Origin of the sequence: Mycolicibacterium duvalii (assembly GCF_010726645.1) — a bacterium.
In the GTDB taxonomy this organism is placed as follows: Bacteria; Actinomycetota; Actinomycetes; order Mycobacteriales; family Mycobacteriaceae; genus Mycobacterium; species Mycobacterium duvalii.
This window is the reverse complement of sequence record NZ_AP022563.1, coordinates 4,494,183-4,551,853: the sequence shown is the minus strand read 5'-3', so window position 1 is coordinate 4,551,853 and position 57,671 is coordinate 4,494,183. Positions and strand designations below refer to the sequence as shown.

The 57,671-nt window shown below is 67.3% G+C and carries 48 protein-coding genes and 1 pseudogene (2 of these 49 cut by a window edge); 22 read left to right on the top strand and 27 right to left on the bottom strand.

Translation table 11 applies throughout. The features are described 5' to 3' along the window. Positions 1 to 152: the 3' portion of an alpha/beta hydrolase gene (locus G6N31_RS21460; RefSeq protein WP_098003718.1), read on the top strand. It extends 1,360 nt beyond the left edge of the window; only the last 152 of its 1,512 coding nucleotides appear in the window; its start codon lies off the left edge, out of view; its stop codon occupies positions 150 to 152. 16 nt (positions 153 to 168) lie between these two features. Here G6N31_RS21460 and G6N31_RS21455 read toward each other — a convergent pair whose 3' ends face one another. The 7 genes from G6N31_RS21455 to G6N31_RS21425 all read right to left on the bottom strand — a co-directional run bounded on the left by G6N31_RS21455 (position 169) and on the right by G6N31_RS21425 (position 11,362). Beyond that, entirely contained in the window at positions 169 to 561 is a 393-nt protein-coding gene (locus tag G6N31_RS21455) for a type II toxin-antitoxin system VapC family toxin (protein ID WP_098003719.1), read from the bottom strand. Next, positions 548 to 793: a FitA-like ribbon-helix-helix domain-containing protein gene (locus G6N31_RS21450; RefSeq protein WP_133117688.1), complete on the bottom strand. Its 246-nt coding sequence runs from the start codon at positions 791 to 793 to the stop codon at positions 548 to 550. The genes G6N31_RS21455 and G6N31_RS21450 overlap by 14 nt, the downstream gene beginning before the upstream one ends. A 69-nt stretch (positions 794 to 862) precedes the next feature. Beyond that, the gene (locus G6N31_RS21445) at positions 863 to 1,708 is read right to left on the bottom strand and encodes an ABC transporter permease (protein WP_420090698.1); all 846 of its coding nucleotides are present in this window, start codon (positions 1,706 to 1,708) and stop codon (positions 863 to 865) included. After that, a complete protein-coding gene (locus G6N31_RS21440) occupies positions 1,696 to 2,514 on the bottom strand; it encodes an ABC transporter ATP-binding protein (RefSeq protein ID WP_234815305.1) in 819 nt (272 codons plus the stop codon). Before G6N31_RS21440 ends, G6N31_RS21445 begins: the two co-directional genes overlap by 13 nt. A gap of 46 nt (positions 2,515 to 2,560) precedes the next feature. Next, the gene (locus G6N31_RS21435) at positions 2,561 to 8,122 is read right to left on the bottom strand and encodes a type I polyketide synthase (RefSeq protein WP_098003756.1); all 5,562 of its coding nucleotides are present in this window, start codon (positions 8,120 to 8,122) and stop codon (positions 2,561 to 2,563) included. 106 nt (positions 8,123 to 8,228) lie between these two features. Then, positions 8,229 to 9,974 (bottom strand): NAD(P)/FAD-dependent oxidoreductase, encoded by a 1,746-nt coding sequence (locus G6N31_RS21430; protein ID WP_098003722.1) that lies wholly within the window; start codon positions 9,972 to 9,974, stop codon positions 8,229 to 8,231. 140 nt (positions 9,975 to 10,114) lie between these two features. Then, positions 10,115 to 11,362 carry a cation:proton antiporter domain-containing protein gene (locus G6N31_RS21425; RefSeq protein WP_098003723.1) on the bottom strand — a complete coding sequence of 416 codons (1,248 nt, stop codon included), beginning with the start codon at positions 11,360 to 11,362 and terminating at the stop codon, positions 10,115 to 10,117. Between the two features lie 115 nt (positions 11,363 to 11,477). Between G6N31_RS21425 and G6N31_RS21420 the strand changes: the two genes are divergently transcribed. Together G6N31_RS21420 and G6N31_RS21415 are read left to right on the top strand one after the other, a co-directional pair. Then, positions 11,478 to 11,915, top strand: coding sequence for a rhodanese-like domain-containing protein (locus tag G6N31_RS21420; RefSeq protein WP_098003724.1), 438 nt, complete (start codon positions 11,478 to 11,480; stop codon positions 11,913 to 11,915). A 144-nt stretch (positions 11,916 to 12,059) separates the two neighbouring features. Further along, on the top strand, positions 12,060 to 12,773 hold the full coding sequence (locus tag G6N31_RS21415) for a DUF1906 domain-containing protein (protein ID WP_098003757.1): 714 nt from the start codon (positions 12,060 to 12,062) through the stop codon (positions 12,771 to 12,773). Between the two features lie 3 nt (positions 12,774 to 12,776). On the opposite strand, the gene G6N31_RS21410 is transcribed toward G6N31_RS21415, so the two are convergent. Beyond that, complete coding sequence (locus G6N31_RS21410) at positions 12,777 to 13,871, bottom strand: coiled-coil domain-containing protein (protein WP_098003725.1); 1,095 nt, start codon at positions 13,869 to 13,871, stop codon at positions 12,777 to 12,779. A 198-nt stretch (positions 13,872 to 14,069) separates the two neighbouring features. On the opposite strand from G6N31_RS21410, the gene G6N31_RS21405 reads away from it, so the two are divergent. Then, positions 14,070 to 14,906, top strand: coding sequence for a serine hydrolase (locus tag G6N31_RS21405; RefSeq protein WP_098003726.1), 837 nt, complete (start codon positions 14,070 to 14,072; stop codon positions 14,904 to 14,906). A gap of 16 nt (positions 14,907 to 14,922) precedes the next feature. Here the strand turns inward: G6N31_RS21405 and G6N31_RS21400 are convergent, their stop codons facing one another. Next, positions 14,923 to 16,311 carry an oxygenase MpaB family protein gene (locus G6N31_RS21400; protein ID WP_098003727.1) on the bottom strand — a complete coding sequence of 463 codons (1,389 nt, stop codon included), beginning with the start codon at positions 16,309 to 16,311 and terminating at the stop codon, positions 14,923 to 14,925. A 268-nt stretch (positions 16,312 to 16,579) separates the two neighbouring features. Here G6N31_RS21400 and G6N31_RS21395 point away from each other — a divergent pair, with 268 nt between their 5' ends. Together G6N31_RS21395 and G6N31_RS21390 are read left to right on the top strand one after the other, a co-directional pair. Further along, positions 16,580 to 18,613, top strand: a complete 2,034-nt coding sequence (locus tag G6N31_RS21395; RefSeq protein ID WP_098003728.1) for a toprim domain-containing protein — start codon at positions 16,580 to 16,582, stop codon at positions 18,611 to 18,613. A 16-nt stretch (positions 18,614 to 18,629) separates the two neighbouring features. Then, positions 18,630 to 20,768, top strand: coding sequence for a DNA gyrase subunit A (locus G6N31_RS21390; protein ID WP_098003729.1), 2,139 nt, complete (start codon positions 18,630 to 18,632; stop codon positions 20,766 to 20,768). On the opposite strand, the gene G6N31_RS21385 is transcribed toward G6N31_RS21390, so the two are convergent. Next, entirely contained in the window at positions 20,731 to 21,471 is a 741-nt protein-coding gene (locus G6N31_RS21385; RefSeq protein WP_098003730.1) for a polyamine aminopropyltransferase, read from the bottom strand. The genes G6N31_RS21390 and G6N31_RS21385 overlap by 38 nt on opposite strands. Before the next feature lie 89 nt (positions 21,472 to 21,560). Here G6N31_RS21385 and G6N31_RS21380 point away from each other — a divergent pair, with 89 nt between their 5' ends. The 3 genes from G6N31_RS21380 (at position 21,561) to G6N31_RS21370 (ending at position 23,790) form a co-directional block, all read left to right on the top strand. Then, positions 21,561 to 22,646 carry a methyltransferase gene (locus G6N31_RS21380; RefSeq protein WP_098003731.1) on the top strand — a complete coding sequence of 362 codons (1,086 nt, stop codon included), beginning with the start codon at positions 21,561 to 21,563 and terminating at the stop codon, positions 22,644 to 22,646. A gap of 65 nt (positions 22,647 to 22,711) precedes the next feature. Next, a complete protein-coding gene (locus G6N31_RS21375; protein ID WP_234815306.1) occupies positions 22,712 to 23,176 on the top strand; it encodes a DUF4174 domain-containing protein in 465 nt (154 codons plus the stop codon). Further along, complete coding sequence (locus G6N31_RS21370; protein ID WP_098003733.1) at positions 23,170 to 23,790, top strand: CIA30 family protein; 621 nt, start codon at positions 23,170 to 23,172, stop codon at positions 23,788 to 23,790. Before G6N31_RS21375 ends, G6N31_RS21370 begins: the two co-directional genes overlap by 7 nt. 390 nt (positions 23,791 to 24,180) lie before the next feature. Here the strand turns inward: G6N31_RS21370 and G6N31_RS21365 are convergent, their stop codons facing one another. The 3 genes and pseudogenes from G6N31_RS21365 to G6N31_RS21360 form a co-directional block, all read right to left on the bottom strand. Then, the gene (locus tag G6N31_RS21365; RefSeq protein ID WP_098003758.1) at positions 24,181 to 25,422 is read right to left on the bottom strand and encodes an IS1096 element passenger TnpR family protein; all 1,242 of its coding nucleotides are present in this window, start codon (positions 25,420 to 25,422) and stop codon (positions 24,181 to 24,183) included. Between the two features lie 138 nt (positions 25,423 to 25,560). Further along, positions 25,561 to 25,713: pseudogene (locus G6N31_RS27885) on the bottom strand (toxin); the annotation flags it as partial. Between the two features lie 73 nt (positions 25,714 to 25,786). Continuing rightward, positions 25,787 to 26,068 (bottom strand): ribbon-helix-helix domain-containing protein, encoded by a 282-nt coding sequence (locus G6N31_RS21360; protein WP_420090702.1) that lies wholly within the window; start codon positions 26,066 to 26,068, stop codon positions 25,787 to 25,789. 391 nt (positions 26,069 to 26,459) lie between these two features. On the opposite strand from G6N31_RS21360, the gene G6N31_RS21355 reads away from it, so the two are divergent. Further along, entirely contained in the window at positions 26,460 to 28,013 is a 1,554-nt protein-coding gene (locus tag G6N31_RS21355) for an AlbA family DNA-binding domain-containing protein (protein ID WP_163722305.1), read from the top strand. A gap of 263 nt (positions 28,014 to 28,276) precedes the next feature. Beyond that, on the top strand, positions 28,277 to 28,759 hold the full coding sequence (locus G6N31_RS21350) for a hypothetical protein (protein ID WP_163721966.1): 483 nt from the start codon (positions 28,277 to 28,279) through the stop codon (positions 28,757 to 28,759). Between the two features lie 264 nt (positions 28,760 to 29,023). On the opposite strand, the gene G6N31_RS21345 is transcribed toward G6N31_RS21350, so the two are convergent. The 11 genes from G6N31_RS21345 to G6N31_RS21295 form a co-directional block, all read right to left on the bottom strand. After that, positions 29,024 to 30,133 (bottom strand): HIT family protein, encoded by a 1,110-nt coding sequence (locus tag G6N31_RS21345; RefSeq protein ID WP_098003736.1) that lies wholly within the window; start codon positions 30,131 to 30,133, stop codon positions 29,024 to 29,026. Further along, positions 30,133 to 30,618: a TIR domain-containing protein gene (locus G6N31_RS21340; RefSeq protein WP_098003737.1), complete on the bottom strand. Its 486-nt coding sequence runs from the start codon at positions 30,616 to 30,618 to the stop codon at positions 30,133 to 30,135. Before G6N31_RS21340 ends, G6N31_RS21345 begins: the two co-directional genes overlap by 1 nt. Before the next feature lie 200 nt (positions 30,619 to 30,818). After that, positions 30,819 to 31,958: a toll/interleukin-1 receptor domain-containing protein gene (locus G6N31_RS21335; RefSeq protein WP_163722303.1), complete on the bottom strand. Its 1,140-nt coding sequence runs from the start codon at positions 31,956 to 31,958 to the stop codon at positions 30,819 to 30,821. A gap of 475 nt (positions 31,959 to 32,433) precedes the next feature. Then, entirely contained in the window at positions 32,434 to 34,764 is a 2,331-nt protein-coding gene (dnaB, locus tag G6N31_RS21330; protein ID WP_234815307.1) for a replicative DNA helicase, read from the bottom strand. Between the two features lie 493 nt (positions 34,765 to 35,257). After that, the gene (gene rplI, locus G6N31_RS21325) at positions 35,258 to 35,713 is read right to left on the bottom strand and encodes a 50S ribosomal protein L9 (RefSeq protein WP_098003741.1); all 456 of its coding nucleotides are present in this window, start codon (positions 35,711 to 35,713) and stop codon (positions 35,258 to 35,260) included. Positions 35,714 to 35,732: 19 nt separating this feature from the next. Next, the gene (gene rpsR, locus G6N31_RS21320; protein WP_098003742.1) at positions 35,733 to 35,987 is read right to left on the bottom strand and encodes a 30S ribosomal protein S18; all 255 of its coding nucleotides are present in this window, start codon (positions 35,985 to 35,987) and stop codon (positions 35,733 to 35,735) included. Between the two features lie 40 nt (positions 35,988 to 36,027). Beyond that, entirely contained in the window at positions 36,028 to 36,546 is a 519-nt protein-coding gene (locus G6N31_RS21315; protein ID WP_098003743.1) for a single-stranded DNA-binding protein, read from the bottom strand. Positions 36,547 to 36,645: 99 nt separating this feature from the next. After that, a complete protein-coding gene (gene rpsF, locus G6N31_RS21310; RefSeq protein WP_018603055.1) occupies positions 36,646 to 36,936 on the bottom strand; it encodes a 30S ribosomal protein S6 in 291 nt (96 codons plus the stop codon). Between the two features lie 117 nt (positions 36,937 to 37,053). Further along, positions 37,054 to 38,715, bottom strand: coding sequence for a glycosyltransferase family 87 protein (locus tag G6N31_RS21305; protein WP_234815313.1), 1,662 nt, complete (start codon positions 38,713 to 38,715; stop codon positions 37,054 to 37,056). Further along, the gene (locus G6N31_RS21300) at positions 38,712 to 41,339 is read right to left on the bottom strand and encodes a transglycosylase domain-containing protein (protein ID WP_163722301.1); all 2,628 of its coding nucleotides are present in this window, start codon (positions 41,337 to 41,339) and stop codon (positions 38,712 to 38,714) included. The genes G6N31_RS21305 and G6N31_RS21300 overlap by 4 nt, the downstream gene beginning before the upstream one ends. Further along, complete coding sequence (locus tag G6N31_RS21295; RefSeq protein WP_098006613.1) at positions 41,332 to 41,766, bottom strand: DUF5318 domain-containing protein; 435 nt, start codon at positions 41,764 to 41,766, stop codon at positions 41,332 to 41,334. The genes G6N31_RS21300 and G6N31_RS21295 overlap by 8 nt, the downstream gene beginning before the upstream one ends. Before the next feature lie 101 nt (positions 41,767 to 41,867). On the opposite strand from G6N31_RS21295, the gene G6N31_RS21290 reads away from it, so the two are divergent. The 5 genes from G6N31_RS21290 to G6N31_RS21270 all read left to right on the top strand — a co-directional run bounded on the left by G6N31_RS21290 (position 41,868) and on the right by G6N31_RS21270 (position 46,953). Next, complete coding sequence (locus G6N31_RS21290) at positions 41,868 to 42,746, top strand: DUF1707 SHOCT-like domain-containing protein (protein ID WP_098006615.1); 879 nt, start codon at positions 41,868 to 41,870, stop codon at positions 42,744 to 42,746. A 116-nt stretch (positions 42,747 to 42,862) separates the two neighbouring features. Next, a complete protein-coding gene (locus G6N31_RS21285; RefSeq protein ID WP_098006617.1) occupies positions 42,863 to 43,408 on the top strand; it encodes a PadR family transcriptional regulator in 546 nt (181 codons plus the stop codon). 68 nt (positions 43,409 to 43,476) lie between these two features. After that, complete coding sequence (locus G6N31_RS21280; RefSeq protein WP_098006619.1) at positions 43,477 to 44,565, top strand: inositol-3-phosphate synthase; 1,089 nt, start codon at positions 43,477 to 43,479, stop codon at positions 44,563 to 44,565. A 172-nt stretch (positions 44,566 to 44,737) separates the two neighbouring features. Then, positions 44,738 to 45,997 carry a trypsin-like peptidase domain-containing protein gene (locus G6N31_RS21275; protein WP_133117731.1) on the top strand — a complete coding sequence of 420 codons (1,260 nt, stop codon included), beginning with the start codon at positions 44,738 to 44,740 and terminating at the stop codon, positions 45,995 to 45,997. A 59-nt stretch (positions 45,998 to 46,056) separates the two neighbouring features. Continuing rightward, positions 46,057 to 46,953: an Rv0045c family esterase gene (locus G6N31_RS21270; protein WP_098006623.1), complete on the top strand. Its 897-nt coding sequence runs from the start codon at positions 46,057 to 46,059 to the stop codon at positions 46,951 to 46,953. A 2-nt stretch (positions 46,954 to 46,955) separates the two neighbouring features. On the opposite strand, the gene G6N31_RS21265 is transcribed toward G6N31_RS21270, so the two are convergent. Further along, entirely contained in the window at positions 46,956 to 48,806 is a 1,851-nt protein-coding gene (locus G6N31_RS21265; protein WP_098006625.1) for a cadherin-like domain-containing protein, read from the bottom strand. Positions 48,807 to 49,012: 206 nt separating this feature from the next. Here G6N31_RS21265 and G6N31_RS21260 point away from each other — a divergent pair, with 206 nt between their 5' ends. From G6N31_RS21260 to G6N31_RS21240, 5 genes are all read left to right on the top strand, one after another. Further along, entirely contained in the window at positions 49,013 to 51,079 is a 2,067-nt protein-coding gene (locus tag G6N31_RS21260) for a PhoX family protein (RefSeq protein ID WP_098006627.1), read from the top strand. A gap of 39 nt (positions 51,080 to 51,118) precedes the next feature. Continuing rightward, the gene (locus G6N31_RS21255; RefSeq protein WP_163722299.1) at positions 51,119 to 51,919 is read left to right on the top strand and encodes an LLM class F420-dependent oxidoreductase; all 801 of its coding nucleotides are present in this window, start codon (positions 51,119 to 51,121) and stop codon (positions 51,917 to 51,919) included. Positions 51,920 to 52,031: 112 nt separating this feature from the next. Then, positions 52,032 to 53,753: an ABC transporter substrate-binding protein/permease gene (locus G6N31_RS21250; RefSeq protein ID WP_098006637.1), complete on the top strand. Its 1,722-nt coding sequence runs from the start codon at positions 52,032 to 52,034 to the stop codon at positions 53,751 to 53,753. Then, the gene (locus G6N31_RS21245) at positions 53,753 to 54,499 is read left to right on the top strand and encodes an amino acid ABC transporter ATP-binding protein (RefSeq protein ID WP_098006629.1); all 747 of its coding nucleotides are present in this window, start codon (positions 53,753 to 53,755) and stop codon (positions 54,497 to 54,499) included. Before G6N31_RS21250 ends, G6N31_RS21245 begins: the two co-directional genes overlap by 1 nt. Before the next feature lie 96 nt (positions 54,500 to 54,595). Then, positions 54,596 to 55,036, top strand: coding sequence for a MarR family winged helix-turn-helix transcriptional regulator (locus G6N31_RS21240; protein WP_098006631.1), 441 nt, complete (start codon positions 54,596 to 54,598; stop codon positions 55,034 to 55,036). 1 nt (position 55,037) lies between these two features. On the opposite strand, the gene ggh is transcribed toward G6N31_RS21240, so the two are convergent. After that, complete coding sequence (gene ggh / locus G6N31_RS21235; RefSeq protein WP_098006633.1) at positions 55,038 to 56,378, bottom strand: glucosylglycerate hydrolase; 1,341 nt, start codon at positions 56,376 to 56,378, stop codon at positions 55,038 to 55,040. Between the two features lie 77 nt (positions 56,379 to 56,455). On the opposite strand from ggh, the gene G6N31_RS21230 reads away from it, so the two are divergent. Next, positions 56,456 to 57,121, top strand: a complete 666-nt coding sequence (locus tag G6N31_RS21230; protein ID WP_098006639.1) for an SDR family oxidoreductase — start codon at positions 56,456 to 56,458, stop codon at positions 57,119 to 57,121. Between the two features lies 1 nt (position 57,122). Here G6N31_RS21230 and ctaD read toward each other — a convergent pair whose 3' ends face one another. Further along, a protein-coding gene (ctaD, locus tag G6N31_RS21225) for an aa3-type cytochrome oxidase subunit I (RefSeq protein WP_163722297.1) crosses the window boundary here: on the bottom strand, positions 57,123 to 57,671 show its final stretch. The gene runs 1,197 nt beyond the window's last position; the window shows 549 of its 1,746 coding nt (coding positions 1,198–1,746); its start codon lies beyond the right edge, outside the window — the gene reads right to left on this strand; the stop codon is at positions 57,123 to 57,125.

The window sequence follows — 57,671 nt, the reverse complement described above, 5'->3', positions numbered from 1 at the left end:
GGGATCGTGTTCTCGCCGAACAGATTCCCGACGTGACCTTCCGGCTGCGCAAGGGCCTGATCCATGACTGGTTCACGTTCCCGTTCCTGCCGGACGCGCACGAAGACCGCCCCAGCGTCTACGCCGATCTGTTGGGGCTCCGCCGACGGTGATGACAAACTCCGCGCGTCACTCGATCGTTTCTATCCGGCACCGAGGACCGGATGCCCGCGTGAGTCGGCTGTCCATTGTCAAAAGCGTGGCGTTCATCGCCTCTGCCAGCACGACGTAGAAGGCATCCCAGCCACGGACGGTGTCGCGCAGTTGCCACACACGGTCGAGCATCCATCGATGGGCGATCCGCTCCCCCGGCCAGTCGCGCAGATCAGCGACGGCCTGATCAGCCGCAGTTTGATCGAGCGCGCCGCGCAGGTAGTGAGCACGAATGACACCCAGCACTTCGACGTCGATCACCTCCGGAGCGACCTGATCAGGGTCGGCGGCCAGCCTCCGGGCAACCGCCCGCGAACGTCGCGTATCAGCCACCACCTCGAACAGACAGGAAGCGTCAACGACCAGCATCGGGCCACTCGCCGCGCCAACTGTCGAGCGTCTGCAGGATCTCCTCGGTGGTCACCTGCGACGGGCGACGGCCCGTGCGTCGCAACCACTCCGAGATCGACGGCCGAGCCGCCAACCGGGAGGCTTCGCGCCGCAGCAGTTCGGGCACGCTGACGCCTTCTTCGGCCGCCCGCCGAACCAACGCTGCGTAGACAGCGTCGTCGATGTCGCGAATCTGCACGGTTTTAGGCACGACTGCATGTTAACATGCACAAACGCATGTTTGCTGGTAGATGGTGGTTTCTGCGGTGCTGGCGACCGCTCAGTCACGGTCCGACCACCGGAACACCGCCAGGCAGCCGATCAGCCCGCCGATGCTCCACGCGGTCAGGACGAGGAAGATCCGCCAGTGTTCCCAACTGCCGGCGGGTTCGATGGCGACCATCTCAGGGGGCAGCAGAACCGACCGGAAGCCCTGCGCCATCCATTTGACCGGGAACAGCGACCCCACGATCAGCATCCACGTGGGCAGCGCCATCAACGGCACGTACGTTCCCGACAGGAACTGCAGGCCGACGGCGGGGCCGTTGGTGATGACTGCGGCTGACACCGCGTTGCTGGCGAGGTTGCTGATGAAGATGCCCAGCAACGAACAGCTGACGATGCCCAGTACGAACACCCAGGTGAGGGTGAACCAGCCGTAGAAGTCGCCGGGTAATCGCAGCCCGAAGATGACGATGCCGACCACCAGCAGGATCACGGCCTCGGCTAAGCTGACGACGGCGACCAGCACGATCTTGCCGATGAAGTACGACGTCGCGGTGGTCGGTGTCCCGCGCAGCCGACGCAGCGCCCCGGTGTCGCGGTCAGCGGCGATGCTGATGCCCAAGTTGATGAACGATGTCGACAGGATGCCGTAGGCGAGCATGCTCGCCGCGATGACCGCGCCGGTGCTGACGTCACTCCCCGGGACCTTCTCCGAAAAGATCGAACCCAGCAGCAGACAGATCACGGCGGGCATCGAGAATGTCAGCACGACCTGTTCGGGGCGGCGGTAGAACATCTTGAGTTCCGGCACGATCCGGGAAGACCCGATCTGCAGCGCGGAGGGCACCGGCGCGCCGCGGTGCCTCGCCGGCGCCGTGTCGGTGTCGCTCACGGCCCGCACTCCCTGCCGATCAGCCGCAGGTAGGCGTCCTCGAGGGTCGGGCGGGTGACGGTCAGCTGGGCGAGTTCGTGCCCATCCCTGCTGCGCTGCCGGATCAGCTCCGTGGGAAAGTCGGTGTGTTCGACGTGCACCCGATCGCCGTCGATCCACCGGACCGTCGCGCCCGCGTCGACGTGTTCGGTCAGCCGCGCGGGTGAGTCGACCGCGACGACCCGGCCGTCGGCGATGACCGCCACGCGGTCGGCCAGCGCGGCGGCCTCCTCGAGGTAGTGCGTGGTGAGCAGGATGGTGGTGCCGTCGGCGGCCAGAAGCCGGATCAGGTCCCAGAACTGGCGTCGGGCCGCCGGGTCGAATCCGGTCGTGGGCTCGTCGAGGAACACGAGGTCGGGCACACCGATGATGCCCAGCGCGACGTCGAGCCGGCGGCGCTGTCCGCCGGACAACGTGCGCACCCGAGATGCCGCCACGGTCTCCAGCCCGACGAGGTCGAGCACGTCGTCGACACGACGTGCATTGCCGTAGCACCGGGTGAACATGCGCACGGTCTCCGCGACGGTCAACGTGCCCGCGTCGCTCACCTCCTGCAACACGATGCCGATCCGGGCACGCCAGTTCCGGCCGGCTGTGCCGGGGTCTTCACCCAGCACGCGGACGTCACCGGCATCACGCACCCGGTTGCCTTCGAGGATCTCGATGGTGGTGGACTTGCCGGCCCCGTTCGGGCCCAGAATCGCGAAGATCTCGCCGTAACCGACGTCAAGGTCGAGATCCCGCACCGCGGCGACCGGCCCGTAGGATTTCGACAACCCCCGAACCTGTACTGCCGGGCGCGGATTCGTCGATGTCACCGTGTCACGCCGGCGTTCCGCCCGGCTCCGGCTCGCCGCTCTGCGTTTCCAGTTCGGCCAGCAGCTCCCGCAGCTGCGCGTCGGAGAGCTGACCGAGAAGCTGGTCCACGTCGGCTGCAGCAGCGGCATCCGCCGAATCATCGGTCGCGTCGGGGGCAGCCGGAGCCGGTTCGTCGGGTCCCGCGGTCCCGGCTTCGTGGATCGAGTGCAGTTCGGTGAGGACACGCTCGGCCAGCGAGTTCACGCTGACCCCGCGCAGTATTTCGAGCACCGGCAGGTCGATCGAGAACATCGTGTTGATTCTGACCCGGAAATCCATCGCCATCATGGAATCCAGGCCGATGTCGTCGAGCATGTCGTCGGGCTCGATGTCGGTGACCGCGCAGTCGAACACCCCGGCCACGATGCGACGCACATGCTCGGCGATCACGGTGAACCTGTCCGCCTCCGGAGTGGCTGCCAGCACGTCGAGAATCGAGGCATCCGAACCGTCGTCGCCTGTGGCGCTGTCACCTGCGTCGAGCTCGGAGAAGATCGACGGCAGCCGGCCACCCAGACCGGCGTGCCGAGCCCGCTGCCAATCGGCGGTGATGGCGACGACGCCGGCTGTCTGCTGGTGGATGAGTCGGTCGAGGATGCGTGCGCCGACGGCGGGGGTGATCAACTCGATGCCGCGGTGGGCGTACATCTTCTCGAGATTGAGCTCCTCGACCATCCCCACCGACCACGGACCCCATCCGATGGTCAGGGCGGGCCGGCCCTGCGCCCGGAGGTGATGGGCAAACGCATCGAGGAAGGCGTTGGCGGCCGCGTAATTGCCCTGTCCGGGCGCGGCGATGGTCGACCCCGCCGACCCGAACATGACGAAGAACTCCAGGTTGTGATCGGAGAAGGTGTCGTGCAGAGCCCGCGCACCGGTGATCTTGGGCGCGAGCACGGCGTTGAAATCGTCCTCACTCATGTTCACCAACAACTGGTCCCGGACGGTACCCGCGGCGTGGATGATGCCCCGGATCGGCCGACCGCCGGCCCGGTAGTGCTCGTCTCGCCAGGACCGCACCGCATCGGCGTCGGCGACGTCGACGGCGGCGGTGGTGACGTGCGCGCCGAGTCGCTCGGCCGCCCGGATCGCGGTGACCGTGGCGGCGTGCCGGTCACCGGCGGTCACCGCCGGCCACTGGTCGCGCAGCGGCAGCACGCTGCGGCCCAGCAGCACGATGTTCCGCGCTCCGCGCTCGGCGAGGTAGGTCAGCACGACGCGGCCGAGTGCGCCGGCGCCGCCGGTCACCACGTAGCTGGCGTCGGCGGCGAGTTTCGTCGGAAATGGTTTGGTCAGGGTGGCGCAGGGCCGCAGGCGTGGGACGTAGACCGTGTCACCGCGGACCGCGATCTGGTCCTCGCCGTCGGTGTCGTGCAGGTGGTCGGCGAGACAGCCTGCGGTCGCGGCATATTCGGCGTCGGCATCGATGTCGACCAGTCCGCCCCAGTACTCTGCGAGTTCCTGGTGGCCGAGGACGCGGCCGAGTCCCCAGAGGGTGGCCTGCTCGGGGTTGGTCAGCGGGGTTTCGGGCACCGGTTGCGCGTTGGCGGTGACCAGGTAGATGCGCGGTGTGGCGGAATCGTGTGCCGCGAGCGCCTTGACCAAACGCAGCACCGTGAGTGCGCCGAGGTCGTGACCCGCGCCGTCGGTCAGGTCCAGCGGCCAGCAGTTGACGATGCCGGCGAGCTCGCCGTCGCGGTGGAGGTGCGCGGCCAGCAGCTCGCCGACCTGACCCGGGCTGCGCGGGTCGATGCGGTACCCCCCTTCGTCGGCGATGAGGGCAGCGACCGGTTCGGGGCGGACGGTGTGGACGCGGTCACCGCGGCCGCGCAGCTCGTCGACCAACGCGGAACCGATACCGGTGTCGTCCAGAAGCACCAGCCAGGAACGCGTGTCGGTGGCGGCGGGGCTTGGCGTGGCGTCCTTCTCGCGCCACTGAACCTCGTAGAGGCCCTTGTCGATGCGCTCGGCCGACATCCGTGTCGACGCGCTCAGCGACTGGACGGCGAACCCGTCGATGACCGCGAGGGGGACGCCGCGACCGTCGGTGATGGTGATGTCACACTCGACTTCTTCTCGAGTGGCCGAGAGCACGCGCGCGTGCACCTTCATGTGTTGCTGGGGCGGTGCGTGGACGGCGCAGTGCCGTACCCGGGTCGGCAGGAACGGATCGTCGGTCTCCTCTTGGCCGAGAAACGGTGCGCCGAAGAGGGTTTGGAAGGCGCCGTCGATGAGGGCCGGGTGGAATCGGTACCCCCCCAGTTCGTCGGCGATGGAGTGGGGAACCGTCAGGTCCGCGACGGCCCAGTCCTCGCCGGCCGTCACGCGTTGCACGGAGCGGAACGCGTCACCGTAGTCGAAACCGATGGCTTCGGTGCGGAGGTAGAAGTCGTCACCGTCGATGGCGGTGATCGGCTCGGCGCCGCCCGGCGCGGCATTCGCGTCGTCGTGGCGGCGCGGCGCGGCGGGTAGCGGATTGAGTTCCGCGGTCGCGGTGACGTACCACTTCAGCTCGCCGTCCGCGGTGGCCGTGAGGGCGGAGAACTCCAGTGTTCCGTCGTCCTGGTTCAACGTGGTCCGCAGGATCGGGTCGCTGGTGTCGTCGAGGAGTACAGCGCGCCGCAGGGTCAGGTTGTCGACACAGTGGGTGGATCCGTAGATCTCCTCGGCAGCGGCGATGGCCATCTCCAGATAGACCGAACCCGGCACGACCACGCTGCCCTGCACCCGGTGCCCGCCGAGGAACGGATTGAGCGCCGTGCTCAATTCGGCCTCCCAGGTGGGGTGCACCGCGCTCACCGGTTGGCCGAGCAACGGGTGCACGGGCCTGTAGAACAGGGCCTCGGTGGCTTCCTGGGTCTCGTTCCAGAACCGCTTGCTCTGCCAGGGATAGGTGGGGAGCTTGACCGGGCGCGCCCCGGTGCCGGGCTGGAGGGTCTCCCACCCGATGTCGTATCCCTGACAGTGCAGCGCGCCGACACAGTTGAGCAGCATGCGGTTGTCGTCGTGGTCGCGGCGTTGCGCTGCCACTACGGAGACCCGTTGCGACCCTGCGGTTTCCAGGATGGACGCGGCCAGTACCGGGTGTGGCCCCAACTCGACGAAGTGCGTGTACCCGTCATCGATCATGCGGCGCAGTGCCGGTTCGAACAATACGGTGGCGCGGGTGTTCTGCCACCAGTACGCGGCGCCGGCGGCGTAGCCGTCCAGCTGCTCACCGGTGACCGTGGAGTACAGCGCGCATGCCGCGGGCTGTGACGTCAGCCCGGCGAGGGCGCCCACCAACTCGTCCTTGATGGCGTCCATGTAGTGCGTGTGGTAGGGGACCGCGCCCGAGAGGTAGCGGTGGAAGACGCCGCCGGTGGCCAGCTGTCGGGCGATGTCGTCGAGCACGTCACCGTCGCCGGCCAGTGTCACCGCTGAGGGGCTGTTGACGGCGGCCACCGAGACCCGCTTGCCGAACTCTGCGCGGGTGTCCTCGCCCAGCATCTGCATCAGGGTTTCGGTGTCGCTGCCGACGGCGAGCATCCGCCCCTGGCCGCTGGTGCGCTGCTGCAACCGGCTGCGGTGGTAGATGATCTCGATCGCCTGCTCGAAGGTCAGCAGCCCCGCCAGATAGTGCGCCGCGACTTCGCCTGCGCTGTGCCCGATCACGGCGTCGGGCCTGATGCCGAAGTGCGCGAGCTGCTCGGCGAGGGCGACCTGGATGGCGAAGTTGGCGGGTTGCGCGATCTCGGTGTCGCCCATCCGGGAGTCGGCTTCGTCGCGTCGGAGTTCGGCGAGCAATGACCAGTCGGTGTAGCGGGACAGTTCGCGGTCACTGCGCGCGACGCTGTCGGCGAAGACCGGGAACGTCGCGAGCAGTTCCCGGCACATCCGCCACCACTGTGGGCCCATGCCGGTGCAGACGAAGGCGAGTTTCCCCGGGGTCGAGCCCACCCGGCCTGCGGCGAGCTGGCCGCCGTCGACGAAGGCCTGCAGTTGTTCTCGCGCCTCGGCGATGCTGTCGGCGAGTACGGTGTGCCGGTGGTTGAGGTGGGCTCGGCGCCGGCCGAGCGTGTAGCCGAGATCGGCCAGCGCGAGGTCCGGGTGGGCGGCGAGGTGATCGGCCAACCGCGCGGCCGTCGCGACGAGCGCCTCCTCGCTGCGCGCCGAGATCGGCAGCAGAGCCACCGGCAACCGTGGGGTCCCGGTCGCGGCGGACCGGCTCGGTGTGGGCGGTTCGGCCAGCACGACATGGGCGTTGGTACCGCCGAAGCCGAACGAGTTGACGCCCGCGATGCGCCGCCGGCGTCCGGGGAACGGCCTGCCCGACGCGGGGATGTCGAGGTTCAGTTCGTCGAGGGACACGTGCCGGGTCGGGGTGCGCAGATGCAGGTTGGCCGGGATGAAGCCGCGGTCGAGCACCAGCGCCGCCTTGATCAGGCCCGCGACCCCGGCGCCCGCCTCGAGGTGGCCGATGTTGGTCTTGACCGAGCCGATCAGCAGCGGATCGTTGTCCGGCCGGTCGGAACCCAAAGCGCGGGCCAGCGCCCGTAATTCGATCGGATCGCCGACGGGGGTCCCGGTGCCGTGTGCCTCGACGTAGCCGACGTCGGCGGCATGCACTCCGGCGCGGTGCAGCGCGGTACGGATGGCTGCTTCCTGCGCCTCCTCGCGGGGCACCGTGATGCCGTCGGTGTGGCCGTCCTGCGACACGGCGGTGCCGAGGATCTGCGCGTAGACGACGTCGCCGTCCTCGAGCGCACGGCTCAGTGGTTTGATGACGACAATCGCTCCGCCCTCACCGCGCGCGTAGCCGTCGGCGGCGTCGTCGAAGGCCTTGGACCGGCCTTCGGGGCTGAGGAAGCCGCTGCGTGATTCGGCGATGGCGGTATTCGGCCCGAGCATCAGGTTCACGCCGCCGGCCAGCGCCAGCTCGCTCTCGCCGTTCCAGATGCTCTGGGCGGCAAGGTGAACGGCCACCAGTGAGCTCGAGCATGCGGTGTCGACGGTCATGCTGGGCCCGCGGAAGTCGAACGCGTGCGAGATGCGGTTGGCCAGCATCGTCATCATCATCCCGGTGGCCGAGTGGGATTTGAACCGGTAGCGGCTGGTGCGGCCCTGGTTCTGCAGCAGTTGGTAGTCCAGTGTGAATCCACCGACGAACACACCGACGTCGGTGCCCGCGATCCTGTCCGCGGGCATCCCCGCGTCTTCCAGCGCCTCCCAGGTCGTCTGCAGCAGCAGGCGCTGCTGCGGGTCCAGCGAATGCGCCTCGCGGGGAGAGATCCCGAAGAACTGCGGATCGAACTGGTCGACCTCGTCGAGGAATCCGCCGCGGCGCGTGACGATCTTGCCGATCTTGCCCGGGTTGGGATCGTGGTAGCGCCCGGCGTGCCACCGGGTCTCGGGAACCACGCGCGTCGCGTCGGTTTCGTCGCACAACAGCTCCCAGAAGCGCTCGGCCGAGTCCCCGCCGCCGGGGAATCGGCAGCCGATCCCGACGATGGCCAGCGGCTCACGGGTGCTGTCGTCTGTGCGCATGGTCATTCCTTCTGGCTTCGTACTTCCGGCCACTTGTCAGTGCTTCGTTACGGATACCCAGGCAAGTGGCAGTCGCCGGGCCGCGCAGGCATTCCGACGGCGCAGGTCACCGGGTCTGGAGTGCCGGCGCGGCCGTGACGATCCAGCTGCTGCTGAGCGGGTTCGCCGGCTGGTCCTGCCGGTAGACCGAGCGCAGTTCCCGCAGCAGCGGGTCCCGCTGCCAGGCCTGCACCTGCTGCATAACGCCGTCATCGTCGAACATGGCGGCCTTGTCGGCCAGGACGGTCTCGACGAGTTGTCCTGCCAGTTGCTTGAGCAGGCGGGCATTGGTGTGGAACTGCCCGGTGAAGTCGGCGGTGGGCGCCATCATCGCCCGGTGCAGGGGCTCCATGAAGTTCAGCGGCACATAGAGGTCGAAGAAGCAGGGCACCGGCGCGGCGCCGGCGTCGACGGCAGCCCATTCTCTGAAGAAGCGCTGTACCCGGTTGCTCAACGCGATGAGCCCGTCCAGGTGGGGAACGAACTCGTGGTCGTCGGCGACGCGCGCGAACCGGTCGTTCATGTAGAGCAATCCGATGAAGCCCCAGTAGAACGCGATGTCCCACACCACTTTGGCCGCCATCACGGTCGGCCTCCCCATCAACCGGTATTGATCCTGGTAGATCGCCAGCCACATGTCGGTCAGGGAGCGGAACAGGGTGTCGCTGATCTGGGCGCGCGCGAGGATGTCCTCCCCGTCGAGGTCGCGGATGACCATGTCGGTGATCAGACCGTTGCCGATCGCGACCAGGTCGAGCCCCGACGAGTACAGCGGGTCCAGGAACACCCCGGCGTCCCCGGTCAGGCACCAGCGCGCTCGGCCGTCGAAGATCTGTGTCACTCCGTGGCTGTACTTCTTCATCACGCGGAAGTCTTTGATGAGGTGCTCGGCCTCGGCCAGCACGTCCGCGCACTGCGGCTCGTGCGCGCGCAACCACGCTCTGGCCTTGTCCAGGGTGTTGAAGTCGTCGAAGGAGTGGAACGCGGGGTCGGCGACGATGCCGACACTCGTGGCGCCGGACCCGAGCCGGATCAGCCAGACCCAGTAGCCCTCACCCATCAGGTGGTTGGTCGACAGCGCCCGGTCACCCTCGACCAGCCGGCCTTGCCACGTCGCGTCGGCACTCCACGTCCCGATGTCGATCTCGGTGGCGACGCGTAACCATACGGCGTTGCAGTGGTGCGCGTTGGTCCGCTTCAGCTCCAGTTGCCGCGGCAGCATCCGGTTGCGGCCGGACGCGTCGACCACCCAGGTGGCGGTCGTCTCAGCGGTCGCCTCACCGTGTTGGTACGCGATTCTGTGCGGATTCCGGTCGGCACCGAATTCGACCGAACGCACACGGCCCTGCCTGATGGTCACACCGTGGGAAATGCACCGGCGATGCAGTTCATTCTCCAGACGGCCGCGGTCGATTTGGTACGTCACCTGCGGGACAAAAGCAGAACTTCCGACTTCCATGCGTTGCGAAATGTCGGTGTTTCCATTGTGTGAGAGGAACATCCGCAGGCCCATCTTACGAATGTGTGACGTGTTGAGGTGCTCGCCTAATCCGAGCCGGTCACGCAGATAGTGCGCCGACACCTCGACGGTGGATTCGCCCACGGTGTGGGTGATCTCGGGGACGGGATGCGCGTGCGGCTCGATGAGCAGGATCCGTGCCGCGGGCCGCTGGCCTCGGATCTCCAGCGCGAGCGTCAGCGCGGCCACGCCGCCACCGACGATGACGACGTCGTTCTCAGCTGCGGGAGACTCGCTTCCCGAGAGCTGGCTTCTGATCTTGCGCGCCAACGCTTCGCGTGTCCCGGCGTCCATTTGCGAGAGTTGAGCTCGCACGTCCACGCGTTTCCCCTTTTCCAGACCGGCTGACGATATGCCTGCGCCTTGGCAACGTTACAGCGGCGCCAATGCTGCCAACGCCGAAACCGGGCGTCGCGCGGGTGCGCTGAAACCTTTCACCCCCGGTCGGCCGTAGCCCGCTGCCGGCCGTAGACCCATTCGAATATCGGCGACGCCATCAAGGTGGTGACAATGGCGACCAGCACCAAAATGGTGAACAGCGTGGGCGTGATAATTCCGGCCTCCAGCCCGATATTCAGAAGAATCAATTCGATCAATCCGCGGGCATTCATCAACGATCCCAACGCCACGGATTCCCGCGCCGGCACTCTGCTCAGCCGTGCGGCAACGGCACACGCCACACCCTTGCCGGCGGTGGCGACGACGAGCAGGCCCAGCGTGAGGGCCCACAGCGCCGGGGTGTTGACCAGACCGATCTCGGTGTTGAGGCCCGAGTACACGAAGAACAGCGGCAGCAGCAGCGTGGTGGTCAGCGGCTCGAGGGTCGCGGTGAGCCGCTCTCCGAGGAACCCGGGCGGTACGGCCACGCCGAGGATGAAGGCGCCGAAGATCGCATAGATCCCGATCGCGTCGGTGAACCACGCGCAGGCCGTCAACGCGATCAGCACGGTGCTCAGCGTCGGTGCCGACAGGGTCTGGCGGCGCTCCGCGGTGCGGGCGAGGGCACCCAGGCCGCGCCGACCCAGCGTCAGCACCAGCACGGTGTAGACGAGTCCGCCGACGATGGCCGTGACCGCCAGCCCGGGGCTGCCCTGGTGGACCGCGAGCACGACCGCCAGGATGCACCAGGACACCGCGTCCGACACCGCCCCGCAGGCCAGCGCCAGGGTGCCCAAAGTGGTTCCGGCCAAGCCCTTTTCGAAGATGATCCGCGCGAGCATGGGGAAGGCGGTGATCGCGACGGCCGCGCCCAGGAACATCATCGCCATGCCGAGGCTGACATCGGGTCCGAAGAACCCGTCGGCGTGCAGCAGTGGGACGGCGACGACCGCGCCGAGCGCGAGCGGTGCCAGGGTGCCGGCGGCGGACACCGCGACCGCGGTTCCGCCGCGCTGCTTGACGTGGTCGACGTTGAAGTTGAGCCCGATGACGAACATGTAGAGCACCAGGCCGACCTGGGCCGTGGTGTAAAGGATGCTGTTCTGCACGCCTGGAGGAAACAGGGTGTCCTGGAGCTCCGGCGCGACGCGCCCGAGCAGTGACGGGCCGAGCACGACCCCGGCGATCATCTCGCCGATGACCTGTGGTTGGCCCAGACGCTGGGCGATCAGCCCCGCCAGCCGGCATGCCGCCAGGATGACGGCGAGCTGAAGGAAGAAGTGAATGGCAACCTCGGCGGGCACAGATCAACTCTCGGCTTCGGGCTGCGGCACGCTCGTAATCTAGCTGGCCACGTCCCGGCGTCGGCCGGCGGAAGCGGGGACGGATGTGTGACTTCCCGGGGGTAGATTCGTCGTCATGCGAGGATCGGCGCCGCGGGTACGTGCCGCGGCGGGGACGTTGGTGGCGCTGCTGGCATTGAGCGGGTGTGCGTCCGACGGACCCGCCCCGGCCGCGACGTCGCAGGCGGCCGAAGCGAGTTCGGTGCGACTCGTCAGTCCCGACGAGTTCGCCGCGGCGGTCGCCGAGCCGGGCAGTGTGACGGTCAACGTGCACGTTCCGTTCGAAGGCGATATCCCCGGCACGGACCTGTCGATCCCGTTCGACCAGATCGCCGCACAGGCCGGTCGGCTGCCCGCCGATCGGGACACCCCGTTGGCCATCTACTGCCGGTCCGGGCCGATGAGCGCGACCGCGGCGACGGCGCTGCGCGAGCTCGGGTACACCGACATCGTGGATCTGCGCGGCGGCATGCGCGCCTGGCAGGCCGACGGCCGCGAGCTGACCGGTATTTGACGCCCCACGGCGCGGCTCCGCTGTTAACAGCTGTCACGTTGTTAACATCCCGCGGTGCGGGAGACACCGTGGACCATCAGCGGCCGCTGCTCGCGCCCCATTTCCCGGCGTGATGCGCTGCGCTATGCGGCCGCCCTGTCGGCGATGGCCGGGGTCGGTGCCGCAGCCGCCGGCGCACCGACCGCCTCGGCCGCCGCCCCGACTCTGATCGACTTCGCGATGAAGCAGATCCCGGCGCAGGACATCAAGGCCGCAGGACACGCCGGGGTAATCAACTACGTCTCGACGTCGCGCCCCGGGTCGAACTTCGGCGCCAAGCCCATCACGCTGCCGTACGCCCAGTCACTGGCCGCCGCCGGTCTGGTCATCGTCAGCAACTACCAGTACGGAAAGCCCGGCGGCACCGCCCCGTCGGACTTCACCCGGGGTCTTGCCGGCGGCGTCGCCGACGCGCGCACCGCGTGGCGCCTGCACACCGCTGCCGGCGGTGCCCGCAACGCACCGATCTATTTCAGCGTCGACGACGACATCGACCGCCACGCCTGGAACACCCTGGCGCTGCCGTGGTTTCGCGGCATCAACTCGGTACTCGGCGCGCAGCGCACCGGCGTCTACGGCGGCATCAGGACCTGCCAGTGGGCTGCGGCCGACGGGGTCATCGGGCGTTCCCGCACGCCCGGCAAGGTATGGGCGTGGCAGACCCGGTCCTGGTCGCAGGGGCAGATCTACCCCGCGGCGGTGCTCTACCAGCGCATCATCGACACCGCGTCGAATCCGGGACCGGTGGTCGGCGGTATCCGCGTCGACGTCAACGATGTCCTGGCCCAGGATTGCGGCCAGTGGAATCTGCACCCGTGAGGGTCAGCCCCGCGGCAGGGTGGTGATGTGGACGTGGTCGAAGTGACCGTAACCCGTCGACTGCGGACCGGCCGGCGTGTAGTAGGTGCCACGCCAGATCACGTCCTGTAGCCCGAACCGACCCGCGTTGGCCATCGCGAACGCGAGAATCTCGTTGCCCAGTGCGATGCCCGCGGGGCTGCTGTGGTTGGGGATCATGATGTCGATCGCGAGTCCGCTCGGATGCCACGGCTTGGAGTCCGGCCGGACCCCGTCGATGCTGGCGATCTGCGGGAACCGCGCGCTGATGGCGCGGGCGGCGAGAACGGTGTTCGGCTGCAGGCCGGCCTCCCGCGCGACGCCGACGGGCAGGACCTCCGGCAGGTCTGCCGGTGCGGCCGCCGGCGGCGGGGCGGGCATCGCGGCCGGCGGCGGGGCGGCCGGGCCGGGTGCGGCCGGCACCGGCGGCAGCGTCGCGGCGGCGTTGTCGACGACGGCCTGCTGATTCGGAGTCAACGCGGCGTACTGCGCCTCCGCGGCGAGGATCTGGCGCTGCAGGTCACCCCACTTGGCCTGCAGTTCGGCGCGCACTGCGGACGCCTGCTCGGCGGCGGCGCGGGCCGCGACGGCCGACGCCTCCGACGCACGGGCCGCCTCGGCGGCGTGTTCACGTCCGGCCCGGAACGCGGCCATCTGCTCGGCCATGTACTCGGCCATCGTCCGCTGCAGCGACAGCTGATCGATCAGCTGTTGCGGGGACGCTGCGGTCAGTACCGCCGCGACCTGGCCGGTGCGTCCACTCATGTAGTGCGTCGCCGCCACCCGGTTGACCGCGGCTTGGTAGGGCTCGAGTTGGGCGTTCGCGGCCGCGAGCGCGTCCAGGTCGGCGCTGTGGCGGTCTTCGGCCGCGGACTGCTCGGCCAGCTTGGCCTCTGCGTCGCGCTGTGCCGCGGTGACGGCCTCGCGACTCTGCACCGCCGCCTGGGACAACTCGTCGAGCCGGGCCAACGCGTCGGCCGCCGGGTCCGCCCGCACGTCGGCGATCGACAGGGCCAGCACCAGCGAGGCAGCCGCCGCTCCGCACGCAGTTCGCCGCAGTGTGTGGCGCAGGGCGGTCATTCGGATGGTCACGATCCTTCTCTGCAGAGACCGACACTCGGCCCGGCGATGTTGCCTCGGACAGGCTACGAAGTGGCCCCGTCGATGTCCACCCGTGCGGGCCATCGGAGGCACTCGGGCCCGGCCCGAGATTAGGGTGGGTTAACCAGGGGTACAGCGTTGTCTCACCTGTCTGATCAGGCCTTGACGGAGGAACACATGCGGCGGCTGGCGAAGCGGGCGATGACAGGATTGGCGCTGGCCGGTGCGGCATTGCTGATCAACGGCTCCCCAGCCCAGGTCGCGGCGGCCCCGCCGGGGTTCGCCGGGCTCGACGCCCGCGTCCAGCAGGCCACGGCCGACGCCGCCGCCTCGGGGGCCGACATCGAGGTGGTGGTGCTGGACCGCACCACCGGACAGCGCGTCTCTCACGGAGGCAACACGGCGTTCCCGATCGCGTCGGTGGTGAAGCTGTTCATCGCCGACGATCTGCTGCTGCGGGAGTCGCAAGGCGAGACGCAGCTCTCCCCCGGCGACCGGCAGACGCTCGACGTCATGCTGCGCTCGTCCGATGACAGCGCGGCGCAGATGTTCTGGGACCGCAGCGGCGGTAGCGCCGTCATCGAACGTGTCACGTCCCGGTACGGGTTGGGCGGCACCACCGCGCCCTACAACGGGAAGTGGGATGTCACCCAGAGCACCGCCAACGACCTGGTCCGCTACTACGACATGCTGTTGAACGGCTCCGGTGGGCTGCCGCCCGAACAGGCTGACGTCATCATCGGCAACCTGGCGCAGTCCACGCCGACGGGAACCGACGGCTACCCGCAGCGCTTCGGTATCCCCGACGGCCTCTACGCCGAGCCGGTGGCGGTCAAGCAGGGCTGGTTCTGCTGCTGGAACGGCGCCAACCAGCTGCATGTGTCCACCGGTGTGATCGGTCCCGAACGCCGCTACGTGATGGCGATCAGCTCGCTGGACCCGACGGGTGAGGCCGCGGCGCGCGCGAACTTGACCCAGGCCGTCAAGACGATGTTCCCCGGCGGCCGGATCTAACCGGCCTCAGCCCGTCTCAGCCGGTAAAGCCCTCACCCGACGTCGACCGGTCGTGATGGGTGAACGTCAGCGGGATCTGCCGTCCCTGCGCGATCTTGGTCAGCATCGCGATCCGGGCGCGCGCGGCCGCCCCGGTCCGCTTGCTGCGCTCCCGGAGGGGATTGGAGAACGGCAGCCTGTCGGTGATCATCGCGACCCCGACGTTGAGGCGGGTCAAGTTCTTGAAGATCTGCACCCGGCGCTCGAAGTTGTAGCCCAGCGGTTCGAAGAGCGTCCCCTCGACCATCGCCTCGATCTGTCGGTAGCCGAACACGACGCCGGCCGGGGCCAGCGCGATAGTCGCGGTGATCTGGTTGGCGTAGCGCGCCACGAATTTCTTGACCCAGTCGGGCTGGGTCTCGGTCAGAGTCTCGATATGCGCGGGTCCGGCGATGGCGTCGACCAGTTCGGCCCGCCACGGGGACGGGTTGCCGCCTCTGGCCAGGACGTAGTTCAGCGACTTGATCAACTCCACGCCGTCCGCGGAATGGAGCTGCTCGGGCGCACCCCACAAGCGGCCCGAGTAGGACGAGTATTCAGCGAGATCCTCCAGCTGCTCTCGGGTCAGTCTGCGCCCGAACGCGTGGTCGACCAGGCGCCCGAGCAGCATGCCGCTGCCGAACCCGAGTAGCGACGTCACCGGAATGGGTTCGCCGAATTTGAGATAGAGGGCGTCGCCCCACTTGCGTCGTAACCCGCGGCTGACGATCGCGTGCATCAACCGCACCCGCACCACGTCCTGGAACGCGTCGGACTGCCGGTTGAAGATGTCGGGCAGCGTGAACTCCGCGAACACCCGGGCCGTCTCGATGAAGCGGCGCGGGCCGTCGTCGGCGAAGCGCCCAGTGGCACCGGTGGCCGCCGAGATGTCGCCGGTCATCGCGGTCTCGTAGAACGCCCATCCCTGGATGATCGTGGTGGCGGCCTTGGTGGCCGACATCGCCAGCATCCGGCCGCGTTCGGCGGCGACCAGATCGAACTGGTCCGGCAGCTGATCCAGATGGGCGAAGAGCTCGATGAACTCTTGCGGCGGATCGTCGAGCGTGTCGATGCCCTGAGTCAACGCCTGCTCGAACAGTGCACGGCCCCGTTCGTGGCCGAGGCGTTCGAACGCGTCGACCGCACCGATCATGTGCTCGTCGGCCTGCCAGAAGTAGTCGTCGCGCAGGCGGGTGAGGTCGTTCGGTTCGACTTCTTTGTCAACGTCGATCCAGGGGCCGAACATGAACTCGCGCATGTGCCGCCACTGCGCGGCGAAGTGATCGCGGCCCGGTGGGATCGGCCGCCACGGCTTGTCCGGATGGGCGCGCCGGTTGAAATCGACGTCCGCGAGCAGGATTTCTGGACGTTCCCCGGTGACGGTCATGCAGCGAATCCCATCTCGATGTCGCGAGTACTGTCTGCGACGCTAGCGCACGGCTTTCGTGATGTGAACCGCCGTTCGCGACTGCTTCGGGGGATGGGCCCGACAGCTGTACTCGCTGTCAAGCCGCCGCCGGTACCGCACAATCGGCGGTTCACTCGCATCGTGTCGGCATCGTGACCAGCGCCAACAGCGCGTCGCCGGGAGATGTCACTGTTGGCGTCTACGATTCCTGCGGCCCCTTCTCGGTATCGACACAAAAGGACCAGCAGTGAGTTACACCGCCGCCGACATCACCGAGCTCGATGATGTCCAGCACACCCGCCTGCGGCCGGCGGTGAACCTGGGGCTCGACGTGCTCAATACCGCGCTGCGCGAGCTGATCGACAACGCGATCGAAGAAGTCGCCGTCCCCGCTCACGGCGGCTCGACGGTGACCATCACCCTGCACCCCGATGGCTCGGTGAGCGTCGCCGACGACGGCCGCGGTCTGCCCGTCGACACCGATCCGGCGACCGGGAAGAACGGCATCGTCAAAACCCTCGGGACCGCACGCGCCGGCGGCAAGTTCGACGCCCACACCGACGCGGCCAGCACCGGGGCCGGCCTCAACGGAATCGGCGCTGCAGCGGCGGTGTTCATCTCCGCGCGCACCGACGTCACGGTGCGCCGCGCCGGCAAGACCTACCTGCAATGCTTCAGCCGCGGCTATCCCGGGACGTTCGAGGGCAAAGAATTTGACCCGGACGCCCCGTTCACCCGCAACGACACCCAGAAGCTGCGCGGCACCGGCAACCGCAAACCCGATCTGCACGGCACCACCGTCCGCATCCTGTTCGACCCGGCGGTGGTCCCGGACAACAGCATCGACATCGGCGAGGTGCTGCTGCGGGCCCATGCGGCGGCGCGGATGTCCCCCGGCGTGCACCTGGTCGTGGTCGACGAAGGCTGGCCCGGCGACGAAGTGGCGCCGGCACTGCTGGAGCCGTTCGACGGCCCGTGGGGCACCGACACGCTGCTGGACCTGATGTGCACCGCGGCCGGCACTCCCCCGCCCGGCGTGCGCGCCGACGTGGAAGGGCACGGCGAGTACACCACCGGGCGCGGCCCGACCCCGTTCCGCTGGTCGCTGACCGCGGGCCCGGCCGAGCCGGCGACGGTGGCCGCGTTCTGCAACACCGTGCGCACGCCCGGCGGGGGTTCCCATCTGACAGCCGCGATGAAGGGCCTGTCCGAAGCGCTGGCCGATCGTGCGTCCCGGATGCGCGACCTGGGTCTGGCCAAGGGCGAAGAGGGCCCGGAGCCACAGGATTTCGCCGTCGTCACCGCGCTGGCCGTGGACACCCGCGCCCCGGATGTCTCGTGGGACTCCCAGGCCAAGACCGCGGTGTCCTCGCGGTCGCTGAACGTGGCGATGGCGCCCGACGTGGCGCGAAGCGTCACCATCTGGGCGGCCAACCCCGCCAACGGTGACACCGTCTCGCTGTGGACCAAGCTGGCGCTGGAATCCGCCCGGGCACGGCGCAGCGCGGAAGGGGCCAAGGCGCGCTCCCGCGCCGCGTCGAAGGCCAAGGGGCTGGGCACGAACCTGTCGCTGCCGCCCAAGCTGCTGCCCAGCCGCGAGACCGGCCGCGGATCGGGCGCGGAACTGTTCCTGTGCGAGGGCGACTCGGCACTGGGCACCATCAAGGCTGCCCGGGACGCCACCTTCCAGGCCGCGTTCCCGTTGAAAGGCAAGCCGCCCAACGTGTACGGGTTCGCGCTGACCAAGGCCCGGGCCAAGGACGAATTCGATTCGATCGAACGCATTCTGGGCTGCGGCGTGCGCGACAACTGCGATCCGGAGCTGTGCCGGTATGACCGGATCCTGTTCGCCTCCGACGCCGACCCCGACGGCGGCAACATCAACTCCAGCCTGATCTCGATGTTCCTGGACTTCTACCGGCCGCTCGTCGAGGCCGGGATGGTCTACGTGACGCTGCCGCCGCTGTTCGTGGTCAAGACCGCCACCGAGCGGATCTACTGCCAGGACGAGTCCGAGCGCGATGCGGCGGTGGCCAAGATGAAGGCCACCTCCAAGGGTCGGGTCGAGGTGCAGCGCAACAAGGGTCTGGGCGAGATGGACGCCGACGACTTCTGGAACACCGTGCTGGATCCGCAGCGCCGCACGGTGATTCGGGTGCTTCCCGACGACGGCGAGAAAAAGCTGCATCACACGTTGTTCGGTGGACCGCCCGAGGGCCGACGCACGTGGATGGCCGATGTCGCCGCCCGTGTCGACACCGCCGCGCTCGATCTCGACTAGGACGTAGGTATTCACGATGACCGCCACCCTGGATGTGCCCGACCAGAATCCGGACCTGATCCTCGACCAGAGCGCCGACGACTACTGGAACCACTATCAACTGACGTTCGCGCTGTACAGCGTCAGCGACCGCGCGATCCCGTCGGCGTACGACGGTCTCAAGCCCGGTCAGCGCCGTCTGCTCTACCAGATGCACGAGTCGAAACTGCTGCCCGGCAACAAGCCGCAGAAGTCGTCGAAGATTTGCTCCGCGGTCACCGGGAACCTGCACCCCCACGGCGGCGCCTCGATGTACGGCGCGGCGGCACTGTTGGCCGCCGATTTCCAGCGCGTGAAAGTCATTGACGGACAAGGTGCGTTCCCCCGCATCCAAGGTGACATTCCCGCCGCCGACCGGTACACCGAGATGCGGTTGTCCGCACCCGGGGCAGCCCTGACCGCCGAACTCGACAGCCACGCGGTGCCCATGGCCGACACCTTCGACGGTGAATGGACCGAGCCCACGGTGCTGCCGGCGCAGTGGCCGGTGCTGCTGTGCAACGGCGCCGTCGGCATCGCCGAAGGGTGGGCCACCAAGGTGCCCGCCCACAATCCGCGCGAGATCATGGCCGCCTGCCGCGCGCTGCTGAAGACGCCGAACATGACCGACGACCGCCTGGCCAAGCTCATCCCCGGCCCGGACTGGGGTTGCGGCGCGTCCGTGGTCGGAACCGCCGGGCTGCGCGAGTACCTCACCACCGGCCGCGGCCAGTTCACCGTGCGCGGCACGCTGTCGGTGGACGGGAAGAACGTGGTCATCACCGAGCTGCCGCCCGGGGTGGCGAGCAACACTGTGCAGGAACGGATCCGGGCGTTGGTGGAGTCCGGGGAGCTGCCCGGCGTGGCCGACATGTCCGACCTCACCGACCGCCGCAACGGGCTGCGGATCGTCGTCACCGCCAAGCGGGGCCACAGCGCGGAGCAGATCCGCGACCAGCTGCTGGCGTTGACCCCGCTGGAGTCGACGTTCGCCGCCAGCCTCGTCGCACTCGACGAGAACCGGGTGCCGCGCTGGTGGTCGGTGCGCGAGCTGATCCGAGCGTTCCTGTCGTTGCGCGATTCGGTGGTGCTGCACCGCAGCGAGTACCGGCTGGAAAAGGTCACCGCCCGCCGGCATCTGGTGAGCGGCCTGATGACCATTCACCTCGACATCGACGCCGCAGTCGCGGTGATCCGCGGCTCCGACACCGTCGACGAGGCCCGCCAGGGTCTGCAGGATCGGTTCGATATCGACGCGGTGCAGGCCGACTACGTACTGGCGCTGCAGTTGCGCCGCCTGACCAAGCTCGACGTCATCGAGCTGCAGAAAGAGGCCGAGCGGCTCGATGCCGAGTTCACCGAGCTCACCGAGCTGGTGGCGAACCCGGACGCGCGCAAAGCGGTGATCGACAAGGAACTGGTGGAGACCGCGAAGCTGTTCAAGGGTCCCGAGTTCGACCGCCGTACCGTGCTCGATTTCGACGCCACCCCGGTGACCGCGGGCGCGTCCGATGACGGTGCCCGCGAGCGCAAGGTCAACGCCTCCTGGCGACTCGACGACCGGGGCGTGTTCTCCGACCGCCACGGTGAGCTGCTGACCTCCGGGCTGGGGTGGGCAGTGTGGACCGACGGCCGGGTGAAGTTCACCACCGGCGGCGGCCTGCCGTACAAGATCCGTGACATCCCGGTCGCGCCCGACATCACCGGGCTGCTGTGTTCCGGGGTACTGCCGGAGGGCTCCCACCTGGCAATGGTGACCCGGCGCGGCAAGATCCTGCGCATCGACCCCGCCGCGGTGAACCCGCAGGGCGTGGCCGGTAACGGCGTGGCGGGAGTGAAGCTCTCGGGTGACGACGATGAGGTGATCGCCGCGTTGCCGGTCTCGTGCGCCAACGGCGAGGCCATCCTGTCGCTGGCCGAAAAGAGTTGGAAGGTCACCGATCTCGCCGACATCCCGGTGAAGGGCCGTGGCGGTGCCGGCGTCGGATTCCATCCGTTCGTCAAGGGCGAGAACGCGCTGCTGGCGGCGTCGATCTCGGCGACCGGGTACGTACGCGGGAAGAAGGCGGTTCGGGCCGAGAATCGGGCCAAGGCGGCGATCAAGGGCTCCGGTCTGGACGTGACGCCGGCGTCGTAGCGACGTACACCGTGTTGGTCGAGTCCCCGCCGGTCAGCGGGTTGGCGAAGCGGACCACGAATGCTTGGGGGCTGTCGAAGACCTCGGCGAGGACCGCCTCGAATTCGGCGTCGGGAGGATCGTCGGACCACAACGCGAAGACCCCGCCCGGATACAGTCTCGCAGCGAGCTTTCGCAGTCCGGCGGGCGTGTAAAACGCGCGGTGGCTGGGGTGCAGCACGTGTCGCGGCGTGTGGTCGATGTCGAGCAGGACGGCGTGGAAGCGGCGGCCCGGGTCCTCGGGGTCGAACCCGCCGACGCTGTCGGCCATGGCGAAGAAGTCGCCCTGCTGCAGGCGGAGCCGAGGATCGGACACCAGCTCGGCGCTCTCGGGAAGGAGCGTTCGCTGATGCCAGTCGATGACCTCGCCGAGTGCCTCGACAACCAGCAGCGAACGCACACGCGAATCGCCGAGTGCGGCGTGCGCGGTACAGCCGAGCCCCAGTCCGCCGACGACGACATCCAGTTCGTCATCGACGGCGGCGGCCAGACCCAGACGCGCCAGCTCCACCTCGGCCACGGTGAACAGACTCGACATCAGGAACTCGTCGCCGAGTTTGACCTCGTACACATCGACATTCAGCGACGGCTCGATCCGTCGGCGCAGGCTGATGACCCCCATCGGGGTGTCCGCCCAATCCAGTTCCTCGAAACGCTTCTTCACGACACCTCACCGATCCGCCTGCAATGACGTTCCGCGCGAGTGCACCCTACCGCCGGGGTTCCCGGCGAGCTACCGGCTAGCCTGCACCAATGCCCTCGACCCCGATCCCCGTGGTGCTGGCCACGCTGGCGCTGCGCCGCAGACTCAAGCAGCTCGCCGACCGCATGGTGCCGCCACAGATCGCCATGCTCGACGTCGGCGAAGGAGTCGGTGGGGTCCAGGTCGCCGCGGCCATCGCCGAGCTCGGAATCGCCGACGTACTGGCCGCCGGACCGATGACAGCCGCGCAGGTCGCCGCCCGTGTCGACTGCGACGAAGACACCACCCTGCGCCTGCTGCGCGGCGCCGTCGCCGGCGGGCTGTGCACGATGAACCGTCGGACCGGAGCGGTGAAGCTGACCCGGATGGGCGCCGTGCTGCGCAGCGACCATCCGGCGTCGCTGCGGGCGTGGATGCGGTACAAGGGAATGCGGTCGACGATGGACGCCTGGGGCGGCCTGGCTGAGAGCGTGCGCACCGGCCGCAGTGCGTTCGAGATCGTGCACGGCATGTCGGTGTGGGAGTGGTACGCCGCGCACCCGGAGGAGGAGCACGTCTTCGCGTCGACGATGCGGCAGGCCACCGAGATCAGTGCCCGCGCCATCGCGCGGGTGTATCCGTGGCCCGACGGTGCTGTGGTGTGTGACGTGGCCGGCGGCATCGGCACGCTGCTGTCGGCGGTCGTGCGCGAGACCGCGCACCTACGCGGGGTGCTGGTCGACAGCGCGGCGATGACCGCCGTGGCGCGACCGTTCCTGGCCGACCGTGGCGTGGCGGACCGTATCGATGTGGTCGACGGCGACATCTTCGGCGTCATCGACGTCACCGCCGACGTCTACACGATCAAGGACGTCCTGCACGACTGGGACGACGAGCGCTGCCGCAAGATCCTCGGCGCGGTGGCGGCGAGCATGCCCTCGGGCAGCAAGCTGGTGGTGATCGAGTACCTGCAGCCGCGTCATCGTCCGAACCCGTATTCACCGCTGCTCGATCTCCACACGCTGACCCAGCGCGACGGCGGGCGCCTGCGCTCGCGGGCCGAACTGTCCGCTCTGCTGACCGACGTGGGCCTGCGGCCTACCGGCCGGACCTTCTCGGTGGTGCCTCACGACCTCCTCGAGGCCGAGAAAGTGTGACCACTGCGTGACGGCTGCCCCTGACAACCGGGCATGAGTCGGTACCGTTGAGAAGCACCATGACGATGAGGCGCAGTTTCGCGCGGTTGGCGCTGGTCCTGACGGGCTTGATGGCAAGTGCCGGGCTTGGGGCCGCGTCTGCCGCGGCTGCCGAACTCAGTGACTATCGCTGGGCACAGCGTCCCCTGCTGGTCTTCGCGCCCACCGACAGCGACCCCCGAGTCGTGGAAACGCTGGGCCGCATCGAGACCAGCCGGTGTGCGTTCGTCGACCGCGACATGGTGCTCGGCCTGATGGTGGCCGAGGGCACCAGCACCCTCGATGGGCACGTCGTCGACGCCGGCGAATCACGCCGCCTGGCGGACGAGTACGCGATCGCTGCGGACGACTTCGCCGTGGTGCTGATCGGAAAGGACGGCGGCGAGAAGCTGCGCATCAACGAGGTCCCCGATCTTCAAACCGTCTACACCGTCATCGACGGGATGCCGATGCGAAGCCGCGAGGCGGCTGCCGATCCGGATGGATGTTGAGGGCGTTGCGACTGGCCGGGATCGTGGTCGCGTGCTCGGCACTTCTGTTGGCGTCGTGCGGAAGTCCCGAATCCTCCCCCGACGAGGACCAGACCACCGACGCCGGTTCTGCCACGGCACTCGTCGACCTCGACGATGCCGGCGCGGTCGCCGGCTGGACGACGGTCAACGACCCCGTCATGGGTGGCAGGTCGACCTCGCGGGTCGCCTTCGGCGACGGTGGCCTGGTCTTCTCCGGCACCATCTCGCTGGAGAACAACGGCGGGTTCGCCTCGGCCCGCAGCCCAGAGAATCCCGAGATCGGGCAACGAGCAACCGGCGCGCAGTCGCTGAGCGTGCGCGCTCGGGGCGACGGTAAGACCTACCTGTTGAAGGTCGGTATCGGAGGGCAGCCGTGGTCCTATATCCAGCGTTTCGCCACCGAGGCCAACGTCGAGCAGACCTACGAACTGCCTGTCGAGGACTTCGAGCCGGTCGGCATGCGCCTCGATCCCGCACCTGACGCGCCGCAGACCCTGGACCCGTCCACCATCGATCAGGTGGCGATCTACATCCTCGACAAGCAGCAGGGCCCTTTCGAGATCACTGTGTATGCCATAGGCGCCAGGCCCTGAGATTCCTCCGCAGGCTTCGGCCGCCGGCACATGTCACCGATGATTTCGTCGCGTGCGTCGAGCAACGGCCTCGACTGGGTACGTCGTCGACCCCGATTTGGACAACAACTGCGCCGATTTGCTCGACAGCGTGGATGCCCAGATCTTCGGTCGGCCACCCGCATCGGTGACGACCTGACCACGGAGGTCGCCGCGCCCAAGCAGTAATCGGGCCGGCCACTGGTGCTCTTCGGCGGCGCCACTGGGCGGCGGGCAGGCGCTGTTCGTCGGGTCGACCAGCGGCGCGAGCTGCAGCTCGTCGGGATCGTTCCCTTTCCGAAATCCTTTGTGGTGCTGCTCCGCTACCGGCCGCAGCCGGCCCGAACGCACCCAACGGGGCACGCGCAGCTCTCAGCCCACGCGGATGCCGACGTCTGCCAGAAATGCGCGCGCGCGACCCAGTTGTCGGTCGTTGGAGAAGGCGTGCCATGGATCAGCGAGCCCCTCCTGCTGAACCAGGTCACGGAATCTTCTGAACGCACCTCTGCCCTCAATGGCATGCTCGAGGCGCTGGCGCAATGCCGGATCGCGCTGCCGGGCAGCGAACTCGGCCATGTCGTTCCAGCCGTTCCGGGACCCGACGCAGTCGAAGGCGAGCCACCGCTCGGGCTCCTTCTCGACGTCCACGGCAGCGTCCTCCCCCACCATCATCGGGTCGGTGCTGTTGACGTCGATCACCTCACCGGTGTTCAGGTCGAGATAACCACCGCTCGACATTGCCGGATCTCCTTCAAGAACCGCACCGAGCATGTCGAGATCGACTGGAATCACCCGCCCTGAGAGCGGTTCACCACGCAGACGAGCGAGGAGGTCCTCGGCCAGCACGTCGTCGCCGAGGCCGGCGCGCGAGGAAAGCCGGTTGATGATCGACAGCGTGACCGGCATGGCCTCATCCGGCCGCTGTTCGAGCGCCATCGGGAGACCGGCGCCCACCTGTTGGAGGACGTCATCGATGTCACATCCCCGTACCGCCGTCAGGAAGCGGACTGCATCTCGGGTTGCGATAGCCGCGCGCAGCTCCGCTAGGTCCAGCGCGGGTACCTGCACCAGGTCGGGCCAGACGTGCGAGAGCATCGGATCGCGCGCAGCGGGTCGCCCCGGAACCGGGCCTTCACCCACGTCATCGGCCCATCGGCGCCCGTACTGGTCCGGGATACTGCCCCATCCCCAGTAGGGCAACGGTTTCCGTGCTGTGGTGCCGAGAATCTCCATCGGATCGACCTTCTCGTCGCCGATCACGCAGCGGTGCACCCACTGGTCACCCAAGTCGAAGGTGTATTTGAACTCGTCCCCGGGGGCAAGATGCCGAGCGACTTTAGCTACCTCGATGTCCACCGGCTCTGTGATGGGGCCGTTGGCCCATTCGGTCATCTCCGCGCCCGTCTCCTCGTCGGTGACCACGCGCCCATCGGCAAGCGTGAAGACCGACAGGTGCGACCTGTCCCACCGGGCGAACGCGTCGTTGATGGCGTCGGCGAAATCCATGAAGGTGTGCGACGGTCCGACCGCGAAGATCCGCCCCGGCGGTGGCCACAGTTCCTCGCCGCGTCCGCCCAGCAGTTCCACCGTCACCGAAAGCCATGTGCGTGCCACTCGCCGAGGATGACATGCCCGGGCGATTGCTGGGTAGGCATACGGACATGCACGCTTCGGTACCTCCGACCATGTGCTCAGAGCGGTTATCAGCGCCGTGGCGTGGCAAAGCGCCCAGCCCCCGATGTTGCAGATGGACTCGTCGAGAGCGGCGGATGGCAACCGCTGCACCAGCTCTGGCAGCACCACACCTTGGGGTTGGGCGATCGTAACGACCATCGACATCGCGGCATCTGGACGTTGACCGGGGAGGAAGGGGCCGGTGATCACTCTGCCCGTGTCGGCCGTCAGATGGATGGTGTTCGCCAGGACGACGGCGCAGGCCTCATGGCTGGCGTCCTGCCACAGCGCGGCCGGGGTGCGATCACAGATTCACGTCGCGGTTGGCCTGATACATCGTGGCGGCGTAGTCGTCGACGTTCAGCGCCGGCACGGTGTGCGTGGTGTAGTTCTGCAGCGCGAGGCGGCGATGCTCGTAGCGCAGGGCCTGCTCGATGAGTTCGGAGCGGCTCACGTCGATCGCCTTGGCGTCCGGGTCGGCAGCTGCCAGCAGGTCGGCATCAACAGTCGCCGACACGTCCTGCTTACCCCGCAGTGTGGCGAGCTCATCGGACTGGAGTTGAGGCACCCCGAACAAATCAGCCACCCAGGAGAAGTACCCAAGCACTGCTACGCGCACCCTCCGCTAATCAGCGTTCCGCTGAACCTGTCTCACGTTTGGTGGTACCAATTGCCCCATTCGGTGGTCGTCTCAGATGGGATTCGGTCATGGAGCAACCAAAGCCACAGCTCATCACTGTCGAGATGCAACGAAGATGACGGGACACGCCTGGCTACTTTGACAAGAGTTCGGCGTGTCGCGGAGGCTTGTTAATCTTCGCTGCAAAAATGCAGCTCAGAGTGCTTTACGACCCGATATCTATCCTTGGCCGCAACTCCTGGCCAATTAACATGCAGGTGTACCGGCTCGGTGGTCTCATATATGGCTTCGGCGCGCGGTCATCTGGCTTACCAACTCCCCAGAAAGGGTCCTCATCGTGGTCGTTGTTCCCGACGGGCGAGTCGACTACGACAAACTTCTCGAGCTGCTCACCGAGACCGAAGAGAATCACCTGGACTTCAAAGCGGCTGTAAACATCGACCTTAAGGCCGACCAGCTGAAACTAGTTAAAGACATACTCACAATGTCAAGCCGCCCGCCCGGCGGCTACATCCTGATCGGCGTAGACGACGGTGGGAACCCTTGTATGCCGACGGGGACGATTCCAGATCGCCGACGCTACGACGGCGCGAAACTGGGCGACCTGGTCCGACCGTATATTGAAGGTCAGATCCACGTTCGCTCTCAGATCCACGATCACGAGAACAACGAGATCGTTGTGATATGGGCTGAAAATACCGGTCTACCAGTACCTTTCAGCAAACAAGGTGAGTACGAAGATCAAAACGCCAAGAAGGTAGCGGTATTTCGCACCGGTGACATCTTGGTGCGCGAAGGCGCCCAAAACGTCCCGATCCGCAACGCACACTGGCAAGACGTGCTGTCGGCCTACACAAAGCAAATTCGCGACGAGGCCAGTGATCTCGCCGAGACGGTGATGCGTGAATTCATCGAGCAGTCGCGTAACCATCCACCAGGTGCCCCCGCAGAGATCCCACTGCTGATCGAAATGGATGACGCTACGTTCGCCGCGGCGGTGGTGGCTCTCATCGAAGCTACGAACGATGTGCGGCTCCGCCAGTTCCTCCGCACACTGCGGCGACACGTCAACGCCACCAGCAGCGTTGACGACTGCGCGAATGCGCTCGATAAGTGGGCAATCTTTTGTGCTCAGGCAACGTTCTTCGAGCGGGACGACCTGACACGGAACGCGATAGACGCGCTATTTGCCGCCTACCGTGAACTCGGATCTGGGGACGACGCGACACAGAAGCGATTAGCGGTGGTCATCCGAATTTATGCCGTTGGCAGCCTTGCGGTCCGTGTCTCTGTCTGGGAGACAGTGCGTTCCCTGGTGCTTCGGCCCGCGGAAGATGCGACTGGGAACCCGGACTGGGTGTACGCATCGTGGATTAGGCACGCGCTGGTCGAGGCCAGCCGTGCCGGTCTCACCAAAGACGACCGCGGCGGCTTCGTGATCTCGGCGGCGCGCGAGTTGCTAGCCAACGATCCCATGATGCGGCCGGACATCGGCGACGACGAGATACCTCCACAAGATGCGGTCACCAACCGCGATGTGTTGCTAAACACACTGTGCCAGTTCGACTTTGCGTACTGTCTAATCGTCGCGGCCGAGGGAACCGGCCGGGGGGGTTTCTATCCGAGCTCGGCCGCATTCGACGAGAACCGCGTCCGACCTCTTGTGCTCAAGATCGTTGACGAAGATCCCGAAGTTCGACGGCGTCTTTTTCGAAGCTCGGACGATCGGCGCGTCAGCGACGCACTGGCGTTCGTCTACCACCACGCCATTAGGCAGTCAGCCACCGACCCGGGCAATCGTTGGTGGAGCACACCGAGTGCGGTTACGGCGTTCGACTCAAAGCACGGTCCGAGCGAGCCACGAATATTCGGCTCGGGCGATCAGATGTGACGGGTTGCCGATTTGGGCGTCGATCCACTCTTCCGCTCTAGCGTTCGTATCAGCTGTCGCCTATTAGCGTCGCGAGTCCCTACTGACCACGGTTGCTGACCCCGAAACACGGTTCTGTCAGTGGCGAAGGATACCTGCCCAAAGATACGAAGGAACGGAGGCACACAATGGAGCCGCCATCTGAGCATGAATGGGCGAGTATCGCCGAACATACACGGGCGTCTAATTGCGCGGGGGGTCTGATTCGGCTTCCCCCTTATCCGATGATGCTTGCCGTCCGGTCAATCGTGGGCTCCATCGAAGCAGTAACCGCGTCACATACCCTCGTTCGCTGGGCGCCAACGACTGCATGGCAAGCCTGGCTATTTACTTCGCATGCCCTCGCTTTCGTTGAGTGCATCTATCCAGAGCCAAACTATGACTACGACGAAGATAATGGAAGACGAACTCAGACCGATGCTTTCGACAAACCGCTTGACCCCGACTCATTTCAGGCGTGGGTGCGTCCCACCACTACCGTGTCGAAGTTCGGTATTGGCGCGGCGCACTATGTGCGCAAGAACCGACCGTTTCGTGAACCCTCCACCGAGTACTATCCGACATCGATTGACCTTGTGTTCTCTGATGGCACCTCGACTGCGATTGGGCTCGACGGACGCCTCGATCACCAGGACAAGCGAGAACGTTGGGAACGATTCTGCAACGCGGCTCGCCATTCTGTCATCGCAACGATTCGGCTGCCATAAGACTGCGCTTCCTAGAACGAAATCGAGTCGGCAAATCGTGCGATAAGTCCTTGCCAACGTCCCCGAACGACTCCGTCAACGGGCGCCCGTACCACGAATTCCGCACCGACCCGTAACTTCGAGTCGTTATGACGACCGCTTTCGCCCCGGATGCGATCGCCTGCCGTACACCCGAGTTTCTTTTTCTACCCGCCTCGCATTGAATGGGTCCGACGACGATGCTGACGGATTTCGTACGAGGCGGCCAGACGACTTCGGCAATTCTTATGGCGGCGGCAACGCCGGTTGAGCGGGCACAGATACGGACGACTCCGGCACCGTACTTACCACGGTCGAGGTAGATGCGGGTCCTTGCGGAGGAGACGTCGGTTGAGCGGACACAGGTGCAGGCGGCAACCCCGGCGCCGTGCTAACCACTATCGTCGTCGTCGCGGGTCCCTGCAGAGGAGACGCTGCATTCTTGTCCGCTGTGAGCGCTGCGGTGACGGCCACTCCGATTCCAAGCAGTAGCATTGCACTGTAGAAAGGCGCGATCGCCCACGACGTCCACACCGCCCGCGGGGGAATATACTTGTCGCGCAGCGCCTTCCATTTCGTTAAGGAAGGCGCATCGCCGTGTGGCGGCTCGTGAGCGTCCGCCGGGTCGAGCGTGAATCGAGGGGTAGCTCGTACAGAACGGCTGACCACGTTGTAGAGATTGCGATACGCCTTCTCGCTGCGGAGGTAACTGGCGTCGACGTAGGCGAATACGGCAGTCAGGAGCATCCCCAGCAGAGCGAGCAGCCAGACGTGCTGGGTGAGCGCGAAACCAAGAACTGCGGTGACGACAGGCAGTAGCCAGCCCTTCGCGGACGCTGAGGCAGCTGACTGCCGAGTCACGACGGCTTGGATGTAGTCAAGATGCTTGCGTCGGTCCTCCGGCGATAACTCCGGCTCCATGGGGGGTAGGGAAGACACGGCCAACTTGACCCGATTGAGCGCGTCGTCCTTCCGGTCCTCGGAGTAGTCCGTCTCTTGTGGCCAGATACGTCCCATTGCGTCACCATCATTCCTAGGGACGAGGTGAACGTGCAGATGGGAAACGGACTGCGTAGCGGACGCTCCGTTGGACTGAATGACATTGAGGCCCTCCGGGATGACTGCGGCGCGAACCGCCTCGGCGAGTCGTAGAACCACAGCGGAGAGTTGCGCCGCCTCCTCGGTGCCCAAGCTCCAGATATCCGGAACGTGGCGACGCGGGATCACAAGTGTGTGGCCCAGCACCGCCGGATTGGTCGGGAAGAAGGCGACGACGTTCTCATCGCGATAGACCTCTCGCACGTCAGGATCTTGACGCTCGACGATTTTGCAGAACGGGCACTCCGCCGGCTCCACTATGCGCGTGCCCTCGCCTGGTCCACCCAGCTAGGTAAGTTAGCAGCGAGGTGAGCGTACGTGGCTTTGGTGTCGACCCGGCCCAGATAGTCGCGCTTCGTGGGGTCGAATACAGGCACGCCCGTCACGCCGACAACTGCGTCGAATGGGTCCGCACCCTTGGTATCGGCAAGCCCCATAGATGACAGCCCGTGGATGTGAACGCCGATGAGAGGCTTTTTGCTGTCCCAAGCCTTCTCTATCTCGTATTTGACCCAGGCGCGGCTCGCAGTCTCCCGGCCAATTAACACGACCACAGCTCGCTTATACGCCATCTGCTTATCAATCCAGTTGACTATCGACTGTTGGCTTTTGCTCCGGACGGTCTCCCACTCCTGCGCTCCAAGAGCGGGACTTCCGTCTATCGCGCCGATGTTACGCACCAGCTGGACGCGGTGAACGTCGCGGATGTAGTGAAATGAATAGAACACCGTCCGTGTAGCCAATGCCAGCTCCTATCGTGTGCCAACCAAGTTGGCCGCCGCCGGTCGAGACTATCGGCCCACTACGACATTTAATGGCAGTCAACTCGAAGATCATTGATTCGAATGAGCACGTGCTGAGCGTGCGATGCTCGCCTTGTGCCAACGCTAGCCCGCCAAACGCGGGGAATCTGCATGCAGCTCAATAGGTGACGAGAGTCCGCCTAACGCAATGAACCGATGCGAAGAGCGAGCTTCGCCGTCAGCTCGTCAGCCACTTCATCCGTGTGCCTAGTTAGAGCTTCGAGTGATACGGCGTCTATAGGCTCGATTCGAGCAGTCGCGTCCGGAGTCATCACGAAAACGAACTGTGCGGAGTTTCGTTGAACGACCTCTGCAACCGCCCCGACAATCAACGTCGAAAGTGGCTCTACTGATACACCGATAGCTATCTGATCGCACTCAATGAGGCCGGTCTTGATATGAAGTCCAAGCATCGCTGCTAGTCGGCTAGTGACATCACTCTCATCGAACACGGCGCCCATGAAAGCCTTCGGCAACGGCGTCCAGCTCACGATCTCCCGATCTCGATAGACGGTAATTCCTTTTCCACCCTGATGTTCGACCGACTGGACTCCTGCGCAGTCCTCGGTAGCAGCCGTTTGAAGACCCTCGGATTGCTCGAACAAGCCACCTAGCCGAGCTGCGGCCGCCAACGATTCGGGCAGCACACGAAGCTGGCGCGACTCAAGCGCAGTGGGATTGATGCACAGCGTGTGAAGCTCCAACGTCGGACTGTCATAGCCAGCCCTTCTATCAGTTCTACGCCAACGTGTTTTCAAGGAATCATCGATGGGTCGCCACTCAAGAGTCGTCTCACTAGTCGCGCGCTTTGTCGGGGTTCGATGCCGTGTAATGCGTTCCGGAAATGGTGGCTCTGTCGCTGGTTTCGCGCGCCCCGGCGCGAGCTGGGCGAGTAGCTCTTTCTTCGCAGCGTCTCGATCTAGGCCGACGATCTCAATACGTATCAGCTGCTGTAGCAGTCCACTGGGTTCACACGGTTCGACGACAACGGGAATGACGGCGCGACGTATTCCCTGCGGGTCCTTCGCAAATTTCTCAGCCCACTCGGGCACTGTGTAGTTCGCACTCAAGTAGTGAGGCGACATGACAACTATCATTCGTTCGCACTGAACGAGGCCCCTATCCATTTCCACAACGAAGTTGCCACCAGCGCGAAAATCCCATGCCTCAATCACAACGGAGTAGCCGTTGTCTTCCAGAATCCAGGCGATCCACTGCGCTATGTCCGAATCAGCTTGGTTGTAGCTGATGAAGAAGTCTTTCTTGGCACTTGCCCCCATAATGGCGATCGTAGTTGTACGACCGGACAACCTAGGGAAGGGCGAAGAATCACGCATCGAAGATGCCTCTTACATCGAGCGCAGCGCCATCAGTGCAGGATGAGCGGCTCCCGGTCAAGCGGTAAACATGCCAGAGTCTGCTTAACGGCCTAACCGCCAAGTCACTCACAAGTCACTCACGTAAAGCATTGAGCTCTATCTCTAGACGCATCACAGCTTCGTACAACGCAGCAACTACGGTAGGGCCGCCAGGATCGAATCGATGGGCGACGTCCCATACTGCGGCTGCGATCGGCAAGTGGTCGGGTCTCGCTTCGTTCAATCCGCTCATGATTCAGTATCGCTAGCACGGAGCCAACGGGGATAGGAATCGAATCGTCAGGTGCCAACATGATGGCGTAGCACCAGCCGGTCGAAGTGCGTTCAGCATGCACCTGAGAAAAGGTTCGATTCGCAAATTCACAACAGACCACCACTACTGCTGACGCGCCATGTTCGCAAACCGCGACAGGTGCAGCTGGTTGGTCACGGTGATGGTCTTGGTCGGACCGTTACGGTGTTTGGCCACAATGAGATCCGCTTCTCCCCCACGCGGGTCGTCGCGGTCGAACGCATCCGGGCGGTGCAGCAGGATCACCATGTCGGCGTCCTGCTCGATGGCGCCCGACTCGCGGAGGTCGGACAGCATCGGTTTCTTGTCGGTGCGCTGCTCCGGTCCGCGGTTGAGCTGGCTCATCGCCACCACCGGGACTTCCAGCTCCTTGGCCAGAAGTTTGAGCTGGCGCGAGAATTCGGAGACTTCCTGCTGGCGTGATTCGACCTTCTTGCCCGAGGTCATCAGCTGCAGATAGTCGATCACGACCAGCCGCAGGCCGGCCTTCTGGCTCAGCCGCCGAGCCTTGGCGCGGATCTCCATCATCGTCAGGTTCGGAGAATCGTCGATGTAGAGCGGCGCTTCGCTGATCTCACTCATCCGCCGTGCCAGCCGGGTCCAGTCGTCGTCGCTCATCCGGCCCGACCGCATGTCGGCGAGCTTGATCTTGGCCTCCGCCGAGAGCAGGCGCATCACGATCTCGGTCTTGCTCATCTCCAGCGAGAACACCACCGAGGCCATCCGGTTCTTGATCGAGCACGACCGCAGGAAGTCCAGCCCCAGCGTCGAGTTGTGCGTCGGGATCATCGCCCGGCTCGCCAGGTACATGTGGCTGTCGTTGTCGACCTCCACACACCGGACCGGGACGCTGACGACCGGGCGAACGGCGACGATGAAACGCGAGCTCGACCGCACCGCACTGCTGGCACGAAGCTCCTTGTGCAGCAGATCTTTCCGGTGCAGACCGAACACCGAGTCGACAGTGGAGAAGTTGACTAGGTAGGCGGTCGATGACGCCACGGAGCGGCCCTTGACGGCCTTGGTCCGGGTCTGGCAGCGGTAACCCAGCGAGACGATCAACTCGGCCACATCGTCCGCAAGCCGCTTGTTGGTCACGCCGAATTGCACTGTCCCACCGTTGGTGACCGTGCCGTCGGTATCGAGCAAGCCGGCGAGGAGCGCGCGCCGCTGGGCTTCCGACGCGCGCAGATACTCATTCGGAATGTGCTTGGCGCCCAGTACACCGAGCGTACGCAGCCGACCTTCGAAATCCGCTGCGGGCCCCTCCCCCTCGATCCGCATCGCGATCTCGGGATCGTCGGTCCTGCCGTCACCCAACCACGCCCCCAACGTGTAGGGCGGAACCAGAAGTTCGGCGTCCGGGCCCTGCAGCGGCGCCGAGTTCACCACCGTGTGGTTCAGGCGCCGATCCGAGGTGGCACACCGCAGCGTCTCGGCGATCTCCCGTGTGGTGTGGATCGCGCCCGCTTGCGCCGACCTGCGCGAGGCCCGCGTCTCGGTGAGCCACTGATGCTCGGCATCGGCGGTGATCACCGTGCCGTCCGAGAACTCGACCTCGTAGCATGGCCGTCCGAGCATCACGTCGGTCGCGGCGACGACCCGCGTCGGGTGACCGTCTGGGCCGATGAGCTGATCACCGACGGCGACCTCGCCCATCGTCGTCCAGCCGGTCGGGGTCGGCAACGGCGTGTCCAGCGCCAGCGCCTTCCCCATACCGGGACGCGCCGCCACCACGATCATCTGGCCGGGATGCAGGCCGTTGGTGAGCTCGTCGAGGTCGTCGAACCCCGTTGGTACACCGCGTGACACGCCGCCTTGCGAGGCGATCGCGTCGATCTCGTCCATCGTGGGCTGCAGCAGCTCTTCGAGCGCGACGAAATCCTCGGCGGTGCGGCGCTCGGTGACGTCGTAGATCTCGGCCTGCGCGCGGTCGACGATCTCGGTGACGTCGGCGCCCTCGGCGCCGGCGTAGCCGTACTGCACCACGCGGGTGCCGGCCTCGACCAGTCGGCGCAGCAGGGCCTTCTCGGCGACTATGCCGGCGTAGTAACCGGCGTTGGCCGCCGTCGGCACGGTGGAGATCAGCGTGTGCAGATAGGGAGCGCCGCCGACCCGGCGCAACAGTCCACGCCGGTCCAACTCCGCGGCGACGGTCACCGCGTCCGCGGGCTCGCCGCGGCTGTAGAGGTCCAGGATCGCGTCGTAGACGTTCTGGTGGGCGGGGCGGTAGAAGTCGCCGGGCCGTAGGCGCTCGAGGACGTCTGCAATGGCGTCCTTGCTCAGCAGCATGCCTCCGAGGACGGCCTGTTCGGCCGCAGGGTCCTGGGGCGGCTGACGCCCGTAATCCTCGCTCGGCGGCGGCTCCACGCGGACCGTGTCACCGGATCGACCCAGGTCATCTACGACAGCCACGTAGTGCCCCACCCCCTCCATATTCGATTCGAACGCCTTTTCGAGGAACTGTAGGGGCGAGGTCTGACAATGGAGTCCGTGCCGCCGAATCGGTTCCTGCGACGGCCAACGCTAGACGTTGCTGAGAGGGACGCAAGTCGCCCCTGTTGATGGGCCTGTGGATGGCGTGTGGATAGGTCCGGTGGGCCATGTTGAGTCCTTGGGGAGAACTTGTGGATCAACGCCTCTGTTCATCCCGTTTACGCTGCTGAAAGCAGGTTAGACCGCGTGGACAACTGTGGATGGCAAATTGCTCGGCGTGTCGTGGTCGGCAACGGTTTCGGGCGTGTTGTGTTACCGCCTGGGGCCGGGGAGGTTAACAGCCGATGATGTTCGCTGTGTTCACTTTCTCCGGAAATGTTCGCCACAGCCGGCCGCAGGCACAGCAACGGCCGGGTGGGGACCTCTGTGGTCCCCACCCGGCCGTATCGCAGCTGTAGTGGTCCTCCGGCGACTAGCCGGCAACCACGCTCAGTGACACCGTCGCGTTCACATCCGGGTGCAGACGCACCGTGACGTCGTGGGTGCCGGTGTTCTTGATGTGCGCCTTGGGCAGGTGCACGGTGCGCTTCTCGAGGTTCGGTCCGCCGGCCTTCTTGATGGCCGAGACCACGTCGGCCGCGGTGACCGAGCCGAACAGCTTGCCCGAGTCACCGGCGGTCTTGACGGTCAGCTCCACGCCCTCGAGGGCCTCGATGGCCTGCTTGAGCTCGTTGGCGTGCTCGAGGCTCTTGACACCCTTGAGCTCCTGGGCCCGGCGGATGTCGTCGGCCTGGCGCTGCGCGCCGCGGGTGGCCACAATGGCCAGGCCGCGCGGCAGCAGGTAGTTGCGGCCGTAGCCGTCCTTCACCTCGACCGTGTCACCGGCCGTCCCGAGGTTCTCCACCTCGGCGGTCAGAATCAGTTTCATCGTTTCGTCCTGTCCTGAATCAACGCGCCGACGAGCTGAACGGCAGCAGCGCGACCTCGCGGGCGTTCTTCACCGCGATCGCGATATCACGCTGGTGCTGAACGCAATTGCCGGTGACCCGGCGGGCACGGATCTTGCCCCGCTCGCTGATGTAGGTACGCAGCAGCGCGGTGTCCTTATAGTCGATGTCCTGCCCCTTCTTGGAGCAGAACACGCACTTGCGCGTCTTGACCGGCTTCTCCGGTGCCGGGCGACGCTTGGTGGATTTCGCCATGTGTCTATCTCTTTCTCAAATTTCGCTATGAGTTGTGGTTCTAGAAGGGCGGCTCGTCGTCGGCGCCGCCGAACGAACCCGATGCGGGCGCGCTGCCCCACGGGTCCTCGGCCTGTCCGCCGCCGCCACTCGCCGCCGCGGCACGCGATCCGCCGCCACCGCCGCCACCGAACCCGCCGCCACCGCCGCCGCTACGGCTGGCCTTGTTGACCTTGGCCGTGGCGTACTTGAGCGACGGCCCGATCTCATCGACCTCGAGTTCGACCACGGTGCGCTTCTCGCCCTCGCGGGTCTCGAAGGACCGCTGCTTGAGCCGGCCCTGCACGATCACGCGCGACCCGCGGGTCAGGCTCTCGGCGACGTTCTCGGCCGCCTCACGCCAGATGTTGCAGCGCAGGAACAGCGCTTCGCCGTCCTTCCACTCATTGGTCTGACGGTCGAACATCCGGGGCGTCGACGCGACGGTGAAGTTCGCGACGGCCGCACCCGACGGCGTGAACCGCAATTCGGGATCGGCGGTCAGGTTTCCGACGACGGTGATGATGGTGTCACCAGCCACGAGTTCCTCCTGTGAGTGCTATTCGGCTCATCGCGCCAGCGCTCATCGCAGCGCGCATTGGGCGCGAGCCTACGCAGCGGTGCCGACGAACGGCAGCCTTTAGTGCTTGTCGGTCCGCATCACCTTTGTCCGCAGCACGGACTCGTTGAGGTTGAGCTGACGGTCGAGCTCGGACACCGTGGCCGGCTCGGCCTTCACGTCGACCACCGCGTAGATGCCCTCGGCATGCTTGGCGATCTCGTAGGCCAGGCGCCGCCGGCCCCAGATGTCGACCTTGTCGACCGAGCCGCCGTCCTTGCGGATGACGTTCAGGAACGTCTCCAACGACGGTGCGACAGTGCGCTCGTCGAGAGTGGGGTCGAGAATGACCATGATTTCGTATGGACGCATAGGAACCCATCACCTCCTCTGGTCTGATCGGCCGCAGCGTGTCCGCGGCAGGAGGGTCGCCTGCGTCGGCAACCGGCCCAGGCTACAGGAACGCCCGCTGATCTGCGAAATCGCGCCTCACCGGGCTGCGAGTTCGGCGTGATTCTCGTCGCTGGGCGACGACGAGCACGCCGAAATCGCGCGTGGGCGCGGCCGCAGCCAGTCCGGCAGCCAGCGCGGCGGCGCATCGGGAGCCCGGTCGAACACCCCGCCGGCGGGATCGTCGACCCCGGCCCCGCGCACCAGGTCCAGCGCGGGCCGGTAGATCTGGCGCACCACCAGCGCGCACAGCGTGAGCACCGCGAGATCGCGCAGCAGCACCGTGGCGGTGAACCACTGCTCGGGCAGGCCGCGGTTCTGCTCGCCGTAGAGGTACAGCATCCGTGGCACCCACACCAGCATGTCGATGGTCATCCACGCCAGCAGGATCCGCCGGTGCGGCAACGCCAGCACCGCCAGCGGCACCAGCCACAGCGAGAACTGCGGGCTCCACACCTTGTTGGTCAGCAGGAACAACGCCACCACCAGGAACGCCACCTGCGCCACCCGCGGGCGGCGGGGCGCGGTCAGCGCGATGTAGCCGATCGCGATGCAGCAGGCGGCGAACAGAGCCGCGCTGAACATGTTCAGCACCGTTGGTGGTTCCCAGAATCCGAGGCCGGGGTCGAAACCCTGCCAGCCGGTGAACGACTTGATCACGTTGTAGATCGAGTCCATGTCGTCGCCGCGCCGGGTGTTGAGCCGGAAGAACTCCGACCACCCGCGCGGGAACAGCACCATGATCGGCAGGTTCACCACCAGCCAGGCGAGCACCGCCGTCGCCGCGGTCTTGCCGACCTCCCGTAGCCGGCCGGTGCGAACGGCCAACAGCGCCAACGGGATCAGCAGCAGCAGCGGATACAGTTTGGCCGCCACACCCAGACCGATCAGCACCCCGGCCAGCGCGGGTCTTCGGCGCGCCCAGGCCAGCAGCGCGCCCGCGGCGAAAGCTGTTGCCAGCGCATCGAAGTTGGTGAAGATCTGGAAGACGACGATGGGTGAGGCCGCCACCAGCGCCGCGTCCCAGATGCGTCGTGGGCCGGCCAGCATCGCCGTCGCCCACACCGTCGTCAGCCACGCCAGGGCCAATCCGAACGCGGCGATGTTGAAGAACATCACCACCTCGGCCACGATCGGCGCCGAAACCAGCTTCGTCAGTGCGGTATACGTTTTCGCCAACGTCATCGACACGTACTGGTAGAGGCCGGTGAGCACCGGATACTCCATGTAGCGCACGGCGGGCCGGCCGTCGTAGGTGGTGTGCGGGTTGCCCTGCGCGTCGGTCTCCACCCAGCTGGACTTGTACGGGAACTTGCCGAGGTGCAGCAGCTCGGCGGTGTAGAGCGGCACGGTATCGGAGTAGCAGAGCTGGTAGTAGGCGCGGTTGTTCTCCCAGTTGCCGACGCGCTGGTCGGCGGTGCCGGTGCCGGTGGTCTGCAGGCACGCGGCCTTGGTCGAGTAGCCGAGCGCCAGAAAGATCAGCGCGATGACGAACATCACCCGCAGCGGCGTCCAGAAGCGGCTGCGCCCGATCAGCGCGTGCCGGCCGACCGGGCCGCCCACGGTTTCCGACAGCGCGGCGCCGAGAGTGTCGGTGCGGCTGGGGCAGTCGCGGTCGTCGAGGCTCCGGGTGTCGCCCGCGGGCGGAGCCGGCGAATCCAGCCCGGCAACAGGGCCCGGCGAATCAGCGCCGGCCGTCACGGGGGCGGCGGCGGGGGCGGCAATCCGGGCGGCGGCGGGGCACCGGGAGCCACGGGGGCCGGGGGCGCGCCGGGCGCCGGCGGTGCGCCGGGCGCGGGCGGGCCGGGTGGCGGCGGCGGGGCGATGCCATCGGGACTTGGCGGCACCCCGTTGGGGGGCGGCTGCGCGGGCACCGTCGTCGGCGGACCCCACGGAATCGTGATGCCGGGGGCGATCTCGAGCGTCGGCTGGATCACCGTCTCCGACGGGGTGGGTGGTGCGGTCGTGGTCGGCGGGGGCGGCGGAGGCGCCGGCACCCCCGCGTAGCCGCCGATCTCGGCCGGCTTGGGGAAGGACTCGTCATCGGTGCCCTCGAGGGCGCCGTCCATGGTGGCCTTCCAGATGTCGCTGGGCAGCCCGGAGCCGTACACCGGTGAACCCCACTGGTTCTCCAGCGGTTTGGTGCCCTCGCTGGTGCCGACCCACACCGCCGTGGACAGCGACGGGGTGAAGCCGACCATCCAGGCATCCCGGTTGGCGCCGGTGTCGCCGAGCTGGTTGGTGCCGGTCTTGGCCGCCGACGGCCGGCCCCCGGCCAGCGCGTGGCCGTTGGAGTAGGCGGCGATGGGCTGCATCGCGGCGGTGACGTTGTCGGCGACGTCGGAGTCGATGCGCCGTTCGCCGGAGTTGTCCTCCGCTCCGGCGTCGAAGAGCACCGTGCCCTCGCGGTTGACCACCTTCTGCACGAAGTGCGGCGTGCGGTAGATGCCCGAGGCGGCCAGCGTCGCGTAGGCCGAGGCCATGTCGATCACGCGGGACTGGTACTGCCCGAGCACCACGCCGTTGTTCGGCGGTCCGCCCTCACCGTCTTCGGACAGCGTGTGCTCGACCCCGGGGAAGCTCTCGGCGATACCCGCCCGGTGGGCGGCGTCGGCGACGTCGGCGGGACCGTTCTCCAGTTCCAGCATCAGCCGGTAGTAGCTGGTGTTCAGCGAGCGCTTCAGCGCCTCGGCGATGTTGCACCGGCCGCAGCTGCTGCCTTCGACGTTGCCGATCTCGATGCCGTTGACGCTCAGTGGCGAGCTGTCCACCTGGTAGCCCAGGCCCATGCCCTGCTCCAGCGCGGCGACCAGCGCGAAGACCTTGAACGACGACCCGGTGGGCAGGCCGGCCTGCGCATAGTCGAAGCCGTTGGCGTCGGACCCGCCGTAGTACGCCTTCACCCCGCCGGTCTTGGGGTCGATGGACACCACCGCGGCGCGCATGTCCGGGTCCTGCCCCTCGAGATACTCCTCGACGGCGTCGACGGCCGCGGACTGGGCCTGCGGGTCGATGGTCGTGGTGATCTGCAGGCCCTCGGTGTTCAGCGTCTGCTCGCTGATGTTGAACAGGTTGAGCAGCTCGGTGATCACCTGCCGCTCGATCAGCCCGTTGGGCCCGGTGGTCTGGTTCTGCGTGGTGGCCACGTCGGGTGGGATGGTCGCCGGGAACACCTGCGCGGCGCGATCCTGCGGCGACAGGGCGCCGATCTCGACCATCCCGTCGAGCACCCACTGCCAGCGGCGGTTCGCACCCTCGGGATCCACGGCCGGGTCGAGCACCGACGGCAGCTGGATCAACGCGGCCAGCAGCGCACCCTCGGCGACCGTGAGCTCTTCGACGGGTTTGGCGAAGTAGGCCCGCGAGGCTGCCGCGACCCCGTAGGCGCCGCGGCCGAAGTAGATGATGTTCAGGTAGGACTCGAGCACCTGATCCTTGGACCATTCGCCGGACATCTTCGTCGAGATGACCAGCTCCTTGGCTTTCCGGATCAGGCCGCCGACGCCCGACCGGGCATCGCCGACCAACGCGTTCTTGACGTACTGCTGGGTGATCGTCGACCCGCCCTGCAGGTCGCCGCCGAAGATGTTGTTCTTCGTCGCCCGCAGGAACCCGGTCAGCGAGAAGCCGGGATTGGAGTAGAAGTCGCGGTCCTCGGCGGCCATCACCGCGTCGCGGACGTGCACCGGGATCTGGTCGATGCTGACGTCGACGCGGTTGCCTTCCGGCGGAACGATCTTGGCGATCTCACTGCCGTCGCTGGCCAGGATCGTCGACACCTGCGCGGTGCGGATGTCACCCGGGCCGGGGACGTCGACGATCAGGTAGGCCATGCCGAACGTGACCATCGGCAGCACGATCAGTACCGCCACCATCGCGATCAGACCGCGCCGCAGCCACGTCCAGTTCAACTGCTGTCGCAGGCTCGGGGGCCGGTCGGACGGACCGCCCCCGGAGGGGCCGCCGCCACCGGTCGGCGGCCGGCCGGGCGGTGGGGGCGACGGAGGTTTGGGCGGGCGGCCGTCGAGCGCACGCTTGACCGCATCGATCGGGTCGCGCAGCTGGCCGGGGGGCTCGTCGCGCACCGGCGGCAGCACGGTGGTCCGCCGGTCGTCGGGGGCGCCCGGCCGGGGGCGCCGGGGAGACTCGGGGGGCCGGCGCTCGGCGTCGCCGTGGCGCCGGGGCGGCGGCTCGCGGCGCGGCGGTTCCGGTCGCGGATTCTGGGGCCGCGGCTGCTCCGGCCGGGCGCCGCCGTCGGCCTTGCGTCCGTCACGCGGGTCGTTGCCCGACCGGTGGTGGCGCCCGCCCTTGTCCGGGTTATTCACTGGCCGTCCGCGCGTTCGTGCGCGCGGTCCCGGTGCGACGGGGTCGGCCCGAACCCTTGGGCGGCGGCACCGCTCCGAGCACGTAGGACTTGACCAGGTGATTCCAGCTGCACGTGCGGCACACCTCCACCACATGGACGGAGAACTCGTCGAAACGGGTCGCGAGCAGGACCAACTCTTCTGCGGTGCGGGCCGAACCCGAGACCGCGCCCAGATGATCGCCGAACACCCACGACACCAGCGTCAACTGTTCCTTGCGGCAGATCGGGCACATCACCGAGCTGGGCTTGCCGTGGAATTTGGCGGCGCGCAGCAGATAGGGATTGGCGTCGCAGACCTCGCTGACGCCGGTGCGCCCGGAGTAGACCTCCGCGAGCAGGGACCGCCGCCGCAAGGCGTAGTCCACGACCTGTCGCTGCAATCGCACGCAGACCAGAGTACGTCGGCGACGAGGGCGCCGAGGCGGGACATGTCCGTCCAGCGCGTCCGTGCTGCGTCGGCGAGTGCCGCGCTCTTACGATCTACGGCGTGGCTTCGGGCAGCTCAAGACGGCGAACGTCATGGACACGCGCCAAGGACAGCGACCGCAACCAGACGTGCGAGATCCTCGACACCGCGCTGGCCGACGGGCAGCTGTCGATGACCGAGCACGGCGAGCGGGTCAAGACCGCCACCACCGCCACCACCCTGGGTCAACTCCAGGACCTGGTGTCGGACCTGCAGACCGATCGGAAACTCGACGTCCCGGTCATCACCAAGATCGTCAACCGCAGCGTTCCGGCATGGCGGGCCGGCTGGGGCATCAAGGCCGCCATCGCCGCCGTGCTGGTGCTGTTCGGGGTCGCGATCGGCTGGGGCCTCTACGGCAACACGTCCTCGCCGCTGGACTTCACCTCCGACCCCGGCGCCAAGGACGACGGCATCACCGCCACGGTGCTCACCGCGCCCCGCCAACTGCAGTCCCTGGGCGGGTTCACCGGCCTCTTCGAACAGATGCGCAAGAAGTTCGGCAGCACCATGGGCTACGAACTCGACATCCACTCCGACGTCGCCTATCTGGACCGTCCCGACCCGCAGGACAACCGGCGCAGCCTGTCCTACCAGTACCGGGGCGGCTGGGGCGTGCCGACCGGGTCCCCGAGCACGGTCGACGCCGACGACCGGCTGGTGGACCTGTCCGCGTTCGACTTCGAGAAGACGCTCGCTGTCCTGCGCGGCGCCCCGGAGACCGTCGGCATCGCCCGCGCCGACGTCACCGACACCTGGCTGCGCGTCAGCCCCGCCGAAGACCCCGCCACCCCCGAAGCCGTCACCGTCGAGATCATCGTCAACAGCGACTTCGGCACGGGCCGGATCGAGCTCTACGCGGACGCCAGCACGCTGGCGGTCTGGCCCGCGAACCGCTGACCTGCACAGAACCCCGGCGCGCAACCTTGCTGTAGCCAGCAATATATCGGCGCGATACTATTGCGCGAGGTGTTGGACCGTCCTAACGGCGACGACGATGGAGAGGGGTGTGCCCGATGCTGGAACTGGCAATCCTGGGCCTGCTCCAGGAGTCGCCGATGCACGGCTACGAGCTGCGCAAACGACTGACCGGGTTGCTGGGCGCGTTCCGCGCCTTCTCGTACGGCTCGCTCTACCCGGCCCTGCGCCGGATGCAGGCCGACGGTTTGATCGTCGAGGACGCAGCACCCGAGGGCACCGTGAAGGTGCGGCGGGCACGCCGCGTGTACCAGCTCACCGAGGCCGGCAAGCAGCGGTTCACCGAGCTGGTCGCCGACACCGGTCCCCAGAACTTCTCCGACGACGGCTTCGGCGTCCACCTGGCGTTCTTCAACCGCACCCCGGCAGAAGCCCGGATGCGCATCCTGGAGGGCCGCCGCCGTCAGGTCGAGGAGCGTCGAGAAGGTCTGCGTGAAGCCATCGCGCGGGCAAGCAACTCGTTCGACCGCTACACCCGCCAGCTGCACCAGCTGGGCCTGGAGTCCAGCGAGCGGGAAGTCAAGTGGCTCAACGAGTTGATCGCGGCGGAGAGATCGGCGCAGGGTCGCGCCGAGCAGACCTGACCGCGCCGCGTAGTTGCAGCAGCGAGAAATTCGAAAGCACTGAAGAAGGACAAGAGGGAGAAGCCGTCATGACCGCAAGCAATGACGTCCGGGTCGCGATCGTCGGCGTGGGCAACTGCGCGTCCTCGCTCGTGCAGGGCGTGCAGTACTACAAGGACGCCGACGAGAACGCCAGCGTGCCCGGCCTGATGCACGTCAAGCTCGGCCAGTACCACGTGCGCGACGTCAAGTTCGTCGCCGCGTTCGACGTGGACGCCAAGAAGGTCGGCTTCGACCTGTCGGAGGCGATCTTCGCCTCCGAGAACAACACCATCAAGATCGCCGACGTACCGCCCACCGACGTGGTGGTGCAGCGCGGCCCGACGCTGGACGGCATCGGCAAGTACTACGCCGACACCATCGAGGTCTCCGACTCCGACCCGGTCGACGTGGTCAAGGTGCTCAAGGACGCCGAGGTCGACGTGCTGGTGTCCTACCTGCCCGTCGGCTCCGAAGAGGCCGACAAGTTCTACGCCCAGTGCGCCATCGACGCCGGGGTGGCCTTCGTCAACGCGCTGCCGGTCTTCATCGCCTCGGACCCGGAGTGGGCCAAGAAGTTCGCCGACGCCGGTGTGCCGATCGTCGGCGACGACATCAAGAGCCAGGTCGGTGCGACCATCACCCACCGCGTGATGGCCAAGCTGTTCGAGGACCGCGGTGTCACGCTCGACCGCACCTACCAGCTCAACGTCGGCGGCAACATGGACTTCCTCAACATGCTCGAGCGCACCCGGCTGGAGTCGAAGAAGGTCTCCAAGACCCAGGCCGTCACCTCCAACCTGTCGGGCTCGCTGGCCGGCAAGGTCGAGGACAAGAACGTCCACATCGGCCCGTCGGACCATGTCGCCTGGCTCGACGACCGCAAGTGGGCCTACGTCCGCCTCGAGGGCCGCGCCTTCGGTGACGTGCCGCTGAACCTGGAGTACAAGCTCGAGGTGTGGGACTCGCCCAACTCGGCCGGTGTCATCATCGATGCGGTCCGCGCCGCAAAGATCGCCAAGGACCGCGGTATCGGCGGCCCGATCGAGGCGGCCTCGGCCTACCTGATGAAGAGCCCGCCCAAGCAGCTGGCCGACGACGTCGCCCGGGATCAGCTGGAGAAGTTCATCGCGGGCTGACCCCCACTCGTTCCACGACTGCGCCCGGGAGCGACGTGCATCTTGCACGTCCGCTGCCCGGGCGCAGTGTCGTTTTCGCGACCCGAAAGCTCGTCGTTCGGGGACTTTAGACACTCGTGTCGCACCCGTGCCGGGCTAACAGTCGAGAGCGGCTGCGACGGGAGGTCGTGTCGTGTTCACCTCACTCACTGCAAGAGGCGCCGGACTGTTGACGGCACTGGCGCTGGGACCGGCGGCTGCTCTGGTGGGCGCGCCGGTCACGTCGGCCGACGAAGTCAATCCGATGGCGAGCCTGGAAAAGTCGATCGTCTTCCTGCAGACGGACTGGAGCGGCTTCATCCAGGTCCCGCCGGATGTCGACGCCGCCGGCGAGGGTTACTGGACCGACAAGCTGACCTATTCGGTGACCTGTACCGGCTTTTACGTCAGCAAAACGGCTCAGATCGTCACCGCAGGACACTGCGTCGACCCGGCCGAGGGCCGCAAGGTGATCATCGACGGCTACCTGCAAGAGCAGCAGGCAATGGACATGGCCGACGTCGCCTATGCCAACTGGCCGGTGGAGGGTGAAGCCGACAACTCGCCCGTGGAACGCAGCGTCCGGGGCGTCCAGCCCAACGGTGTGGACGGCGCGACCATCACCTCGCCGACGACCGTCGAGGTGGTCGACTTCAAGGGCCCGAACGCAGGCGACGTGGCCCTGCTGCACCTACCGAACGTGACCAAGGAAACTCCGGCGATGGTGATCGCCCGCGATGCCCCCCAGATCGGTGCGGAGGTGACGTCGATCGGCTTCCCCGGCGATATCCAGGACATCAGCGATCAGAGCCAGATCGCGCGGGCGTCGTTCAAAGCCGGCACGGTGTCCAGCCAGCAGGTGACCCCGTCCGGGGTCGTGCAGATCGAAGTCAGTTCCACCTTGGCCGGAGGGATGTCCGGGGGCCCCACCGTGAACCAGGAGGGGCAGGTCATCGGCGTCAACAGCAGCGGTCTGATCGAAGCGCCGAACTTCAACTTCGTCACCAACACACGAGACCTTCGGTCCTTCCTGCTCTCGAACAACGTCGCCCTGGCCGAACCGCCGGCGCCGAGCCAGGGTTTTGGGCTGGGCATGCTCTGGTATGTCCTCGGTGCGGCGGTGCTGGCGCTCGCCGTGGCCGTGGTGGTGGTCGTGGTGATCGTGCTGCAGCGTCGCAACGCCCGCCGGGCCCCGACAGTGCCGTACTACCCCACCCCCGCGCAGATGCCGGCGCCGCCGGGGACAGCGCCGTTCGCGCAGACCCCGGGCCTGGGTGTCGGTCAATCGAGCGGTGGGGCAACGGTGCTCAGCCCGCCCGGACCGACAGTAGAGGCGAGATTCTGCCCCCATTGCGGCGCGCCACATCAGCACGCGGACCCCTTCTGCCCCGCCTGCGGACGCCCCGTCACCTGACGTCTCGCCCGGCGCCACCAGGAAACCGTCCGCCGAGCCGACATAGGTAAGGTTCCCCTATGGACGACACCGACGACGAGCTCGCCAACCTCGATGAGTTCATCTTCCTCAAGGAGAACGCGCGCCAGGCGGGTCTGACCGGTCCGCTGCCGAGCGCGGCGCGGATCGACGCCGGTCCCGTCAGCGCGCTGAAGTTCGGTGACGACGCCCCGCGGGTGGCGTTCCTGCACGGCGGCGGTCAGAACGCCCACACCTGGGACACCGTGGTGCTCGGTCTCGGTGAGCCCGCACTGTCGATCGATCTGCCCGGCCATGGTCGGTCGGCGTGGCGTGACGACGGCGACTACGGCCCCAAACCCAACGCGGTGACCGTCGAACCGGTGCTGCGCGACCTGGCCGGCACCGCCGATCTCGTGGTGGGCATGTCGCTGGGCGGTCTGACCGCGCTGCGGATCGCAGTCGCCGCACCAGATCTGGTGCGCAAGCTCGTGCTCGTCGACGTGACCCCGTCAGCGCCGCAACGGCACACCGAGATGACCGACGCGCAGAAGGGCACCGTCGCGCTCGTGCAAGGGGAGCGCACGTTCCCGAGCTTCGCGGCCATGCTCGAGGTGACGGTGGCCGCGGCTCCGCACCGCGACCGGGAATCGTTGCGGCGCGGCGTGTTCCACAACGCGAAACGGCTGCCCGACGGCACCTGGACGTGGCGCTACGACTCGATCCGCACCGGCGACGGATTCGAGGGGCTGTGGGACGACGTCCCCAAGCTCACCGCCCCCACCACGCTGATCCGCGGCGCCAACTCGTATTTCGTCAACGATGACGACGCCGACGAGTTCGCGCGCACCGCACCGGGATTCCAGCGCGTACACATCGTCGAGGACTCCGGTCACTCCGTGCAGAGCGACCAGCCGCTCGCACTGGTGCGGCTGTTGCGCGGCATCCTCGACGACTGACGTCAGCGCTGGGCGGGCGCCTTCTTCCGGCGCCGTCCGATCAGCACCAGACCGGCCAGCGCCCATGCCGGATGCGGTGTCTGCGGGACCACCGTGTAGCCCAGGTCGCGCAGGATCCCGATCTCGATCGCGCTCAGGGTCCGGATGCCGAGCCCCTTGTCGGTCTGGGCGTTCATCAGTTTCTGGTCGTCGCCGGTGAACGTCGCGTCGTCGAGGTGGCCCATCGAGCTGCCCTGTTCCCACTCGTCGGGGGTGTAGAGCGGGACGAGGTACCCGCCGTAGGCGGCGACGGCGTGCTCGCCGCCGAAGTACAGGCCGCCGGCCGCGCCCTCCAGGTTCGGGTCGAACGCGCTGTTCCAGCGGTAGAAACGGAACGGCGACCGGCCGTCCTCGTCGACGATGTAGCTGGCGTAGATCGACCAGTCGGTCTTGGCGTTGTCACCCGGCGCCGACATCCCGGCGGTGAAGCCGAACGCGTGCATCAACTCGTGCAGGGCGGTGGAGTCGAAGTCGTACTGGTCGGCGGTGACGTCGTCGCCGTATCCCCACGCCTTGCCGAAGTTGAATTCGATCTCGCCGTCGGCCTTGTCCCCGTTGGCGTCGCGTCCGGTGAGCAGCTTGTTCTGCACGGTCGTGCGCCAGAAGCCGGCCCGGCCACTGATGAGATCGCTGCCCGCCGAGGCCAGCGTGCTCGACGCGGCATCGTCCATTCCCTCGACATCGAAGGTCAGCACCACCGGCCGCTCGACGACGAAGTAGGTGGTGAGCTCGTCGGCCACCCGCTCCAGCGCCTCGCGCCGTTCGGGGGTCCACGCCTCACTGCCGGTGGTGTAGGTGAAGGCGTACTTGATCGCCCCCTGGTTGATGACCTGCCGGGCCCGGGTCCCGAGGCCGCGGAACGGGTCGAAGATGTTGATCCGCCAGCCGTCGACGGCGATCACCCGGAACACATCCACGCCGTCGAAGTCCGCATCGGGGGTGTAGGTGTAGGTGCCGTCGTCGTTGATGACGACGGTGCCCTCGCGCGGCCGCACGCTGATCACGTACCGCAAAGCGTCACCGTCGGGGTCGATCGCGCCGATCGTGCCCTCGATCGGCCCGGTGAGCTTGCCGCTGACCTGGATGGGCGCCACGGTCGGCGTCTGGTTCATCAGCGCGCGCCGTGTCGCCCACATCGAAGCTTCCAGCTCGGCCTTGCGCTCCGGGTCGACCGGCAGCGAATCGATCCACGCCTGCCGCCGGGTCGTCCAGCTGTCGATGATCCGGGCGATGCGCTGCTGACGGGCGGTACCCGGCGCCTCCTCCGGAACGTCCGCCGTCTGCAGGGCCGAGATTTCCTGCGCTGCGGCTGAATCCGCCACCAGCGAGGTGCGCGCCTCGGAATCGTCCGTGCCGGCGTGGCTGCGCCGCTCGCGGGCGGCGGGGGCGACCGTTTCGTCCGGGGCGTCCTCTGGCTCGGCGACCGTGTCCGCGGCGTCGTCGAGATCTGAGTCGTCCAGGTCGGCCTCAGCGTCCAGGTCGGCGTCGGTGTCGGACACCTCGACGGCAGCCTCGGTGCGCTCGGAGCCGCTGCTGCGATCGTCGCTGTCGGCACGCTCGGCGCTGTCGGCACGCGCGGCGCGACGGGTCTCGCGGTCGGCGCGCGGGCTGTCCGCGCTCGACGCACGCGACACCGACGATTCGGTGTCGGCGGCTGCGACGCCGGTCGACGGGCCCAGCAGGGAGTAGCCCAGCAACGCCGCACCCATACCGGCCGACGCCGCACCCAGCTGCAACCAGCGCCGCACCGCAAAGGTCTGGGAACGGTGCGCACCGTGATGCGTGGCCCGGTGTCTGCCGCGTTGGACTGCCATGAGTTGACCCCTCCGTCAAAGTGGATAACACCGTAACCCGAGCGGTCACCAATCGCAGCAAATTTGCTGTGCATTCTCATCCAGCGTTGGTCGCCGGGACGTTTCCGTCCGTTCACCTCGACGTCGTCGGGTGCTGGCCCAGCTGCCGTAACTTCCCGCGAGTTCGCGGCCCGCCGAGGCCGCGCCGGCCGGGAGGACATCTGGAGATGACGCTGATTCCGCTGAACCTGTTCGTCGCCCACGACGGCGCCTCGAAGCGACAGCACATCACCTGCGTCTACCGGTGCGGCAACGCGTGCTCGAAGCCCGTACCCAATCGCAGCGCCAACGCCTACTTCGGCGACATCGCCCGGGCGGTGTCGCGCCGAACGTTGCTACGGGCCGGCGGCGTGACCGTGCTGGCGGTGGGCGCGGGCTCGGTGCTGGCGGCCTGCGCGGGCGAGCAGGCACCCGCCCCGGGCACCACCGCCGCGCCCTACGCCGCACCCAGAGCGGGAATGGACTTCGCGTCGGTCGCGCCCAACACCGAGGACGCCGTCGTCGTCGCCGACGGCTACCGTCACGCCGTGGTGATCAGCTGGGGTGACCCGATCCTGCCGGACGCGCCGGCCTTCGACGTCACCCGCCAGACCGGCGCCGCCCAGCGCGGGCAGTTCGGCTTCAACAACGACTTCGCCGGCCTGCTCCCGATACCCGGCCGGCGGGACCGTTTTCTGCTGGTCACCAACTTCGAGTACGTGACACCGGAGTTCATGTTCCCCGGCTACGACGCCGCCGCCCCCACCCGCGAGCAGTTCGACGTCGAGATCGCCGCGGTCGGCATGGGTGTGGTGGAGGTGGAGCGCACCGCCGACGGGTTGCGGCCCGTCATCGATGCGCTCAACCGCCGGATCACCGCCGACTCCCCGATGCTGCTGACCGGTCCCGCCGCCGGCAGCGACCTGGTCCGCACCGACGCCGATCCGACCGGCCGAACGGTGGCCGGCACCTTCGCCAACTGTGCCGGCGGCGTGACCCCATGGGGCACGGTGCTTTCCGGGGAGGAGAACTTCCAGGACTACTTCGGCGCCGCGGAGGGCTCGCCGCCCCCACCGCCGGTGCAGGCCGACCAGATGGCCCGCTACGGGGTGTCGGCCGAGCCCACCGCACTGCGGTGGGAGACCTTCGATCCGCGCTTCGATCTGACCCGGACCCCCAACGAGCCGAACCGATTCGGCTACATCGTCGAACTCAACCCGTGGGACCCGCAATCGACCCCGGTCAAGCACTCCGCGCTGGGCCGGCTCAAGCACGAGGGCGCCACCGTCTACGTCACCGACGACGGAACGGTCGTCGCTTACACCGGCGACGACGAGCGCTTCGACTACATGTACAAGTTCGTGTCGTCGAAGAAGATGCGGGACGGTACTGGCCCGGACGCGATGGCGCACAACATGACCCTCCTCGACGAGGGCACGCTCTACGTGGCGGCGCTGTCCGGCGACGTCCCCGCCGCCCAGATCGACGGCTCCGGGCGGCTACCCGACGACGGCGCCTTTCGGGGCTCGGGGACGTGGATCCCGTTGTTGCGCAGCGGCGCTGACGGTCAGGGCGAGTCCCTGGTCGACAACTTCACCGCGGCGCAGGTGGCCGTGTTCACCCGTATGGCCGCCGACAAGGTGGGGGCCACCAAGATGGACCGGCCCGAGGATTTCGAAGCCAACCCCGCCACCGGCAAGGTGTACCTGGCCCTGACCAACAACACCAAACGGGGAACGGCGGGCGAGCCGGCCGCCGACGCGGCCAACCCGCGCAACGAGAACAAGAACGGTCAGGTCCTCGAGATCACCGACGACCACGCCGGCACCGCGTTCACCTGGGAGCTGCTGCTGGTCTGCGGCGATCCCCAGGCCGCCGACACCTACTACGGCGGCTTCGACAAGACCCGGGTCAGCCCGATCTCCTGCCCCGACAACCTCGCGTTCGACAGCCACGGCAACCTGTGGATCTCCACCGACGGCAACGCGCTGGACTCCAACGACGGACTGTTCGCGGTGGCGTTGGAGGGTCCGCAGCGCGGGGAGGTCCGCCAGTTCCTCACCGTCCCGCTGGGTGCTGAAACCTGCGGGCCGGTGGTCACCGACGACCTGGTCACCGTGTGTGTGCAGCACCCGGGCGAGAGCGACGAGCACTCCCTGGACAACCCGCAGTCCCGCTGGCCCGAGGGCGGCACCGGCACCGCGCGGCCGTCGGTGGTGGCGGTGTGGCGCGACGGCGGCCAGATCGGGGTGTGAGTCGGTTTGCGTTTGCTCCCGCAGGGAAAGACTGAGCCCATGACCTCCCCCTCTCCGCGGCCGATCCGCATCGGCGTGCAGCTGCAGCCCCAGCACGCGCCGCAGTACCGACAGATCCGGGACGCGGTGCGCCGCTGTGAGGATCTCGGCGTCGACATCGCGTTCAACTGGGACCACTTCTTCCCGCTGTACGGCGACCCCGACGGCGCCCACTTCGAGTGCTGGACGATGCTGGCCGCGTGGGCCGAGCAGACCTCGCGCATCGAGATCGGCGCGCTGGTCACCTGCAACTCCTACCGCAACCCGGAACTGCTGGCCGACATGGCCCGCACCGTCGACCACATCTCCGACGGCCGGCTGATCCTGGGCATCGGGTCCGGCTGGAAGCAGAAGGACTACGACGAGTACGGCTACGAGTTCGGCACCGCGGGCAGCCGCCTCGACGACCTGGCCCACGCGCTGCCGCGCATCAAGAGCCGGCTGGCCCAACTCAACCCGGCGCCGACGCGCGACATCCCGATGCTGATCGGCGGTCAGGGGGAACGCAAGACCCTGCGCCTGGTCGCCGAGTACGCCGACATCTGGCACGGTTTCACCGACCGCTCCACCTATCCCGGCAAGGCCGAGGTACTGGACCGGCATTGCGCCGACGTCGGCCGGGACCCGTCGGCGGTCGAACGATCCTCCGGGGTCCCGGAGGGTGCACCCGACGCAATGCTCGCCGAGGCCGACGCGCTGGCCGAACTGGGTGTCACCCTGCTCACCGTCGGCGTGAACGGTCCCGACTACGACCTGTCGGCCGCCGAGGCGCTCGTGCGGTGGCGGGACAGCCGCGGCTGAGCCCCCCTCCGCCCCTTCGCCCGCTACCTTGCTTGACGTGACGATCTTGCGGGTATCGCCTCGCCTGGTGAAGGCACTGGCGTGGGCGTTGACGGTGTGGCTCGTAGCGGCGATGGCATGGGCCGCGCCGGCCCGAGCCGATGTCGACCAGTGCGCGCCGCCGGGCCTGGAGAGTGCCAGCCCCCTGCCCACCAACCTGGCCGCCTCCACCGGCGGTCCCGACGCGGACCGCTACACCACGGACTCGGTGGTGCCGCTGGAGTCGGTCGACGTCGACGCGCTGGGCTTGATCCAACCGGGCACGCTGACCGTCGGCACGCTCTCGGACGCACCGCCGAGCATCTGCATCAACTCCGCCGGTCAGTTCACCGGCTACGACAACGAGCTCCTGCGCGCGGTGGCCGACAAACTCGGGCTGCAGATCAGGTTCGTCGGCACCGAGTTCTCCGGACTGCTGGCCCAGGTGGCGGGCCGCCGGTTCGACGTGGGCTCGTCGTCGATCACCACTACCGACGCCCGCCGCGACACCGTCGGCTTCACCAACGGCTACGACTTCGGCTACTTCTCCCTGGTGGTCCCGCAAGGTTCGCCGATCACCGGGTTCGACCAGCTCGCCGCCGGGCAGCGCATCGGCGTCGTGCAGGGCACCGTGCAGGAGGCCTACGTCGTCGACACCCTCGGGCTGCAGCCGGTGAAGTACCCCGATTACAACACCGTCTACGCCAGCCTCAAGACCGGTCAGATCGACGCCTGGGTCGCGCCGTCGCAGCAGGCGCAGGGCACGGTGCAGCCCGGTGATCCCACCGAGATCATCGAGAACACGTTCAGCTTGGACAATTTCATCGCGTGGGCGGTCGCCCAGGACAACCAGCCGCTCATCGACGCGCTGAACTCGGGACTGGACGCGGTCATCGCCGACGGCACCTGGGCGCGGCTGTATTCCGAGTGGGTGCCCCGCGCCGTGCCGCCGGGGTGGAAGCCGGGGTCGAAAGCCGCACCCGAGCCGCAGCTGCCCGATTTCAACGCGATCGCCGAGCAGAACGCCGCGCAGGCCGCCCCGGCCCAGCCCGCGCAGCAGAAATCGACGCTGGCGCAGCTCAAGGACGCGTTCGGCAACTGGGAGCTCTACAAGCAGGCCATCCCGGACCTGCTGACCACCGGGCTGCCCAACACGCTGATCCTGACGATCTCAGCCAGCGTGATCGGCCTCGTCCTGGGCATGGTGCTGGCCATCGCCGGGATCTCGCGGTCGCGCTGGCTGCGGTGGCCGGCGCGGGTCTACACCGACGTCTTCCGCGGGCTGCCCGAGGTGGTGATCATCCTGTTGATCGGCCTCGGTGTCGGGCCGGTCGTCGGACATCTGACCGGCAACAACCCGTATCCGCTGGGCATCGCCGCACTGGGGCTGATGGCCGCCGCCTACGTCGGGGAGATCTTCCGTTCCGGTATCCAGAGCGTGGACCCGGGACAGCTGGAGGCCTCGCGGGCACTGGGCTTCAGCTATTCGACGTCGATGCGGATGGTGGTGGTGCCGCAGGGCGTGCGGCGGGTGCTGCCGGCGTTGATGAACCAGTTCATCTCCCTGCTCAAGGCGTCGTCGCTGGTCTACTTCCTCGGGCTGATCGCCGACCAGCGCGAGCTGTTCCAGGTCGGCCGCGACCTCAACGCCCAGACCGGCAATCTGTCCCCGCTGGTGGCCGCCGGATTGTTCTACCTCATGCTGACGATCCCACTCACCCATCTGGTCAACTACATCGACGACCGGTTGCGGCGCGGGCGTGCGCCCGACGAAGAGGACCCGCTGGTGTCGTCGACTGCGCAGGAGATGAACTGATGTCGGCGCATCCCACCGTCGATGCGGTGTCGTTGGCGGCCAGCGACATTCATCTGGCGTTCGGCCGCAACCAGGTGTTACGCGGGGTCGACCTCGACGTGGCCGCGGGCAGCAGCACCGCGGTGATCGGGCCGTCGGGTTCCGGGAAGTCCACGCTGCTGCGCACCCTCAACCGGCTCTACGAACCCGACCGCGGCGACATCCTGCTCGACGGCAGGTCCGTGCTCGCCGACGATCCCGACCGGCTCCGTCAGCGAATCGGCATGGTGTTCCAGCACTTTCAACTGTTCCCGCATCGCAGCGTGCTCGACAACGTGACGATGGCACCCCGAAAGCTCAAGCGGCTCAGCACCGAACAGGCGCGCGACCAGGGGATGGCCCAGCTGGAGCGGGTCGGGCTGCGGCACAAGGCCGAGGCCCGGCCGACGACGCTGTCGGGCGGCCAGCAGCAGCGGGTGGCCATCGCCCGCGCGCTGGCCATGTCGCCGCAGGTGATGTTCTTCGACGAAGCCACCTCGGCCCTGGACCCCGAGTTGGTCAAGGGGGTGCTCGCGCTGATCGCCGAGCTGGCCGCCGAGGGGATGACGATGGTGGTGGTGACCCACGAGATGGGTTTCGCGAGGTCGACCGCCGACACCGTGGTGTTCATGGACCACGGCCAGGTGGTCGAGACCGGACCGCCCGAGCAGGTGTTCGAAGCCGCGGAAACCGAGCGGTTGCGGAGATTTCTATCTCAAGTGCTGTAGATTCGCCGAAGCCGGCGTCAATTTGCAGCACCACGGCGTCGGCAAACCCACGACAACGTCTCTTGACAGGCCCAGACAGGTTAGACTGGCTGAATTATGGTGGAAACAGACGCGCAGGTCAGCGAGCTCGCCGGTGAGCTCCAGCGAGTGCTGTCCAAGGTGTTGTCCGTCCTGCGTCACACCGGCAAGACCTCCACGTCAGGCGACCTGACGCTCGCGCAGTTGTCCATCCTGCTGACCCTGCTCGACCAGGGCCCGATGCGGATGACCGAGTTGGCCGCCCACGAGCGGGTCCGCACCCCCACCACCACCGTCGCGATCCGCCGGTTGGAGAAGTTGGGCCTGGTCAAACGGTCCCGCGACCCGTCGGACCTGCGGGCGGTGCTGGTAGAGATCACCCCGCAGGGCCTCCAGCAGCATCACGAGGCCCTCGAGTCGCGCCGGGCCCATCTGGCCGCCCTGCTGAGCAAACTCAGCGAGGACGAGCTCGACGCCCTGGCCAAGGCCATGGCCCCACTCGAGCGCATCGCCGAATAGCTCAGCCCAACCAGTCCAGGACCGCGGCCGCGGTCCACGACTGCTGCATGCTGCCCAGCGGCTCCCCGGTGAACGGTTCGTAGTACTCGGCGAAGCTCCCGTCGCTGGCCTGGCGCAGGCCTTCCCGTCGCAAGGTCGACGCGCGTTCGGCCCAGCCGCGCCGCGCGAAGCACCAGGAGAACAGCCACGTCATCACCGGCCACACCGGTCCGCGCCAGTATTCGCGCGCGCGGAAGTCGCGGGAGACCGGCGACGTCGACGGGATCAACGCGTAGGCCAGATCCGGGTGTCCGCAGAACCGGGGGCCCTCCAGCAGTCGCAGCAGCCTACGTTCACGGTCGTGCGGCAGCCCCCCGCACAGCAGCGGCGCGAACTGCGCGACCGTCTCGGTGGCGATCCACCCGTCCGCCCGGACATCGAAATCCTTTGCGGCACCCGTGCGTTCATGGGTGGTGGCGATCACACCGGCGCGGAACCGCTCCGCCCACGCGTAGAGGTCCTTGACGTCGGCGTGCGGACGCCGGTGGTCCTCGCCGATCTCGGCGAGCACCTGGCAGGCCACCGAGAAGACCGCCGAGACGAACACGTCCTCGACGGCGAAACTCATGGCGGTGACCAACTTCTCGTCGTCGTAGCCGACGGCCTTCATCTCCTCGAGCAGCCACAGGTAGCGGTCGTACTCGCCGTCGGTCGGGCGCTGGCTGGCGTCGGTGACGATGGTGGTGTCCTCCCGCTGATACGGGGGCACCTGACCGGGAACCACGTTGGCGTAGGCGCTGTCCCAGCGCGGCGAGTTGTCCATCCCGGACTCCCAGCCGTGGTAGAGCGTGATCCGGCCGTGCTCGTACTGATCCCGGCACTCCGCGAGCCAGCGGTGCCAGCGCACCAGGTCGTTCCATCGGCGGTCCAGGAAGGCCTCGGCCACCGCGCGGGTGGACCGCCCCCGCGTGCGGGCGTGGTCGAGGATGCGCTGCACCGCGATCGCGTGCACCGGCGGCTGCGTGATCCCGGAGGTGTGCCGCCCCGGGGGTGCATCCGCGGCGAGCACCGAGCACGCCCACCGCGCCGGCCCCGGGAAGTAGCCGTCGACTCCGTTGGCGAAGACGATGTGCGGGATCATGCCGTTGCGCCACTGCGCCGAGAGCAGGGTGTCCAGTTCCACGACGGCGCGCTCGACCGACAACGGCGCCAGCCCGATCGCCACGAACGCCGCGTCCCAGCTCCACATATGCGGGTACAGCAACGGCGCGGCGGTGGTCATCGTGCCGAGGTCGTTGCCGCGCAGCAGGTAGGCCGCACGGGCCGCGAGTTGGGTCGGGGTGAAGCTGGGATCGTGGGGCATCACCTCTCATCATGCGACGACGAGAGCGAATCGGCGACGTGAGAGAGCCGGTGTGGCGCACCGGTAGGCTGCGTTACGTGCCGACCGCGATGATCACCGGGGCCGGCGGCGGGCTCGGCCGGGCACTCGCCGCGGCACTCGCACCCACCCACACCCTGTTCCTGGCGGGGCGCCCGTCGCAGCGTCTCGACGCGGTCGCCGCACAGTACGGCGCCACCACGTGGCCGATCGATCTCGCCGACACCGACGGCATCGACGCCGTGGTCGAGCCCATCGTCGAACTCGACGTGCTGGTGCACAACGCCGGCGTCGCCTACCCGGGCCGGGTCGCCGAGTCCACCGTCGACCAGTGGCGCGCCACCATGTCGGTCAATCTCGTTGGCGCCGTGGCCCTCACGCTGGCGCTGCTGCCGGCGCTGCGCGCCGCCGACGGGCACGTCGTGTTCATCAACTCCGGGTCGGGCATCAACGCCTCACCCGGGCTGGCGTCCTACTCGGCGAGCAAGTTCGCGCTGCGCTCCTTCGCCGACTCGCTGCGCAACGACGAACCCGGCCTTCGCGTCACCTCGGTGCACCCCGGGCGCATCGCCACCGAGATGCAGGAGGACCTCGTGGCCTACGAGGGGCGCGGCTACGACCCCACCCGGTTTCTCAGCCCGGAGACCGTCGCCCGCGTGACCGCCGACGCGATCCACACCCCCCGCGACGGACACGTCCACGAGGTGATCCTCCGGCCGCGCTGAGTCAGCGGTCGGGTTCGGTCCGCGGACCGAATCCTTCCGGCGACTCCCCCTTGGTGGCGTGCCGCCCGACGTGCGCTTCGGCGCGCATCCGCTCCACCATGTGCGGATAGTGCAGCTCGAACGCCGGGCGCTCGGAACGGATCCGGGGCAGCTCGGTGAAGTTGTGCCGCGGCGGCGGGCAACTGGTCGCCCACTCCAGCGAGTTGCCGTAACCCCACGGATCGTCGACGGTGACCGGTTCGCCGTAGCGCCAGCTCTTGAAGATGTTCCACACGAACGGCAGCGTCGACAGACCCAGGATGAACGCCCCGATCGAGGACACGACGTTCAGCGCGGTGAAGCCGTCGGTAGACAGATAGTCGGCATACCGGCGCGGCATCCCTTCGTTGCCCAGCCAGTGCTGCACCAGGAACGTGGTGTGGAACCCGATGAACGTCAACCAGAAGTGCAGCTTGCCCAACCGCTCGTCGAGCAGCCTGCCTGTCATCTTCGGGAACCAGAAGTACACACCCGCATAGGTGGCGAACACGATCGTGCCGAACAGCACGTA

What these genes read in the sequence shown, in the direction of transcription:
- G6N31_RS21260 (WP_098006627.1), top strand. Translation starts at nt 49,013, where the DNA reads ATGACGCTGATTCCGCTGAACCTGTTCGTCGCCCACGACGGCGCCTCG.
- G6N31_RS21380 (WP_098003731.1), top strand. Translation starts at nt 21,561, where the DNA reads ATGCCCTCGACCCCGATCCCCGTGGTGCTGGCCACGCTGGCGCTGCGC.
- rpsR (WP_098003742.1), bottom strand. Translation starts at nt 35,987, where the DNA reads ATGGCGAAATCCACCAAGCGTCGCCCGGCACCGGAGAAGCCGGTCAAG.
- G6N31_RS21270 (WP_098006623.1), top strand. Translation starts at nt 46,057, where the DNA reads ATGGACGACACCGACGACGAGCTCGCCAACCTCGATGAGTTCATCTTC.
- G6N31_RS21405 (WP_098003726.1), top strand. Translation starts at nt 14,070, where the DNA reads ATGCGGCGGCTGGCGAAGCGGGCGATGACAGGATTGGCGCTGGCCGGT.
- G6N31_RS21240 (WP_098006631.1), top strand. Translation starts at nt 54,596, where the DNA reads ATGGTGGAAACAGACGCGCAGGTCAGCGAGCTCGCCGGTGAGCTCCAG.
- G6N31_RS21335 (WP_163722303.1), bottom strand. Translation starts at nt 31,958, where the DNA reads ATGGGGGCAAGTGCCAAGAAAGACTTCTTCATCAGCTACAACCAAGCT.
- rplI (WP_098003741.1), bottom strand. Translation starts at nt 35,713, where the DNA reads ATGAAACTGATTCTGACCGCCGAGGTGGAGAACCTCGGGACGGCCGGT.
- G6N31_RS21410 (WP_098003725.1), bottom strand. Translation starts at nt 13,871, where the DNA reads ATGACCGCCCTGCGCCACACACTGCGGCGAACTGCGTGCGGAGCGGCG.
- G6N31_RS21430 (WP_098003722.1), bottom strand. Translation starts at nt 9,974, where the DNA reads ATGGACGCCGGGACACGCGAAGCGTTGGCGCGCAAGATCAGAAGCCAG.
- rpsF (WP_018603055.1), bottom strand. Translation starts at nt 36,936, where the DNA reads ATGCGTCCATACGAAATCATGGTCATTCTCGACCCCACTCTCGACGAG.
- G6N31_RS21245 (WP_098006629.1), top strand. Translation starts at nt 53,753, where the DNA reads ATGTCGGCGCATCCCACCGTCGATGCGGTGTCGTTGGCGGCCAGCGAC.
- G6N31_RS21285 (WP_098006617.1), top strand. Translation starts at nt 42,863, where the DNA reads ATGCTGGAACTGGCAATCCTGGGCCTGCTCCAGGAGTCGCCGATGCAC.
- G6N31_RS21435 (WP_098003756.1), bottom strand. Translation starts at nt 8,122, where the DNA reads ATGCGCACAGACGACAGCACCCGTGAGCCGCTGGCCATCGTCGGGATC.
- G6N31_RS21390 (WP_098003729.1), top strand. Translation starts at nt 18,630, where the DNA reads ATGACCGCCACCCTGGATGTGCCCGACCAGAATCCGGACCTGATCCTC.
- G6N31_RS21455 (WP_098003719.1), bottom strand. Translation starts at nt 561, where the DNA reads ATGCTGGTCGTTGACGCTTCCTGTCTGTTCGAGGTGGTGGCTGATACG.
- G6N31_RS21400 (WP_098003727.1), bottom strand. Translation starts at nt 16,311, where the DNA reads ATGACCGTCACCGGGGAACGTCCAGAAATCCTGCTCGCGGACGTCGAT.
- G6N31_RS21280 (WP_098006619.1), top strand. Translation starts at nt 43,477, where the DNA reads ATGACCGCAAGCAATGACGTCCGGGTCGCGATCGTCGGCGTGGGCAAC.
- G6N31_RS21255 (WP_163722299.1), top strand. Translation starts at nt 51,119, where the DNA reads ATGACCTCCCCCTCTCCGCGGCCGATCCGCATCGGCGTGCAGCTGCAG.
- G6N31_RS21375 (WP_234815306.1), top strand. Translation starts at nt 22,712, where the DNA reads ATGAGGCGCAGTTTCGCGCGGTTGGCGCTGGTCCTGACGGGCTTGATG.
- G6N31_RS21370 (WP_098003733.1), top strand. Translation starts at nt 23,170, where the DNA reads ATGTTGAGGGCGTTGCGACTGGCCGGGATCGTGGTCGCGTGCTCGGCA.
- G6N31_RS21350 (WP_163721966.1), top strand. Translation starts at nt 28,277, where the DNA reads ATGATGCTTGCCGTCCGGTCAATCGTGGGCTCCATCGAAGCAGTAACC.
- G6N31_RS21415 (WP_098003757.1), top strand. Translation starts at nt 12,060, where the DNA reads ATGGCCGGGGTCGGTGCCGCAGCCGCCGGCGCACCGACCGCCTCGGCC.
- G6N31_RS21250 (WP_098006637.1), top strand. Translation starts at nt 52,032, where the DNA reads ATGGCATGGGCCGCGCCGGCCCGAGCCGATGTCGACCAGTGCGCGCCG.
- ggh (WP_098006633.1), bottom strand. Translation starts at nt 56,378, where the DNA reads ATGCCCCACGATCCCAGCTTCACCCCGACCCAACTCGCGGCCCGTGCG.
- G6N31_RS21265 (WP_098006625.1), bottom strand. Translation starts at nt 48,806, where the DNA reads ATGGCAGTCCAACGCGGCAGACACCGGGCCACGCATCACGGTGCGCAC.
- G6N31_RS21420 (WP_098003724.1), top strand. Translation starts at nt 11,478, where the DNA reads ATGCGAGGATCGGCGCCGCGGGTACGTGCCGCGGCGGGGACGTTGGTG.